The organism is Lentzea sp. NPDC003310, from assembly GCF_040610935.1.
Classification (GTDB): Bacteria; Actinomycetota; Actinomycetes; order Mycobacteriales; family Pseudonocardiaceae; genus Lentzea.
In genome coordinates this window covers 339,020-392,312 of sequence record NZ_JBEXNC010000004.1, presented here as the reverse complement: position 1 = coordinate 392,312, position 53,293 = coordinate 339,020, and the positions used below count along the sequence as shown (strand labels likewise).

The following is a 53,293-nucleotide window of genomic DNA, read 5'->3' as shown; positions in this document are numbered from 1 at the left end:
GCCCCTGACCCCGCCGGTCGAGCGCCTGCACGACGTGTACGTGCCGGAGACCTTCGGGTCGGGGTGGGACCGGTGGTGGACGGAGTCGCTCACCACCGGCGGCGGTGGCCGCCCACCCGTCGGCGTGCCCGAGCACCTGCGCGAGGCCTACCAGCGGTGGCGGCCCGACCACACCTCGCCCGAGCAGACCCGGCGCCGCGATGCCGCCCGCCGGCACTCCTACGAGCTGCTCACGGAGATCGTCGACCAGCTCACCACCGAGCTCGGCCACCCACCGAGATTCAGCTTCACACTCGTCGAAATCCCCGTGCAGGGGCAGTTCTGGCGTCGCGTCGGCACGCACACCGCGCTGGTGTCCGACGAGCTCAGGGCCTCGCGCAACCTCCTCGCGCCCCTGGAGTCAGTCCTGCGCGAGCTCGCCCAGTAGCGCCTCACCCGTGCGGAACAGCTGCTCCAGCAACGGCCGCAGCAACACCCCCGCCGGCGTCAGCGCGTACGACGTGCGCACCGGGAACCCGGGGGAGCGGGTGCACACCACCAACCCCTGCGCCACCAACGACTCCAGCCGCTCGGTCAGCACCTTCGCGCTCAACGTCGGCAACCCCGCCCGCAGCTGCGAGAACGACCGCGGCCCGGCCAGCAGGTCCCGCACCACCAGCGTCGCCCACCGGCCGCTGACCGCCGCCAGCGCCACCTCCACCGGGCAGTCCTCGGTCGGGCGGTCCCAGGTCACCGTTTGGTGACCCACTTCGGCGGGAGCGACGCTGTCGGCATGCACCCCTCCAGTGTCGCCCACGCCTTCGCCGCCGCGTTCAACTCCCGCGACCCCGAGGCCGTCGACGCCGTCTACGAACCCGGCGGCCTGTTCGTCCCCGAACCCGGCACCGTCGTCACCGGGCGGGACCGGCGTGACGCCAACCAGCGGTTCCTCGCACGAGGCCTGCCCATCGACGTCACGCCCCGGCACGTCTACGAACACGACGGCATCGCCCTGCTCGTCGTCGACTGGACCATCGGCGACGTGACCGGTACCGCCACCGACGTCGCCCGCAGGGGTGCGGACGGCCGGTGGCGGTACGTGATCGACAACCCCTTCGGCACCCGCTAACCCGGCGGCGGCTCCAGGGCACCGGTCATGATCGCCACCGCGTCCGACATCGACACCGACTTCGGGTCCACCACCGCCTTGCGGCGGCCCAGGCGCTGGATGTGGATGCGGTCGGCGACCTCGAACACGTGCGGCATGTTGTGGCTGATCAGGATCACCGGCAGGCCCCGCTCGCGGACCTGCAGCACCAGGTCCAGCACCGCGCGGGACTCCCGCACACCCAGCGCCGCGGTCGGTTCGTCCATGATCACCACCCGGCTGCCGAACGCCGCCGCCCGCGCCACCGCCACGGCCTGGCGCTGGCCGCCCGACAGGGTCTCGACGGCCTGGCCGGGGTTCTGGATCGTCATGATCCCCAGCGCGTCGAGCTGCCGGCGCGCCTCCTCCCGCATGCCCGAGCGGTCGAGCATCCGGAACACCGAGCCCAGCACGCCCTTGCGGCGCAGCTCCCGGCCCAGGAACAGGTTCGCCGCGATGTCGAGCGACGGCGACACCGCCAGCGACTGGTGCACCGTCTCGATCCCCGCCCGCCGCGCGTCGAGCGGTGTGGAGAACGACACGGGGGAGCCGTCGAGGAAGATCTCGCCCTCGTCCGGCACCACCGCCCCCGACAGGGCCTTGATCAGCGACGACTTGCCCGCGCCGTTGTCGCCGATCACCGCCAGGATCTCGCCCGGCAGCAGCTCCAGGTCCGAGCCCGCCAGCGCCGTGACCTTCCCGTACCGCTTGACCAGGCCGGTCGCCTGCAACACCGGGGTCATGACCTGACCTTCCTGATCCACTGGTCCAGCGACACCGCCACGATGATCAGCACACCCACGGCCATCGTCTGCCACAGCACGTCCACTCCGGCCAGCGCGAGGCCGTTGCGGAACACGCCGACGATCAGCGCGCCGATCAGCGACCCCACCACCGCGCCGCGGCCGCCGAACAGCGACGTCCCGCCGATCACGACCGCGGTGATCGAGTCGAGGTTGTCGGTCTGTCCCGCCTGCGGGCTCGCCGACGCGATCCGGCCGATCAGCGTCCACGCCGCCAGCGCGTAGATCAGCCCCGCCGTCGCGTACACGCTCAGCAGCACCTTCGCCGTGCGGATACCGGACAGGCGCGCGGCCTCCACGTCGTCACCGGTGGCGTAGACGTGCCGGCCCCACGCGGTGTTCTTCAGCACGAACGCCATCGCCGCCACCAGCAGCACGAGCATGATCGAGCCGTAGGTGATGCGCGTGCCGCCCACGGTGAACGTCTGCCCGGTCCACAGCAGCAACGACGGCATGTCCGTGCCCCGGATCGTCGCGCTGCCCGAGTACCAGAGGTTCAGCGCGAAGAACACGTTGAGCGTGCCGAGGGTGACGATGAACGGCGGCAGCTTCAGCCGCGTCACCAGCAGCCCGTTGAGCAGCCCGCACAGCGTGCCCACGACAAACCCGAGCAGCAGCGCGGGCAGGCCCGGCAGCCCGGTCTCGGATGCGACCTTCGCCATCACGATCGAGGTCAGCACCATGATCGCCCCGCACGACAGGTCGATGCCCGCCGTGAGGATCACGATCGTCTGCCCGACCGCGAGCGTGCCGACCACCGCCACCTGCTGCAGGATCAGCGAGATGTTGCCCGGTGTCAGGAACCGGTCCGACAGCAGCGCGAACACGACCACCGCGACCAGCAGCACCACCGCCGGGCCGATCGTCGCCTGCGCGTGCAGCAGGTGCTGCAGCCGCGTCAGCGGCGAGGTCTCGCGTGACTCCACCACGGCCATGTGATCAGCCCCAGCAGTTCTGCAGGCCCCACGCCGAGTCCTTCGACTCGACGCCGTCCGCCGGCTGGTCGGTCACCAGCGTGACGCCGGTGTCGGTGTTCTGCGGCTTCGACCCGTCCTTGGCGAACTTCGCCACCGCCTCCACGCCGAGCTGCGCCATCTTCAGCGGGTACTGCTGCGAGGTCGCCCCGATCACCCCGGCCTTGACGTTGTTCACGCCCGGGCAGCCGCCGTCGACCGACACGATCACCACGTCCTTCTCCTTGCCCGCCGCCTTGAGCGCCTCGTACGCGCCCGCCGCCGCCGGCTCGTTGATCGTGTAGACGAGGTTGATCGACGGGTCCTTCTGCAGCAGGTTCTCCATCGCCCGCCGCCCGCCCGAGGGGTCGCCGTCGGTCACGTCGTGGCCCACGATCCGCGGGTCGGACTCGTCACCGATGCGGGTCTTGTCCTTCACGTCGACGCCGAAACCCTCCAGGAACCCCTGGTCGCGCTGCACGTCCACCGACACCTGGTTCGGGTTGAGGTCCAGCAGCGCGATCTTCGCCTGCTTGCCCTCCTTGGCGAACTTCGACTTCGCCCACTGCCCGATCAGCAGCCCGGCCTGGTAGTTGTCGGTCGCGAACGTCGCGTCCGCGGCGTCAGCCGGTTCGAGCTGGGTGTCCAGGGCGATCACCAGCAGCCCCGCCGCCCGCGCCTTGTCCACCGACGGCACGATCGCCTTCGAGTCGCTCGGCGTGATCAGGATGCCCTTCGCGCCCGACGCGATCAGGTTCTCGATCGCGTCCACCTGCGACTGGTTGTCGCCGTCCTGCTTGCCCGCGAACGACTGCACCGTCGCACCCGAGGACCCCGCCGCCTGCTGCGCGCCCTCCTTCATCTTCACGAAGAACGGGTTCGTGTCCGTCTTCGTCACCAGCCCCACCAGCGTCGACCCGCCGCCGGACGATCCACCACCTCCGCACGCGGTGAGCACGAGCAACGCCGCTGCGCCGACAACCCCGACCGTTCTGCGCATGACACACTCCTACGTCAACGTTGACGTAACCACTCCTCCGCGGTCTCACCGCGAGTAACGGTGAAGCGGCTACATGTGATATCGATCGGGTATACCGTTCGCGTCATCGTTGACGCAAGGGTCGAAGGGCACCGGCATGGACAGACGCGAACCCACGATGCGCGACGTCGCCGCGCTCGCGAAGGTCAGCACCAAGACCGTCTCCCGCGTCATCAACGGCCTGCCCGGCGCCGGCGCCGAGGTCGCCGACCGCGTCCGCGCCGCCGCCCGCACCCTGGGCTACCGGCCCAACCTCACCGCGAGCGCGCTGCGCCGCTCCGACCGCCGCAGCGCCACCATCGGCGTGCTGTTCGAGGACCTGTCCAACCCGTTCGACGCCGCCCTGCTGCGCGCCGTCGAGGACCACGCCCGCCGCAGCGGCGTCCTCGTCCTGGCCGGCAGCAACGAGGACGACCGCGTCCTGCAACGCGAACTGCTCGTCTCGCTGTCCGCCCGCCGCGTCGACGGCGTCGTCGTCATGGCCGCCGGCGGCCACCAGGACGCCCTGCAGCACGAACGCGAACGCGGCACCCCGATGGTGCTCGTCGACCGGCCGCCCACCTTCGGCGACACCGACTGCGTCACCACCACCAACCGCGAGAGCAGCCGCGACGCCGTCGCGCGCCTGGCCGCCCTCGGGCACCGCGACATCGCGTTCCTCGGCGACCGCCGCACCCTGTGGACCAGCCAGGAGCGCTACACCGGCTACCTCGAAGGCCTCGCCCGCGCCGGCGTCGCCCTGCGCACCGAGCTCGTGCACACCGACCTGCACGGCGCCGACCTCGCCGAGACCGCCACCGCCGCGCTGCTCGACCTCGACCGGCCCCCCACCGCGCTGTTCACCGCGCAGAACCTCGTCACCGTCGGCGCCCTGCGCGTGCTGCGCGCCCGCGACCTGCACCGCCGCGTCGCCGTCATCGGCTTCGACGACTTCCCGCTCGCCGACCTGCTCGAGCCCGCCGTCACCGTCGTGCGCCAGGACGTCCCCGGCATCGGCCGCAAAGCAGCCGAGCTCATCCTCGCCCGCGTCGACGGCGACACCTCACCCCCGGTGCACGCCGTCGTCCCCGCCGCCCTCGTCCCGCGCGGCTCCGGCGAGATCGCGCCTAGCTGACAGACACCACCGCGTCCACGACCTGCGGCCCCGAGTTCAGCACCGGGTCGTTGTGGTCGGCGCCGTCGATCTCCACCAGCGTCGCCCGCGCCGCCGTCGCCACCTCACGCGACTGCGCGGGCGGCACGACCGAGTCCCGCGTGCCCAGCAGCACCACCGTCGGCACGTCCACAGCGGACACCCGCTCGACCACCGGGTACTTGTCCTGCAACAACATCTTCACCGGCAGCCACGGGAAGTGGTGCGACCCCGCCGCCGCCAGCGACGTGAACGGAGACCGCAGCACCAGGCCCTTGGGAGCCCGGTAGGTGGCGAGCTCGGCCGCCACCGCCGCGCCCAGCGACTCCCCGAAGTACACGACCGGCCCGTCGATCAGGTCCAGCGCCGCCCGCGCGTCGTAGGTCAGACCCTCCTCCGTCGGCTTGCCGGGGTTGCCGCCGTAGCCGCGGTAGTCGAACAGCAGCACCGACAACCCGCGCGCCGTCAGCCCCCGCGCGAGCGACAACCTGCCCTCGCGGTTGCCGGCGTTGCCCGGGAACACGATCACCGTCGCGGGCGCGTCCGGCAGCTCGAAGTGCCAGCCGTCGAGCAGCAGGCCGTCCGCGGTGACGAGCCGGACGTCACGGCCGCCCGCCATCGCCTCGTCCGCGGACGGGAGCGGGCCGGGGGAGGGGAAGTACACCATTTTGCGCTGGAGACCGAAGACCACGGCGACGATGGTGACAACCACCGCCAGCGCGATCAACACCGCCCTCCGCATCGGCTCATTCCAGCAGAGTCCGAGGCCGCTGTCCCCGCCCCGCCGCGGGTATCGTCGCGCGACGATGACGAGGCAGAAGTTCCTGACCGCCGGGCACTCCACCCACGACCTCGGCACCTTCGCCGGCCTGCTGCTCGGGCACGGCGTCACCGCGGTCGCCGACGTGCGGTCCACCCCGTTCAGCCGCTTCGCGCCGCGGTTCAACCGGCACGCCCTCGAGCGCGCCCTGTCGGCGCGCGGGATCAAGTACGTCTTTCTCGGCGCCGAGTTGGGCGCGCGGCCCACCGACCCCGGCTGCTACGCCGGTGGCAGGGTCTCGTTCGCGCGGCTGGCCGCGAGCAGGCCGTTCACCAGCGGCATCGACCGCCTGCGGCGCGGCGCCCGGACCGAGCGGATCGCCGTCGTGTGCGCCGAGGGCGAACCGCTGGACTGCCACCGCACCGTCCTGGTGTCGCGCGTCCTGGCCGACGGCGGCGCCGACGTTGAGCACCTGCACGGCGACGGCCGCGCCGAACCGCACGCCGAGGCGATGCTGCGCCTGATGGCCACCTTCGGGCTGGCCGACGAAGACCTGTTCCGCACCCACGACGAACGCCTCGCCGACGCCCTGCGGCGTCAGGAGGCGCGCATCGCCCACCCGGCCTGAGCGCCGGGCGTCAGCTCTCCGGCGCGAACGGCACCAGCACCACGGTGATGTTGTCGTGCCCGCCCGCCTCCAGCGCCACCTTCACGAACTCCTCCGGCCCGCACGGCAGCAGCGGCTGCAGGTCCTCCGGCTCCGGCCGGTAGTTGTGCAGCCCGTCCGAGCACAGCAGGAACACCCCCGGCGACGTCGGCTGCACCGTCACCACCTGCGGCACCACCTGGCCCGCGTCCGCGCCGATCCACCGCGACAGCACGTGCGCGCGGCGGTCCGTGCGCGCCTGCTCCTCGGTCAGCACACCCTCCGCGACCAGCTGCGCCGCCCACGTGTCGTCCGTGGTGAGCTGCTTCGAGCCCTCGTCCGACAGCCAGTAGGCGCGCGAGTCGCCGACCCAGCCGATCGTCACCGACGAGCCCGACACCAGTGCCGAGACGAACGTGCACGACGGCGCCACCCCGCGCGCACCCGCCTCCATCGGTTCGTCCTCCACGAGCTTCTCCACCGCGGAGCACGACGCCGCCACGGCGTCGATCATCGCCTGCTCGGCGTCCGCGGAGTCGATCAGCGCGTTGAGCAGGACGTCCACCGCGGCGTCGGCGGCGGCCTGGGAGGCCTGCTCCGCCCGTTCCGAGGAGGCCACGCCGTCGCACACGACGGCGGCGACGCCCTTGCCCGCGACGTGCCCGAACGCCATCGAGTCCTCGTTGCGCGCGCGGCGCTTGCCCCGGTCCGACACGCCGGACACCGCGCCGAGCGTGTACTCGACCCGGTCGCGCGCCGAGGGCTGGTGCCGGCCGCACTGGGTGCAGTAGTCCTCGTCATCGATGTCGGGCGACCCGCACAGGATGCACGAGGCCTGCGCGGGACCGGTCGGTCCGCCCAGCGGCGTGCGGCGGACCAGCAGGTTGCGTCCGCACGCCTCGCAGAACCGGTCCTCCGCCGCCACCGGCGCGGAGCACTCCGGGCACTTCAGGGTGTCCATCAAACCAACGTCCTAGGCCTTACCGCGTTCGCGCGGTCCACCAATGCGATCCGTTCCTCCGGCGTGGCCGCGAACCGGGCCAGCGTGCGGTAGCGCGCCTCGAGACCCAGCCGAAGTTCGTGTTCGGAGAGTGCACAGTCCAGCACCTTGCCCTCGGCGGCCTGATTGCGGGTCACGTAGTCGTAGGCCGCCTCCAGCACCTCCGCCGACAGCTGCGTGTGCGAATGAACGTCGATGTCCAAGGCGTGCAACCGTTCCCCGGCCGCGACGAGGTCCTCGGCCGCGCAGTCGCCGAGCTGCGCGCGCACCGCCGCGATCTGCGCCGGCAAGTGTTGCGAAGATGTGTCCGGAACGGCCAGCAGCACCTCGACCGCCCGCGCCCGGTCCCCGCACGCCAGCAGCACCCGCGCCAGCCCGAACGCCGCCGACACGTACGAGTGATCCGTGCGCCACACGAGCTCGTACCAGCCCGCCGCGCTCTTGAGGTCGTCCGTCGCCTCGCAGCACACGCCCAGCGCCAGCTTCGGCGCCGCCTCGCCCGGCACCGCCGAGCACACCGCGTCGAAGAACCCCAGCGCGTCACCCGGCCGCTGGTCGGCGAGCGCCGCGAGGCCCCGGTACCAGTCCGGGCGCCAGTCCTCGGCGGGGTCGAGCTCCGGCTCGTCGAACATCGACGGCGCCGTCAGCGCCTCCAGCTCCCGCAGCGCCGCCCCGGTGTCCCCGGACTCGATCAGCACCCGCACGATCCGCAGCCGCACCTCCACCGTCAGCTCCGGTGCCTTGCGCAGCCCCTCCGGGTCCGACGTCGTCGCCGTCGCGAGCCACGACGCGGCCGCGTCCGAGGTGCTCACGCTCGGCGCGGGCAACGCCAGCGCCACCTCCCGCAGGTCCAGCGCGCCCTCCACGCCGAAGCGGCGGCGTTCCGGCGTGAACTGCCGCGACAGGCCCGGCCGCGCCACCCCGTCCTCGAGCGCGAGCACCTCGCGCAGCACGCCGGTGAGCTGCTCGGCCATGTCCTGGGCGCTGCAGAAGCGCAGCTCCGGGTTCGGGTTCGTCGCCCGCAGCAGCAGCCGGTGGAACGAGGAGAACCGCTCCAGCAGCGGCTCCTCCTGCGGCGTCGGCAGCCGGTCCTTGCACTTGCCCCGGAAGTCGAACGGGAAGCTCATCACCGCGAGCGCCCGGCCGACCGTGTAGATGTCGGAGAACACCGACGGGCCGATCGTGCCGATCTCCGGAGCCTGGTAGCCGACCGTGCCGTAGATGGGGGAGTGGTGGTCGTCGATGCGCCGCACCGCGCCCAGGTCGATCAGCTTGAGCTGCTCCTCGGTGTGGATCATGTTGTCCGGCTTGAAGTCGCAGTACAGCAGGCCCACGCCGTGCAGATAGCCGACCGCAGGCAGGATCTCCAGCACGTACGCGATGGCCTGCGCCAGCGGCAGCGCCTCGTCGCCGCGGCCCTCCCGGCGGCGGTTCGTGATCATGTCCTTGATCGACTCGCCGCCGACGTACTCCATTACGATGTACTCGACGAGCTTGCCGCTGGCCTTGTTCTCGTGGCGGATGAAGTTGTGGATCTTCACGATGTTCGGGTGCTCGACCTCGGCGAGGAACCGGCGCTCCGCCAGCGCCGCCGCCATCGCGTCCGCGTCGCCTGAGTCGAGCAGGCCTTTCAGCACCACCCACCGGTCGCTCACCGCGTGGTCCAGGGCCAGGTACAGCCAGCCCAGGCCACCGTGCGCGAGACACCCCAGCACCTCGTACTGGTCGTGCAGCACCTCGCCCGGCGCGAGCTTCGGCGTGAACGAGTAGGCGTGCCCGCACTGCGGGCAGAACCCCTCCACCCGGCCCGGCTTGTGCTCGGACGTGCGGCCGACCTTCTTGCCGCACTTCGAGCAGAACCGCTTCGCCTCCGGCACCTCGGGGTTCTCGAGCACCGCGGTCTTCGGGTCCCGGTACGGCACGCGCGGCACCTCGACCAGGCCCGCGCCCAGCCGGCCGCGGCTCATCGACCGGGCACTGCCGCGGCGCGCGCGTCCCGAGCTCGACCGCGCCACCTCCTGCGACACCGACCACGGCGCGGTCCCCGGCGCCGTCGACGGCCCGGTCTCGGGCAGTTCGACCTCTTCACTCATCGGCGGGCCCTCCCTAGTCCCGATAACGCGCGACCGGCGGCGTTGGTGCCGGCCCCAGCGTCGTCAGCCACCGGCCGTACAGCGCGCGCCACGTGCCGTCCGCGCGCATCCGCTCCAGCACGCCGTTGACGAACCGGACCAGGTCCTCCTGCCCCTTCGGGATCCCCACCCCGTACGACTCGTCGGTGAACCGCGACCCCACCACCTCGGTGTACGGGTCCTGCGCGGCGAGCCCGGCGAGGATCGTGTCGTCGGTGGAGATCGCGTCGACCTGCCCCTGCTGCAGCATGACCAGGCAGTCCGTCCAGTTCGGCACGCTGACTGTGGTCTTGGCCCTGTTCACGACGTTGCCCAGCGACGTCGACCCCGACGCCACGCACACCCGCTTGTCGCCCAGGCCCTCCACGCCGTACACACCGGAGTTGCGGCGCACCAGCACCCGTTGCCCGGCCTGGTAGTAGACCTGCGAGAAGTCGACGTCCTTGAGGCGCTCGCAGGTGATCGTCATGGTGCGCACCACGACGTCGACCGCGCCGCTCTGCAGCATCGGGATCCGCTCGGCCGCCGTGACGACCTTGAACTGCACCTTCTTCTCGTCGCCGAACAACGCCTTGGCGATCTGCCGCGCCACGTCGACGTCGAAGCCCTCGATCTCGCCCGTGAACGAGTTGCGGAACCCCATCAGGTACGAGTTCTGGTCCACCCCGGCGATCAACCGGCCGCGCTGCGCGATGCGCTCCATCGTCGAGCCCGCGGGCATCTGCCCGGCCGGCGGCAGCGCACCGGGCCGCAGGCTCGCCGTCGCGTCGCACGACGGAGCCGGCGCCCCCGAACTCGACGGCGCCGCCGACACGGTGCTCGCGCCCGCCGGCTGCGGGGCCGCCGCGCTGCGCGGCACCACCTCGCTCGGCGCCGGTCCCGCCGAGCACGCCCCGAGCAGCAACACCGCCGCCAGTGCCAGTCGCCTCACCGGTACTCCTTGAGTCGCTGCCACAACCCCATCGTCGAACCCGCGGCGCTGATCACCGCGAGCACCAGCACCCCGACGACCGTGCCCGCGAGCGACGCCCGCGCCACCGCCACCTCGTCGCTGAAGTCCTGCCGCGCCTCGCCGATCGCCCGCACCAGCGCCTGGTCCAGCGAGTCGAAGTACGGGTTGTCGATCAGCTTCACCGCGTCGGCGAACCGCCCGGCGTCGTCGGCCTCGCGGATGCGCTGGTGCACCTCCTGCCACTGCCGGAACTCCTGCGTCGCCTCGGTCACCGCCGCGGTGTCGTCCAGGCTCTTCGCGCGCTCCAGCAGCCCCTCCAGGCGTTCGGAGACCTCCACGAAGTTCTTCTCGTAGCTCTGCCCCGCACCCCGTGCGACCAGCGTCAACGTCTCCTCGCCGCGCGCGGTCAGCGTCGCGATCCGCGCCTGCGCCAGCGTGTCGACCTTCTCCGAGGCCGTGCGCGAGTCCGCGACGTCGTTCATCACCAGCACCGACACCGTCGTCACCCACAGCAGCGACACCGCCGCCGCCCCCGTCGCGACCAGCAGCCCGACGTTGAGCAACCGGTTCGTCTTGCGCGTGAGGTAGCGCTGGATCAGCACCAGCCCGATCACGAACGCCAGCGCCACCAGCACCGGCACCACCGGGAAGTTCGCCTCGTCCTGCGCTCTCGCGACCCGGTCGGTCTCGGCCCGGTACAGCTCCTGCGCCGCCGGCAGCAGCTGCGTGCGCATCAACCCCGACGCCTCCCGCAGGTACGCCGCGCCCACCGGGAACCCCTGGCGGTTGTTCGACCGCGCCGTCTCGATCAGCCCCGTGTACACCGGCAGCTGCGCCGCCAGCGTCGCGGTGAGTTCGGGGGAGGAGGCCGTCGCCACCGACAGCGCCGCCTGCGCCTGCGCGATGTCGGCCTCGTAGCGCTCCCGCAACCGCGAGGGCTCGAGCCCACCGGACAGGAACGCGCTCGCCGCCGTCGCGTCCGCGTCCTGCAACGCCCGGTAGACCTCCTGCGCGGCGTGCGCCAGCGGCTCCGACCGCGTCGCCAGGTCGTCGAGCGCCCGCTCCTGCCGGTTCACGCTCCACGTCGTGAGCCACCCGCTCGCGAGGCTCGCCACCACCAGCACCACGACGATCAGGCTCAACCGGCCCGGTGTCGACCGCGCCAGGCCGGTGACCCGGCGCACCAGCGCCTGCCGCGGCTGCGAGTCGATCACCACGAGCGGGCCTCCCGAACGACGAAGTTGATCGGCGTCGCGTAACTGTAGGCACGTCGATGACACCGCGTGGGAATTAACGACGCATCCCGGAAGGTGTCACTCGCCCGTTACCGCGCGGCGCACGTCAGAAACCGAGGCGCTCGGCCTCCGCGTGCCACCACGCTGGCGGGGACGCGCCCGTGACGCGGGACGTGGGCTGTTCGGGGTGCAGGCCGAGACGGCGCAGCGCGTCCGGCTCGACGGAGATCGCGATCACTCCGGAACCGGGCCGGCACATCAGGTCGACACGCACGTCCTCGGAACCGAACGGCATCCAGTCGATCCCGCGCTCGCGCAGTCAAGCCCGCACGGCGGCCCGGGGATTCGGCTGGCCCTTCACGTTGTCGTAGCGCGCGATGCGCACCCACTCGTCGTCCACGCCGCCATCATGGCCGGGACGCGACGAGCTGCGCCACCCCGTTGAGGATCATCTCCAGCCCGAACTCGAACGAGTGCTCCGGGCTGAACGCGCTCTGGTGCGCCTCCCCGACCGCCCCGCCCACCCGCGCCGCCACCGGGTACCGCGCCGGGTCGAACACCGTCATCAGCACCGGCGCCGCCGCGTCCCACCACTGCTGGTCGGTCAGCCCCGTCTCCTTCTCGGTCACCGCCGCCGCCGTCAGCCCCCGCGCCGAGTTCTGCACGTGCCCGAGGACCAGCTCGAGCACCGAGTCCATCTCCACGTCCGACAGACCGATGCCCTCCAGGCCGCGCAGCTCGAAGTCGTACTTCGCCGCCACCTGCGGGCCCAGCACCGTCCGCGACGGCGCCACCTGCAGCAGCCACGGGTGCCGGCGGTACAGCTCCAGGTTCTCCCGCGCCACGTACGCCAGGTGCGCGCGCCAGCCCTCGGCCTCCTCGCGGCCCGTGGCGGCCTGGACGGTGTCGACCATGACGTCGATCAGCTCGCCCTTGCCCGGGACGTAGGTGTAGAGCGACATCGTGCCCACGCCGAGGGACTCGGCCACGCGCCGCATCGACAGCGCCTTGAGGCCGTCGGCGTCGGCCAGGGCGATGCCTGCCTGCACGATGCGGTCCACGCTCAGGTCGTTGCCCTTGCGCGACACGCGTTCCTGGGTGCGCCACAGCAACGCCAGCGTCCGCGCCGGGTCGCCGCTGCCCGTGTGTTCGATCACGAGCGCCACCCTACCGTACCGTATGGTGTACGGTACAGGGTATGTTCGCGCCTGCCGACCCGCCCAGATTCGGACAGCTCCACGGAAAACCCCTGCTTGAAGCCCTGCCAGCGGTTCTCGAAGGCGACGACTACTGGTCGGTGGCCGCCGCGACCGCGCTCGCTCTCGTCGCTCGCGGGCGGATCGTGCCCGGTGTGACCGCCCAAGGCCACGACACGTGGCGCGTCGGGCCGTTCGACCACGCCGACGAGCTGCACCTGCGCCAGCTCGCCGCGCACGGCGACTACGACGAGCTCCGCTTGTTCCTCGACGCCGTCGCCGACGCGCTGCCCCGCACCGGTGAAGGACCATTCGCGGGCGCCGAGGCGCACGACGTCTCCGAGCTCAAGACGTGGGTCGACGAGCAGATCATGCTCTCGCTGCGCATCGAGACCACCGAGGACATGGGGTTCCGCGGCGTCGTGCAGGTTCGCGCGGTCACCGACCCCTACCCGCGCGACGTGCGGGGCTCCGGCCGCGAGCTCGACGCCATCCGGGCCATGGGCCGCGTCGACTGGCCGCCGTTGCAGCGGCTGCTCGACCAGGCCGAGCTGAGCGACGAGGAGGTCGGCGAACTGCTGACCACCGACATCGAGGTCCACTGGCCGCGCGAGCTCGCCACCACGCTGTCCGCGAAGGCCGTCATCGGCGAACCGAGCGGCCGCTTCGGCGCCGGCGACCTGCTCACGTTCGACTGGCGGCTCGCGCTGGGCGGCGAGGACCTCACCGAGACCGAGATGGACCTCGTCGCCGAGGCGTCCCGGCCGATCGTGAAGCTGCGCGACCAGTGGGTGCTCGTCGACCCGTTGCTCGCCGCCAGGACCCGCCGTCGGCTCGCCCCGCTCACCGCCGCCCAGGCCGTCACCGCGGCCCTCACCGGTGTCGCGGTCATCGACGGCGAACCGGTCGAGGTCGCCCCGCACAGCCTCACCACCGCCATCACGACGATCCCCGAGATCGCCCAGCCCGCCGCGCTGCAGGCCCGGCTGCGCGACTACCAGCTGTACGGCCTGCGCTGGCTCGCCCACATGACCGACCTCGGCCTCGGCGCGTGCCTGGCCGACGACATGGGCCTGGGCAAGACCATCACCCTCATCGCCCTGCACCTGCACCGCGCCCACGAGCACCCCACGCTCGTCGTCTGTCCCGCCTCGCTGCTGGGCAACTGGGAACGCGAGATCCGCCGCTTCGCGCCCGGCACCCCCGTCAGCCGCTACCACGGTCCACACCGGACTCTCGCCACCGAAGGCGTCGTGCTCACCACCTACGGCACCATGCGCCTGGACGCCGAGGCACTGCGCGCCCACGAGTGGGGCATGGTCGTCGCCGACGAGGCCCAGCACGTCAAGAACCCGCACTCCGGCACCGCCAAGGCCCTGCGCTGCATCCCCTCCGCCGCCCGCGTCGCGTTGTCCGGCACGCCGGTCGAGAACTCGCTGTCGGAGCTGTGGGCCGTGCTGGACTGGACGACGCCGGGCCTGCTCGGCACCCACCGCGCGTTCCGCACCCGCTGGCCCGAACCCGACGACACCCTCGCCAAGGTCGTGCGGCCCTTCCTGCTGCGCCGCCGCAAGTCCGACCCCGGCGTCGCCCCCGAACTGCCCGCCAAGACCGAGACCGACCGGTACGTCTCGCTCAGCGTCGAGCAGGCCGCGCTCTACGAGGCGCTCACCCGCGAAATCCTCGACCAGATCGCGGTCAGCGACGGCATGGCGCGCCGCGGCCTCGTGCTCAAGCTGCTCACCGGCCTCAAGCAGATCTGCAACCACCCGTCGCACTACCTCGGCCACCCCGAGCTGCGCGGCACGTCCGGCAAGCTCGACCTGCTCGACGAACTGCTCGACACCATCGTCGCCGAGGACGGCTCCGCGCTGATCTTCACCCAGTACGTCGGCATGGCCCGGCTGCTCGAACAGCACATCAAGCAGCCCACGAGGTTCCTGCACGGCGGCACCCCCGTGCCGCAGCGCGAGCAGATGGTCGACGACTTCCAGAACGGCCGCGCGCCCGTCTTCCTGCTCTCGCTCAAGGCCGCCGGCACCGGCCTCAACCTCACCCGCGCCGACCACGTCATCCACTTCGACCGCTGGTGGAACCCCGCCGTCGAGGACCAGGCCACCGACCGCGCCTACCGCATCGGCCAGACCCGGCCCGTGCAGGTGCACAAGCTCGTCACCGAAGGCACCGTCGAGGAACGCATCGCCGCGCTCCTGCAGGACAAGCGCGACCTCGCCGACGCCGTCCTGCACGGGGGAGAGGCCGCCTTCACCGAGCTCACCGACGCCGAACTCGCCGAACTCGTCGCCCTGAGGAGCGCCTGATGACCGCCCGCGGATTCGCCGCGTTCCCCAAGGTCAAGCGCCGCGTCGCCACCACCTGGTGGGGCAAGGCCTGGGCGAAGGCCCTGACCGACACCGCCCTCGACACCGGGCTAATCCGCCTCGCCCGCCGCTACGCCCACGCCGGCGTCGTCGGCCCGATCACCGTCAGCCCCGGCCGCCTGCACGCCCAGGTCCACGACGACGACACCGTCCACAACACCACCGTCGCCGTCCCCGAGCTCACCGACGTCCAATGGGGACGGTTGCTCGACCGCGTCGCCGAACACCCCGGCCACATCGCCGCCTTGCTGGACAACGACATGCCGCGCGACCTGGTCCTCGCCGCGGAAGAGTCCGGAGTGGACCTGCTGCCCGGCATCGGCGACCTCGAGGCCGAGTGCGACTGCGACGGCTGGATGCCGTGCCGCCACGCCGCCGCCCTGGCACTGCAGGTCGGCTGGCTGCTCGACGCCGACCCGTTCGTCCTGCTGCTGCTCAAGGGAAAACCGGAACAGGACCTCCTCGACGCCCTGCGCGAGCGCGTCGCCGGACCCGTCGGCACCAGAACACCTGTGGTGGTTTCCGTCGAACCCGCAGGTCAGCTGCCCGCTCGTCCACCGGTTCCAGCCACCACACCTGTGGTGCTCGCGGTCGAACCGCCGCCCGGTTTCGAGGCGGCGGAACTCCTGGCGCTGATGGAGATCGCGGCCGGCCGCGCCCGCGCGCTGCTGCGTTCGGGCACTCTCGAAGGGTGATCACCGAGAAGCAGAAGATGATGACCGGACAGCTCTACAAGGACTCCGACCCCGAACTCGTCGCCGAACGCCTGCGCTGCCAGGCGTTGGTCGACGAGTTCAACGCCACCCGCTCCGGCGACGTCATCGCACGGCTCTTCGGCTCCATCGGCGAGGGCTCCTGGGTCATGCCGCGGTTGCAGTGCGACTACGGCTACCAGATCCACCTGGGCTCCAACAGCTTCCTCAACTACGACGCCATCCTCATGGACTGCGCCACCATCACCATCGGCGACGACGTCTCCATCGGCCCCCGCGCCCAGCTGCTCACCGCCCTGCACCCCATCGAGGACCACGAGGCCCGCCGCCAGCGCTTCGAGACCGCCGCCCCCATCACCATCGGCAACAACGTGTGGCTCGGCGGCGGCGTCATCGTCTGCGCCGGCGTCACGATCGGAGACAACGCGGTCATCGGAGCCGGTAGCGTCGTCACGCGCGACATCCCGCCGCGCGTGCTCGCCGTCGGCAACCCCTGCAAGGTGATCCGTGAGCTATGACAAGCGCCTGGTGGAACCGCTGGTCCTGCTGGGACTGACAGCCGTCGCCCTGGTCGCGTCCGGCATCGGGCCGCACTCCCGCTCGACCTGGTACCTCGAGGTCGCGCCCGTCGTGATCGGCGGCGTGCTGCTGGTCGCGACGTACCGGCGGTTCCCGCTCACACCGCTGCTGTACCGGCTGATCTTCCTGCACGCGCTGGTGCTCGTCCTGGGCGGCCACTACACCTACGCCAAGGTGCCCGCCGGGTTCTGGGTGCAGGACTGGTTCGACCTCGCCCGCAACCACTACGACCGGTTCGCGCACTTCGTGCAGGGCTTCGTGCCCGCCGTCCTGGCCCGCGAGATCCTGCTGCGCCGCCGCGTCGTGCGGCCGGGCGGGTGGGCGTTCTTCCTCGTTGTGTGCGTGTGCCTGGCGTTCAGCGCCGTGTACGAGCTGGGCGAGTGGCTGGCGGCGGTGATCGGCGGGGAGGCCGCGGGCGACTTCCTCGGGACGCAGGGCGACGTCTGGGACACCCAGTGGGACATGTTCATGGCACTGCTGGGCGCGATCGCCGCCCAGCTCGTGCTGGGACGGGTGCATGACAAGCAGCTCGAGCGCGTCTGAGCGGGCGGTGGCGCACGTCGCCGCCCGCTCCACCGGAAACCCGCTGCCGCGGCACCTCCGCGTCACGCTCAACTTCCACCCCGGACGCGGCGTGCTGGACCGGCTGGTGCGCGACGGCGTCTACCGCTCCCAGTTCGAGACGGGCACCAGCAACGGCGGCCTCACCGCTCATCCCGGCGGTGCGCGCTGGGAGTGGGAGAGCCGGCTGTTCGGCGGCGCCTACGACCACGCCGACCCCGCGCACCGGCCCAAGTACGGCGCGCTCAACGCGCAGGACCTCCCTCATGGGGCCGCGCCCCGGTTCGGTTCGGCCCACCTGCGGCTCGGGGAGCACGTCCTCGACCGCACGACGTTCTGCTACCCCGACAGCGTCTTCGACCCGGTCGACTTCGGCACCGCCCAGCGCTTCGCCCTGCTCGACCTCGTCGGCGACCGCGACTTCCTCGACGACTACGTCGAGGCCCACGTCCACGGACCCGTCACGCTTGAGGACGTCGAGGCCCTCGTGCTCGACCCGACCCACCCCGACGTCGAGCTCCCGTGCCCGGTCGAACGTCACCCCGGCTTCCGGCTGTCCACACAGGACCTCGTGCGGCACGCCGACTACCGCACCCCGGAGTCCGTCGCGCTGGGACTGGGGATCGCCCGCGACGGGGTGCTGACGCCGGACCTGCTCGACACGGCGGACGCGCCGCCGCAGGTCGTGAAGCACCTGTGGCACCACCTGGCGCGCTACGGCAGGTAGATCGATGCCAGCCGGCGCACCGAGTCCGCCACCCGCTCCCGCAGCTCCGCCGGCTCCAGCACCTCGACCTCACCGCCCATCCGCAGGACCATCCCGCACGCGTGCCCGATCGACTCGATCGGGACCGTCACCCGGAAGTGCCCGTCGTCGTCCACAACGGACTCCTCCGCCGCCCGGGCCACCACCGGCAGCACGTGCGACGAGAACGCCTCCCACCCGGCGGGCGACAGCCGCAGCACCGCGGAGCCCGTGTACTGCCGCGCCTGGAAGTCCTCCAGCGACGCGGCCCAGTGCTCAGCCAGGTCGAACCCCTCCGGCCGCGCGAACGACTCCGGCAGCACCGCGGCCGACTGGATCTGCGACACCCGGTACGTCGAGATCCGCGACGACCCCAGCGCCACCAGGTACCAGCGGCCCGCCTTCAGCACGAGGCCCAGCGGCCGCAGCACCCGCGTCACCTCCTCGGGCGCGCGCCAGCGGCGGTAGGTCACCTCCAGCAGCCGTTCGCGCCACACCGCGTCCGCCACGACCTCCAGGAACGGCGAGCGCTCCGGGTCGTAGTACCAGGCCGGCGCGTCGAGGTGGAAGCGCGTGGCCATCCGCGAGGCCCGGTCGCGCAGCGGTGACGGCAGGGCCGCCATCAGCTTGAGCTGCGCCGCCGACACCGCGTCGCCGAGGCCCAGGTCGGCGGCCGGGCCGGGCAGCCCCGCCAGGAACAGCGACTCCGCCTCCTGCTCGGTCAGGCCCGTCAGCCGGGTGCGGTAGCCGTCGAGCAGCTGGTAGCCGCCGGACGGACCCGCGTCGCCGTACAGCGGCACGCCGGCCGCGTGCAGGGACTCCACGTCGCGGTAGATGGTGCGGACCGACACCTCCAGCTCGCCGGCCAGGGCGTGCGCGGTCATCCGCCCCTTGGTCTGGAGGAGCAGCAGCAGGGACACCAACCGGCTCGCGCGCACGCGGACACACTGCCACAGACCACTGACACAGGTTGTCAGGGATAGCTCATATGTTCGACCCATGGCTTTCTACGAGAAGCAGCTGGCGGTCAGGGAACCGCTGGTCGTCGCGGGCAGGCACGTCAAGCGCTACGAGGTGGTCACCCCGGGGCTGGAGATCACCGACGACATCCGCGAGGCCGCCTACGCGTTCCTGCCGGAGATCTACCCGGACTTCGAGGACCCGACCCCGCCCGCCACGGTCACCGTCCTGCACCGCAGTGCCGCGGGCATGTACCTCAACGCCTACAACTGGGTCTGGGACAACGTCCTGCACTGCCGCACCGCCGTCTCCGGCGACCAGCCGTTCCTCGGCTCAACCGACCCCGACCTCACGCGCTTCAGCGTCATCCCCAAGGACCTCATCGGCTGCGTCTGGGAACTGCCGCCGCTCGCCCACGAACGTTCGGCGTGGGTGCGGCACGTGCTCGAACCGGACACCCCCGACTTCGAGGCCTACCTCGGCGACGTCATGGCCGAAGGCCTGGTGGGCCGATGAGCGCGGACTGGCAGGGCGCGCCCTCACGCTGAAAACGGGTGGACGGCGGCGTTAGGTTCGCAGACATGACCACACCGGAATCCGTCGTGCGCGCCCTGGCCGAACCCACGAGGCTGCGGGCGTTCGCCGCCGTCGTCCTCGGCGCGGGCAGCCTGGCCGACGTCGCCGCCGCCTCCGGGCTGAAGGTCAAGGACGCCGGCACCGCGCTGCGCAAGCTCCGCGAGGCCGGGCTGGTCGAAGGGGAACCGGCCCGGCCCGCCGACCTCAAGCCGCTCGCCGCCGCGCTCACCGAGCAGACGCCGTCCGACGGGCTCGCGCCGTTCATCCGGGGCGACAAGCTCGTCTCGTTGCCGGTCGCGCACGAACGCCGCCGCAAGATCCTCGAACACGTGCACGCGCACGCCTTCACCGCGCGGACCTACTACGAGGAGCCCGAGATCAACGAACGGCTCGCGGCCTGGTGCGACGGGGGAGAGGTCGACCACGTCACCATCCGCCGCTACCTCGTCGACTTCGGCCTGCTCGAACGCGGCGGCGGCATGTACCAGGCTCAACCTCTGCCGATGTAGGGCATGGTCGTGGCCATCACGGTCATGAACTGCACGTTGGCGTTGAGCGGCAACCGGGCCTGGTAGAGCACGGCGTCGGCCACGTGCTGCACGTCGAACGTCGGTTCCGCCGCGACCTCGAAGTTCGCCTGCAGCACCCCGGCGCCCATCCGCTCGGTCATCTCGGTGGCGGCGTTGCCGATGTCGATCTGCCCGCACGCGATGCCGAACGCCCTGCCCTCCAGCGACAGCGACTTGGTCAGCCCGGTCATCGCGTGCTTGGTCGCGTTGTAGGCCACGGCGTGCGGGCGCGGCACGGTCGCGGAGATCGAGCCGTTGTTGATGATCCGGCCACCGCCGTGGGTCTTCATCACCTTGAACGCCTCGCGGGCGCACAGGAACGCGCCCGTCAGGTTCACCCCGACGACCTTCTCCCACGCGCTCAAGGAGAACTCCTCGACCGGGGTCGCGCGCACGTTCATGCCGGCGTTGTTGAACAACACGTCGACCCGGCCGAACCGCTCCACCGCCGCCGCGAACAGTGCGACGACCGAGTCCTCTTGCGACACATCGGTGGGCACGGGAAACGAACCGGGAAACCCTTCCCCGGTCTCGATCAGCGCGTCCTCGCGCCGGCCCGCGAGCACGACCTCGAACCCCGCTGCCAGCAGGGTGCGCGCCGACGCCCGCCCCACCCCGGAACCCGCACCCGTCACGACCGCGACTGCCATCGGAGATCTCCCCTCGATCCAGCGATTGCCCGAAGTGTCCCGTGTGGAGTACCTACAGGTGTGGAGTGTGAAGAGGACACCTGCCTGCTGTGCGCGGGGTCCGGAACCATGTCGTGGCAACAACCCGTTCCCGGTCCCGAAGGCCTTGTGCTGCACGAGATGTCGCACCCGTGCCCGCGCGGGTGCTCCGGCTGGTGGAAGCTCCCGCACGAGGAGAGCAGACGCATCGTCGCAGGCAATGTCGCACGTGCCAACGAGATTCCAGGCCGTCCGTCCACCCAGGCCTGATCACCGAGGGTGAACGGTGGGGGTCACCCATTATTGCCAGATGGGTCCCTGCTTGGCGGCTGCCCCCACTCGGAGTAGAAGCGGACACTGTTCTTCTGTGAAGGAGTGCAGCCGTTGCCTTGGTTCTGGGCTCAACGAGGACCGGACCGCCTGCCGGGTCTGCGGAGGATTGGGGCAGGTTCCCGACAGGTAGCCGTCGCAGGGCCTATTTCTTCGTCATCAAGGTCGGGCCGAGGATCCGGCGGGCCAACCGCCGGGTCAGCGACTTCTGCTTGCGCGCGGGCGCCGGGTCGGCGGCCGCGGGAGCGGGCTTGACCTCCGCGGGCGTGGTCACCGCGGGAGGAGGAGTGACGGGAGGGGGCACCGGAGCGACGCCGGGAACGGTCGCCGCCTCTTGCTGAAGGGTCGGGATCTTCGCGAACACCTGGGTCTCCGCCTCGACATTGCCGGGCTGCTTCTGCTCGATCGGCACGGGGAAGATCTTGCCATCGGCGCCATTCACACCTCGAATGAGGGGCGGCACCTCCGCGCGCGAGTGACGCGGGTCACGCAGCACACTGGGTCGTAACGGCCCCAGGCGGAGTGTGATGACCGAAACGACCGAGTGCGCGGACGTCGGCCCGCCCGACGCACGCCTCTGGGACCAGATCGCGCAGGGCGACCACGCCGCCTTCACCGCGCTGTTCGAACGCCACGCCGAGGCGGTCTGGAACTACGCCTACCGCCTGACCGCGTCCTGGTCGCAGGCGGAGGACCTGCTCTCCGCGACGTTCCTGACCGCCTGGCGCAAGCGCGGCGACGCCCGGCTCGTGCGCGACTCCGCCCTGCCGTGGCTCTACACGGTCACCGCGAACCGCGCCCGCACCGAGTGGCGCGCCTCCCGCCGGGCCCTGCGGCTGGTCGCGAAGCTCGCTCCGCAGGACGAACGCGACCACGCCGACGACGTCGCCGCCCGCACCGACGCCCAGCGCCGGCTCGCCCAGGTGGTGGCGGTCATCGCGAAGCTGCCCGCCTCCGAACGCGAGATCGCCCAGCTCTGCCTGCTCGGCGACGTGTCCACCGCCGACGCCGCCTCGCTCCTCGGCATCACCGAGTCGAGCGTGCGCGCCCGCGTCTCCCGCACCCGCGCCCGGCTGCGCGACCTGACCCCAGAGGACACCCCGTGATCGACCAGTTGCCCGAACGCCGCGCGCTGCCCGACGACGTCCGCCTGCGCGCCCGCCGCCGCCTCTCCGAGGGCATGCGCCCGTCCGCCCGCGCCGGCCGGCCCGCCCTCATCGCCGCCGGCGTCGGCGTGCTCGCCGCCGGGGCCGTCTTCGCGGGTCAGGCCCTCCTCGGCAGTCCGGCCGACCCCGCCGCGCCGCCCGTGCAGCACAACGGCGAGTTCGTCGGCAAGGACCGCGCCGTGGTCAACAACGTCGACAAGGGACCACTGGGGCCGGACATGATGGCGCGCTGCGTGGCCGCCGCGACCTCGCACCCGCCCGCCGAGCAGTGGACGACGATCGCGGTCAGCCACAAGAACGGCACGGTCCTGAGCGCGTTCCGCGGCCCGACCGGCGTCTTCTTCTGCGCGAACACCGCCACGACCACCGCGATCTCCGCCCCCGACCCGGCCGGCGCCGGGACCGGCCGCCGCCAGGTGCGGATCCTGTTCACCACCCCGACCGGCGCGATGGCGGGCCTGGTCTCCCCGGACGTGAAGCACCTCAGCCTGTCCCGCACCGTCGACCCCGGCTGGAACAACGCCTCACCCGCCGTGGTCGACGGCATGTTCCTCGCCCCGAGCGGTTACGCGGGCGCCGAGACCGGCACGACGGCGCTCGTCGACGGCGAGGAGTCCGTGCTCGAGGGCGTGCCGGGACCGACCGCGCCGGTCACCGACCTCCCGGCGCCTCCCGCGGACCGCAGCACTCCCGAGGCCCAGCGGCTCGCCGAGTGCCTGCGCGACCGCGCGGTCCCGGACGCCGACCAGTTCTCCCACGGCGTCACGGCGAAGGTCAGCGGCACCAGCACCGTCGTCGTCGGCCGGTTCGGCGACCTGATGTTCTACTGCCTCGACGACGGCGCGAAGCGGCACGGCCTGGTCGACAACCTGCGCGACAAGGACGACGTGGAGCTCGTGTACGGCCAGACCATCGGCTCGGTGCGCGTGGCCTACGACTTCAAGCCGATCGAGGGCGGCGGCACGGCCAGCTCGGACTACGCCGCCGTGGGCCTGCTGTTCGACCCGGAGGTCGCCTCGATCACCTACACCTCACCGGGCTCCGCCGACGTGCCCGCCGTGATCGGCAACGGCACGTTCGTGCTCGCCGCACCGTTCGACGAGGCACGGCCGGGCGCCCAGGTCGTCGTGCGCAACGCCGCGGGCCTGGTCCTGGAGACCATCACGCCCGCTCGGTAAAGCGGTGGACGGACGCGCCACGATGCGTTCGTGAGAACCGAACGCCTGACGCTGCGCCCGGCCCAGAGCTCCGACGCCGAGCTGTTCCGCGCGCTGCACGCCGACCCCGAGGTCATGCGCTACCTCGACCCCGCGCCGGTCGAGGGCTACCTCGGCGAGAGCTTCCACGCCGCGTTCGAGACCGCGACCGGCCGGTTCGTCGGCTGGTTCGAGCTCGCGGGGACCGGTGAGGCCGAGCTCGGCTACCGGCTGCACCGCGCGTTCTGGGGCCTGGGCTACGCCACCGAGGGGGCGAAGGCCCTGATCGAGCACGGTTTCACCAGCGGCCGCGCCGACCGCGTCGTGGCCATCACGATGTTCGTCAACGCCGGCTCGCGGCGCGTGATGGAGAAGTGCGGGCTGCGGCACGTCCGCACGTTCCACGTCGACTTCCCCGATCCTCTGCCCGGCGCGGAATACGGAGAGGTGGAGTACGCGCTGACGAAAGAGGAGTGGCTACTAGCTCAGGGGGAAAGCCGTGTGGCAGACGGAATCGGTTGATTTGGGCGCGTACTTCGCGCGCACGGGGGCGTCGGCGTCGAGTTCGCTGACGGAGTTGCACGAGGCGCATGTGCGCGCCATTCCGTTCGAGAACATCGACGTGATGCTCGGCCATGTGCCGTCACTCGACCTCGGCGACATCCAGGACAAGATGCTCGGACGGCGCCGCGGCGGTTATTGCTACGAACACCAGTTGCTCTTCACCGCCGTGCTGGAACGCCTCGGGCACACCGTGAGCCGGCAGATGAGCCGCGTGATGACCGGTCCGCGCACGCACTTCATGTCCATCGTGGACGACCAGCTCGTCGACGTCGGGTTCGGCGCCGGGATGCTGCACCCCATGCCGCTGGTCGACGGCGCGGTCGTGGACCAGGCGGGCTGGCCGCACCGCCTGCGCCGCGAGGACGGCCGCTGGGTGCTGGAGAAGCAGACGGCGGACGGCTGGGCGTTGCAGCACCAGTTCGAGACCGGTCTCGACCAGCGGCCCGTGGACTACGCGGCCGCCAACTACTACGTCGCCACGCACGAGCGGTCGCCGTTCAGCCGCCGGCTCGTCGTGATGCGTCTGGAGCCCGGCCTGAGCCGCCGTTTGGTCGGAACGGAGTTCACCGTCGAGCGCGCCGGCGAGAAACCTGAGAATTCTCAGGTTGACGACCTCGCGAAAACGTTGGAATCGCTGGACATCACCCTTACCGAGAGGGAGCTGAGTCACATCGGCTCAACTCCGGGAACAGAAAAGGGCGCCCGTTCGTAGTACCAGGTGTAAAGGGGATCGCATTTCGGAGGTGTTGGAAATGACCACCGCGACTCCGTTCGCCACGGGAGCAGGTTCCACGGGCGTCAACGCACTGCCCACCCCGCCCACGGGCTGGCCCATCGGTTCCTACGGGACCTACGAAGAGGCGCAGCGGGCGGTGGACCACCTGGCGGACAACGACTTCCCGGTCGCGGACGTCACCATCGTCGGCGTCGAGCCGATGATCGTCGAACGGGTCACCGGCCGCCTGACCTGGGGCCGCGTCCTCGGCGCGGGTGCCGCGTCGGGTGCCTGGTTCGGTCTGTTCGTCGGCCTGCTGCTCGGCCTGTTCTCCACCGGCGGCGCCCTCGCCCCGATCATCACGGGCCTGGTCGTCGGTACGGTGTTCGGCCTGGCCAGCGCCGCCACCCGGTACGCGGCGACGCGCGGCAAGCGCGACTTCGCCTCGACCACCCAGCTCGTCGCGGGCCGCTACGACGTGCTCAGCCACCCGCGCAGCGCCGAGCGCGGCAAGGAGATGCTGACCGCGCTCGCCTGGCGCTCGTAAGAACCCAGCTCCCACCACAGGAAACGCCGTCCCGATCACCGGGGCGGCGTTTCCGCTTTACTGACCGCGTGAAGGACATGGGGGAGTTGCACTGGTGGCGCGCTGTGCCGCTGGTGGCGGGATTCGTCGTGAACACGCTGTCGGTCGACACCGGGCTGTTCGGGCTGGTGCCGATCGTCGTGTGGGTCGTGCTGGCCCGGTCGTGGCGGACCGGGATCTCGGTCGGGCTGGTCCTGGTGGGCCTGCTGGCGTGGTTCGTGCTGCCGCGCGCGTGGGAGCTGCCGGGCCGGTGGGTGCCGTCGGCGCTGGAGGTCTACTGGCTCTACCCGGCGATCGCGACGGTCGTGATCACCGTCGGCGTGCTCGTGGAACGTCGCGTGCTCGCCGGTCTGTTCGTGATGCCCGCGGTGACGCTGGCGGGAATGGCGTTCGCCGTGTTCCTGAGCGTTGGCGCGAGCATCCCGCGTGATGAGGGCGTGGTGTCGGCCGCGGCCGGGCTGCAGGTCGTCGAGGAAGACGCCGGCTGCGGCTCCGGGCACGGCGCGAACTGCTGGCGGGAGCTGACCGCGACCGGAGACCGCGCGCGGGAGGTGGTGCGCGCAGGGCTCGCGGCGGGCGGGTTCGGCCAACGGCCATCGTTGCCCACCGACGAACGCCTGTGCCGGCGGACCGGACTCGTGCTGGCCCACGAGGTGTGCGCGGAGCTGCGTGACAAGTCCCCGACCAGCGTGCGAGTGCTCTGGTACGTCAACTGACCCATTTCCGTAGGCCGTACGGTATTGTTTCCGTATGGCCTACGGAAATGGGGTGGACGGATGGCCGCCGAACGCAGCGGCGGGGGAGACCCGGCCAGGACGCTCGCACTGCTCTGGCGCACGCCGCAGCCGCCGAAACCGGTCGGCAGGAAACCCAAGGTGAGCGTCGACCAGATCGTCACCGCGGCGATCGAGGTCGCCGACCGCGAGGGACTCGGCGCGATGTCGATGGCCCGCGTCGCGCAGGAACTCGGCGTCGGCACGATGTCGCTCTACACGCACGTGCCCGGCAAGGCCGAGCTGATCGACCTGATGACCGACGTTGTGCTGCAGGAACGGGACCTCGCGTCCGACGGCACGTGGCGCGAGCGCATCAAGCACTACGCCGACCGCACACGCGCGGTCTACCAGGCACACCCGTGGATGCGGGACGTGTCGATGGTGCGCCCTCCCCTCGGACCAGGACTGATGGACGGCCAGGAGTTCGTGCTGGCCGCCCTCGCCGACTCCGGCCTGGAACCGCGGCTCGTCACCGTCGCGCACGTCGCCGTCGAGGGCTTCGTCCACGGCGCCGCGGCGTCCGAGGTCGACGACCAGCAGCTCGCGGCGGCCACCGGCGAGTCCGGCGACTCGTGGTGGGGCGCGCGGCAGATCTTCTGGGACGACTACTTCGACGTCGAGCGCTACCCGGCGATGACCGCGCTGTGGAACGCCGGCGCCTACGAGACCGAGGGCTCGCTCGCCGAGCACGTGCACAGCTCGTTCGACTTCGGGCTCGACAAGCTGCTCGACGGCATCGAAGGGGGCATGCGATGACGACGCTGGTCACCGGCGCGACGGGCAACGTCGGCCGGCTCGTGGTGCGAGGCCTCGCCGGCCCGGTCCGCGCGATCACCCGGGACCCGGCCAAGGCCGACTTTCCTGCACGGGTCGAGGTGGTGCGCGCCGATCTCGACGACCCGGACGGCCTCCCGTTCGACGGCGTGGAGAAGCTCTACCTGTTCGTGCACCCGCCGACCGCCCAGGACGTGGTCGACCGCGCGGTGCGGGCGGGCGTGCGCCGGATCGTCACGTTGTCCTCGGGCGCGGTGACCCACGGCTACGACACGAGCCACCACCTCCCCGTCGAACAGGCCGTCGAGGCCTCCGGCGTCGAGTGGACCCATCTGCGGCCGGGCGAGTTCGCGGTCAACAAGATCGACCTCTGGGGCCCGTCGATCCGCGAGGACGGCACGATCGTGCACCCCGAACCCGAGGCGCTCGGCCAGCCGATCCACGAGGCCGACATCGCCGACGTGGCGATCAAGGTGCTGCAGGAGGACGGCCACGCCGGCCGCGCCTACGACCTGACCGGACCCGCGCCGCTCACCCAGCGGGACATGGCCCGCGACATCGGGGCCGCGATCGGGCGCGCGCTCACGTTCCGCGACGTCACCGTGGACGAGGCGCTCGCCCACTACGTCAGCGTCGGGTGGCCGGAGGAGATCGCGCGGTACGTCCTCGGGCTCGGCGGGTACGAGGGCGGCGAGGCGGACGACTTCAGCGACTACGAGTTCCTGGTGTCGCCCGACTACGAACGGCTGACGGGGCGGCCGTACCGGACGTTCGCGCGGTGGGCGCTGGATCACCGCGCCGACTTCACGTCCGGCTGATCACCGCGTCGATTCCGGCACCTCCTCGTTCGACGTCCTGGTAGACGGCGAACGAGGAGGAACGGTGCGGTTCATGGTGTTCGTCAGGAGCCCGAGGCCGGTGGCCGCCCTGCACGGCGACGCGCTGCTGCGGGCGGGGGTCCTGCTCGACGCGGGAGACCTGGTGCCGCACGCGTGCGGGGTGTCCGGGTACTGGCTGATCGACGTGCGCGACCACGAGGAGGCCGTGGAGCGGGTGAAGCGCATCGGCCTCCCGGCGTGCGTCGTGGAAATACGTCAGGTGGCTGTGGTCTGATGCCCCCATGGGGGCTACCTCGGTGCACCGCACCGTCGACGCGGTCTGGCGGATGGAGTCGGCGAAGGTCATCGCCGCCCTGGCCCGGTACACCCGCGACGTCGGCCTCGCCGAGGAGATGGCGCAGGACGCGCTCGTCGCGGCGCTGGAGCAGTGGCCGGTCGAGGGCGTGCCGCGCAACCCCGGCGCGTGGCTCATGACGACGGCGAAGCGCCGGTCGATCGACCAGATCCGGCGCCGCGAGAACCTCAACCGCAAGGTGGAGGAGATCGGCCGCGAGGTGCAGGAGGCCACCCCCGACGCCAGCGAGGGCATTGAGGACGAGATCGGCGACGACCTGCTCAGCCTCATGTTCACCGCCTGCCACCCCGTCCTCGGCACCGAGGCGCGGGTCGCGCTCACGCTGAAGATGCTGGGCGGTCTCAAGACCGAGGAGATCGCCCGCGCGTTCCTGGTCAGCGACGCGACCGTGGCGCAACGCATCGTGCGCGCCAAGAAGGCCCTCGCCGACGCCGGCGTGCCGTTCGAGGTCCCCGAAGGCCCCGAACTCGCGGTGAGGCTCGCGTCCGTGCTCGAGGTGATCTACCTGATCTTCAACGAGGGCTACTCCGCCACCGCCGGCGACGACTGGCTGCGCCCCGAACTGTGCGCGGAGGCCCTGCGCCTGGGCCGCGTGCTCGCCGAACTCGCGCCGAAGGAGGCCGAGGTCCACGGCCTGGTCGCGCTGATGGAGATCCAGGCCTCCCGCACCAAGGCCCGCACCGGCCCCACCGGCGAACCGGTGCTGCTGCTCGACCAGGACCGCGGCCGCTGGGACTGGCTGCTCATCGGCCGTGGTCTCAAGGCCCTCGAACGCGCGGAAGCCCTGAACCAGCCGCCCGGCCCGTACTACGTGCAGGCCGCGCTCGCCGCGTGCCACGGCCGCGCCCGCAGGGCCGAGGACACGGACTGGCAGCGCATCGCCGCCCTCTACCAGGTGCTCGCGGAGATCTCGCCGTCGCCGATCGTCGAGCTCAACCGCGCGGTGGCGTTGTCGATGGCGTTCGGGCCGGCCGCCGGGCTGGCCCTGGTGGACGAGATCGCCGGGGAGAAGGCGTTGCAGGGCTACCACCTGCTGCCCAGCGTGCGGGGAGACCTGCTGGTCAAGCTCGGGCGCACCGCCGAGGCGAAGGCGGAGTTCGAGAAGGCGGCCGGGCTGACGCGCAACGAGAGGGAGCGGACGTTCCTGCTGGAACGGGCCGCCGCCTGCTAGCTCAGCGCGAGCTTCAGGCCGAGCGCCGCGAACGACGCCGCGAAGAACCGCCGCAGCCACACCATCACCCGAGGCCGCGCCAGCACCCGGTCCCGCATCGACGCCGCGAACACCCCGTACACGGCGAACACCACGAACGTCATCGCCATGAACACCGCGCTCAGCGCCACCATCTCCCCGAACCCGGTGGCGAACTGCGGCAGGAACGCCACGAAGAAGATCGTCAGCTTCGGGTTGAGCAGGTTGAGCAGCACCGCGGACACCACGATCCGGCGCGCGGACGCCGGCGCGGTGTCGGTGCGCACGACCAGCTCACCGCGGTCGCGCCACGTCGCCCACGCCAGGTACAGCAGGTACGCGACGCCCAGGTACTTCACGATCTCGAACGCCACCGCGCTCGCGTGCAGCAACGCCGCCAGGCCCGTCACCGTGGCCACCACCTGCGGCACGATCCCGAGCGTGCAGCCGAACGCGGCGATCACGCTCGCCCGGCGGCCGTGGGCGAGTCCGGCGGACAACGTGAACAGCACACCGGTTCCCGGAGTGACGACCGCGACCAACGTCGTGATCAGGAATGCGAGGCTCATGCCGACGAACTCTCCCGCGAAAGCGGTCCAGTCAGGAGAGCCAAAAACACACCGGCGAAATGGACCACTTCGATCGTCGAGAACGCGGCAGCGGTGACGTCCCAGGGGCATGAGCATCCAGAGCATGCACCACGTCGGCATGACCGTCACCGATCTCGCGGCCACGGTCGCCTTCTTCGAGGCCCTCGGCATGGAGCTCGAGGGCAAGGCCCACCTGGAGGGCGAGTTCGTCGACGGCGTCATCGGCCTCGACGGCTCCAGCAGCGACATCGCCATGATGAAGACGCCGGACGACCGCTACCGGATCGAGTTCAGCCAGTTCCAGGCCCCGCGGGCGATCGACGGCGGCTCGCACGGGCCGATCAACGCCCTCGGGTTGCGGCACATCGCGTTCAGCGTCGAGGACCTCGACGACACCCTCGCGCGGTTGAGGCCGCACGGCGCCGAGGTCGTGCGCAACGTCGAGACGTACGAGGGGGTTCTCAAGACGTGTTACGTCCGCGGACCCGAGGGGATTCTCGTCGAGCTGTGCGAGTACTTCAGGTGAGAGCGCGCGCGTACGCCGTGGGAGACACACCGACGGTCTGCGTGAAGTCGCGGACGAGGTGGGCCTGGTCGCTGTAGCCGAGGTCGGCGGCCAGCAGAGCCCACTCCACGTCCGACTCGGCCCGTTCCAGCGCCTCGTGGATGCGGTAGCGCAGGATGACCCACTTCGGGCTCACGCCCACGTAGTCCGCGAACAGCCGTTGCAGCGTCCGCACCGCGACGCCGCACTGCCGGGCGAGGTCCGAGACGCGCTGGACCGAGCGGTCGTCGCGGATGCGTTGGACCAGCTCCATCGCCAGGGTGGCCTGCGGGTCGGGTGCCGGGCCGAGATCCAGCAGGAACGCGTCGAGCGCGGCCACCCGGTCGTCCTCGTCCTCCACGTCGAGCACCAGGCCGGACGGGACGTCGAGCCGCACGTGCCGGCCGGTCCACTCCGACACGGGCTCGCTGCGGAACGGCCGGAAGCCGCCCGGCCGGAACTGCACACCCGCCACGCGGATCCGGCCGTCCAGCACGCGGCTGAACAACCCCAGGCCCACGCCCGCGATCTCCGGCTGCGCGTACCCGTGTTCGAAGACGATGTTCACGGACGGATGCGGCACGACGTGGGTGGTGTACGGCGCGTCCAGCGACCCGTCGATCAGCCAGTAGTGCTCCAGGTAGGGCCGCAGCTCGGCGCACGGCAGCCTGCGGCGGAACCGCACGCGGGCGAACAGCTCGCGCGCGTCCACGATCCCCCGCGTGTCCCGGCGTGGCCCCTGCACAGCCGGAATCCTAGGTTGGCGCGTTTCTTCAAGAGCGGGAACGCGCCACGAAATACCGTCGGACCCATGAAGCTCAGCGTTCTGCTCGACCGAGCCCGCGACCACGCACTGCCCGTCATCGCCAACATCACCGACGACGACCTGGCCAAGCCCACCCCGTGCGCCGACTACGACGTCCAGGCGCTGCTCGACCACCTGCTGCACGTCGTCGTCGAGTTCCAGAAGCTCGCCGCCAAGCAGGACGCCGACTTCAGCCACACCCCCACCTACCCGGACTGGCGCACCCGGTACCCGGCGGAGTCCGCGAAGCTCGTCGAGGCCTGGGGACAGCCCGGCGCGACCGAGGGCATCGCCGGGAACATGCAGATGCCCGCGCAGACCGTCGGCGGGCTCGCGCTGCTCGACCTCACCATCCACGTCTCCGACCTCGCCCAGGCCACCGGCCAGCGCTTCGACCCGGATCCCGAGGTGATCGCCGAGGTCAAGGGCCTGGTCGAGCAGATGGGGCCGATGGCGATCGAGATGAAGGTCTTCCAGGCACCCGCCGCCGCACCGGCCGACGCGTCGCCGTTCGAGCAACTGCTGGCCACCACCGGCCGCGACCCGCGCTGGAGTGCTTGACTGGTCGCATGCTGACGATCGGGATGCTGGGCGGGATGAGCTGGGAGAGCAGCGCGGAGTACTACCGGCTGGCCAACGTGCTGGTACGCGAAAAACTCGGCGGGCTGCACTCGGCGAAGGTCGTGCTGCACTCCGTCGACTTCGCCGAGATCGAACGCATGCAGGTCGAGGGCCGCTGGGAGGACGCGGGCAAGGAGCTCGCCGAGGCCGCCGCGCAGGTCGAGGCCGGTGGCGCCGACTTCCTGCTGATCTGCACCAACACCATGCACAAGGTGTTCGACCAGGTCCAGGCCGCGGTCGGCATCCCGGTGCTGCACCTCGGCGACACCACCGCCCAGGCGATCAAGAGGGCCGGCTTCACCACGGTCGGCCTGCTCGGCACCGGCTTCACGATGGACCAGGCGTTCTACCGCGAACGCCTGGAGTCGCAGGGCCTGACGGTGCTCGTGCCGTCCGAGGAGGACCGGGCGACCGTGCACCGGATCATCTACGACGAGCTGTGCCTCGGCATCGTCCGCGAGCAGTCCCGCCGCGCCTATCAAGACGTGATCTCGCGGTTCGAGGGCGCCCAGGGCGTCATCCTCGGCTGCACCGAGATCGAACTGCTCATCTCCCAGGCTGACGTGCCCGTTCCCGTTTTCCCGACCACCCGCCTGCACGTCGAGGCGGCGGTCGAACGGGCAATCCAGACGACTCTGTGAACAACTGATGTGATCCACGCGGCAACGCCGCGACAGAACGAAGTGTCCTAGTCACTGAGGGCTATTCCTTCTTCAGTGAACTAGGGGAGTTCGCTTTGAAACGATCACACATCGCCGCAGGACTGACGGCTGTCGTGGTTGCCGCCACGGCAGCCGTCCCCGTTTCCGCGGCACCGCGGGAACACCGGGTCGAAGCCGAAGGGCTGACCACCAGGGTCACCCTCCTCACCGGTGACGAGGTCGTCGTCACCAACGGCAAGGTCCACGCCAGGGGAGCCAAGGGCAGGGAGAACGTCGGCTTCCGCTCCTTCACCGACACGCGCGGCGACCTGCACGTGGTCCCGCTCGACGCCCAGGCCCGCCTCACCGCAGGCGAGCTGGACGAAAGACTGTTCGACGTCTCGCTGCTGGCCAGATCCGGCTACGACGACGCGTCCTCCAAGACGATTCCGCTGATCGTGCAGGGGCAGGGGATCAGCGCCGCGAACGCCGAGTCGTTGCCCAGCATCGGCTCGCACGCGATCACGGTCGGCAAGGACGGCTCGTTCTGGGCCGGTGCCCGGGCGGCGGGCACCGGACGGATCTGGCTCGACGGCAAGGTGACCGCGTCCCTGGACCGCAGCGCCGCGCAGGTCGGCGCGCCCCAGGCGTGGGAGAAGGGCTTCACCGGCAAGGACGTCACCGTGGCGATCCTCGACACCGGCGTCGACGAGACCCACCCCGACCTCGCGGGTGCCGTGCTCGAGTCGAAGAACTTCTCCGACAGCGCCACCACCGACGACATGGTCGGCCACGGCACGCACGTCGCGTCCACGGTCACCGGCGACGGCAAGTACAAGGGCATCGCGCCGGACGCGAAGCTCGTCAACGGCAAGGTGCTCGGCGACTACGGCGGCGGCTATGAGAGCGACATCATCGCCGGCATGGAGTGGGCCGCGACCAAGGCCAAGATCATCAACATGAGCCTCGGCAGCTCGTGGCCCGACGAGGGCACCGACCCGATGTCGCTCGCGCTCAACCGGATCACCGAGCAGACCGGCGCGCTGTTCGTCGTCGCCGCGGGCAACTCCGGCGGCACCATCGGCTCGCCCGCGTCCGCCGACGCCGCCCTCACCGTCGGCGCCGTGAACCGCGACGACACGCTCGCGGACTTCTCCTCGCGCGGCCCGCGCTGGGTCAACAACGCCGTGAAGCCCGACATCACCGCGCCGGGCGTCGACATCGTGGCCGCGAAGGCCAAGAACGGCCAGATCGGCACGCCCGCCGGCGACGGCCACGTCGCGCTGTCCGGCACGTCGATGGCCACCCCGCACGTGGCCGGAGCAGCGGCGATCCTCGCGGCGAAGAACCCGGCGTGGAAGGCGGAGGACATCAAGGCCGCGCTGATGAACAGCGCGAAGCCCAACCCCTCGCTGTCGATCTACGAGCAGGGCGCCGGACGCCTCGACGTCGGCCGTGCGGTCTCCACGAGCGTGTCCACCAACCACGGCAGCCTCTCTCTCGGCACCGCCCAGTGGCCGCACGACGACGACCAGCCCATCACGCAGAAGCTGACCTACCGCAACAGCGGCACCTCCGACGTGATGCTCGACCTCAGCGTCACCGAGGTGAAGCCCGCGGGCGCCGGCCTGTTCAGCGTCACGCCCGCGAAGCTCACCGTGCCCGCGGGCGGGTCGGCCGACGCCACGGTCACCGCCGACACCCGTGCCGCCGTCGCGGACGGCATCTACGGCGCGGTCGTGCTCTCGTCCGACGGCTCGCGCGTGCCCGTCGGTGTCGTGAAGGAGGTCGAGAGCTACGACGTGACGCTGAAGTTCCTCGACCACAACGGCGCCGCGACGCAGTACTACGACTACCGGTTCGTCAGCCTCGACCAGCCGCAGGCCTACTTCCGCTACGACCCGTCCGGCACGCTCGTGCAGCGCCTGCCCAAGGGCAAGTTCTTCCTCGACGGCACCATCAGCACGCGCAACCCGGACCCGACCAAGAGCGGCCTGACCACCACGCTCACCGAACCGGCGCTGGAGGTCACCGGCGACACCGAGCTCGTGTTCGACGCACGGGACGGCGTCCAGCCCGCCATCGCCGTCGAGCAGAAGGACGCCAGGTCGGCCACCGCGGGCCTGGGCTTCCTGATGCAGGCCAACTGGGGCGAGACCGGCGGCACCTGGTACCTCAACAACTTCGACTCGGTCCGCGTCCGCCCGTCGAGGACGACCTGGCCCGAGTTCGACTTCTACGCCGAGTCCGTGCTGGCGAAGCCGGACGCGAACGGCAAGTTCGACGGCAGCCCGTACCAGTACCACGTGCGGATCACCGAGAAGACCCGCGTGCCGGCCACCGTCCAGCGCTCGGTGAAGGACCGCGAACTGGCTCGGGTCAACTCCGTCACGCACGCCCGCGTGCCGGGCTCGGTCGGCCAGCGCGACAGCGGCGCCTCCGGTCCGCTGCCGTTGCGGCTCAAGGAGTTCTACACGCCCGGCGTCGAGTGGTCCGGGTCGCTGACGGAGTTCACCAAGCTCGGCGAGTGGCCCAGCCTCGGCTTCCAGTCCTCGGTCACGCCGCGCGTGTTCAAGCTCGGCCGCACCACGACCGAGCACTGGAACAGCGCCGTCTACGGCCCCGGCGTCCCGCACCAGGAGGGCACGGTGCGCTTCGCCGGCCGCGTGGGCAACGTGATGCGCGTGGACCTGCCCCTGCAGAGCGCGCAGGGCATGTACGGGTACACCCAGAGCGTCGGCCGCACGACCGTCACGGTGGACGGCAAGGTCATCTCGGACCAGCCGGACTCCGGGTACGCCAACATCTCGGACGCGCCGGCGGAGAAGAAGCGCTACACGATCCACACCGAGGCGACGCGCGACACGGTGTCGTCGAAGGTCACTGCGGACTGGTCGTTCACCTCGGAGCACGTGCCGGGAGACCAGTTCCGGTCGATCCCGCTGCTCGCGGTCCGCTTCACCCCGCAGCTCGACGAGCACAACCGCGCCGGACGCGTCGTCACCGTGCCGATCACGGTGGAGCGCAACGGAACGGGCACCGTCACGAACATCAAGGACCCTGCGGTGCAGGTGTCCTACGACGAGGGCAAGACGTGGAAGCCGGTGCCGCTGCGCAAGACGCGGGCGGGCTGGCAGGTCACGCTGATCCACCCGCACGGTGCCAAGAACGTGTCGTTCAAGGCTCGGGCGGCGGACGCGGGCGGTGACGTCCAGCAGACGATCATCCGCGCGTACGACCTGAAGTGACGGCTGTGAGGGGCCGGTAATTCGTTCCCGGCCCCTCACACACCTACGATCGCGTGCATGAGCTGGGCTTCCCATGTGCCGGTGATCGCGAGCAGCGTTTCTGCGGTAGCGGGATCGGCCGGTGCGATCGTGGCCGCCACGGCCTTGCGGAAGAACCGCGAGGACCAGGCTCGCCGCGACGCCGCAGGGCTGCACGCGACAGCGAGGATCGTGATCTGCAAGGTCGACCCGCCGGGTGACGACCTGATTCTCGAACCGGACCTACGCAACGGGTATCCGGACTCCCAGTTCGCGATCAAGGTGGCGAACACCTCCGCGCATCCGTACTACGCGGTGGTGAGCTCCGTATACGTTCCAGCGCGAAACAAGAGGTACGCCGCGTACGTCAACGCCGTGCCCGCCAATGAGGCGCGGTACGCGCGAATGTTCCGCTCCGACGGTTGCGATGTCGTGGCGCTGCCGAACGACACTCTGATCGACACCACGTTCGTCGACAGCCAGGGACGGGGCTGGCACCGCGACTCGCACGGAGTGCTTCGCAGACGGCGGATCAGCCGGCGTTGGCGAGATGCGCAGCTGTGGGCACGCCCTCACCGAGGACTGGCACTGCACCAGATGTCGGAGGTCGTGATCCAGGACGCCGACGGCGCCGAGCTCCACGTCGTTCGCGACTGGAACGACATCGAAGTCGAGGTGACTCCCTTCCGGCCGTCGCTCACCGACCGAGACCTGGAAGACGCGATCCGCGCGTACGACCTGAAGTGACGGCTGTGAGGGGCCGGTAATTCGTTCCCGGCCCCTCACGCTCGTGCGTGATCATGTGCCCATGGCGAGCACATCCGACAAGCGCTACCCACCGATCGAGCCCTACGAGTCGGGCGTGCTCGACGTCGGCGACGGCCACTCCCTGTACTGGGAGGTCTCGGGCAACCCCGCCGGCAAGCCCGCCGTCGTCCTGCACGGCGGCCCCGGCCAGGGCAGTTCCCCGCGCACCCGCGGCCTGTTCGACCCGCAGCGCTACCGCGTGGTCCAGTTCGACCAGCGCAACGCCGGGCAGAGCACCCCGTCCGCCACGGACCCGGAGGTCGACCTCTCGGCCAACACCACCCAGCACCTCATCGCCGACATCGAGGCGCTGCGCGTGCACCTCGGCGTCGAGCGCTGGCTGGTCGAGGGCGGGTCGTGGGGCGTCACGCTCGGCCTCGCCTACGCGCAGGCGCACCCCGAGCGCGTCACCGAGCTGGTGCTCGCCGCCGTGACCGACGGGGACCGCCGCGACACCGACTGGATCACCCGCGACATGGGCCGCGTCTTCCCGCGCGAGTGGGAACGGTTCCGCGACGCCGTGCCCGCCACCGACCGCGACGGCGACCTGGCCGCCGCCTACAGCCGGCTGCTGCACGACCCCGATCCCGAGGTCCGCGCCACGGCCGCGCACGAGTGGTGCGTCTGGGAGGACACGCACATGTCCCTCGCGCCCGACGCCGAGCCGTTCCTGTCGGTGGCGGAGCCGGAGTTCCAGCTGGCCTTCGCCCGCCTGGTGACGCACTACTGGTCGCACGGCTGCTTCCTCGAGGAACGGCAGCTGCTGCGGAACATGGACCGGCTGCACGGCATCCCGGGCGTGCTGATCCACGGCCGGTACGACGTCAGCGGACCGCTCGGCACCGCCTGGAACCTGCACCGCGCGTGGCCGGGCAGTGAGCTCGTCGTCCTCGACGACACCGGGCACGGCGGCGGCAGCATGAGCGACGCGATCATCACCGCCACCGACCGGTTCGCCCGGTCCTGACCGTGAGGGGGCCCGACCGGCCCCCTCACCGCGGCTACTTCTGGTACGGCGCCAGCGTCTCGGGGTCCACGTCGGGCGCGCTCATGATCGGGTGCACCTCGATCGGCTGGTTGAGCAGCTTCCCGCCCGGCCCGGGGCACGCCGAGGCCTTCTGCGCGATCTCCAGGACCCGGTCGTGGCTCTCGACGTCCACCACCCAGTACCCGGCGATCACTTCCTTGGACTCCGCGAACGGACCGTCGACCACGACCGGACCGGAGTCGCTGCCCCGCACCACGAACGCCCGCGCCGGACCGCTGAGCCCCTCGGACTGCAGCAGCTCACCGGACGCGCGCAGCTCGGCGTCCAGGTCGCGCATGTAGGCGATCATGCGGTGCATGTCCTCGTCCGACCAGGCGGCGAGGCCCTCCCAGTCCTCCTGGCTGCCGCCGTAGCTGACCAGCATGTACTTCACTTCCACTCCCCACCGGTAGCGCGGGCCTTGATCTCCTGCACGGCCCAGCTGTTGCCGTCCGGGTCGTCGAAGAACAGGAACGACCCTCCGTCCGCCTCGTTCATCCGCACGATCTCGCCGACCTCGACGCCGCGCTCGACCAGCTGCGCGCGGGCCTTCTCCAGGTCCGAGACCACGAGCTGCACGCCCTTGAGCGAGCCCGGCTCACCCTTGACGATGCCCTTGCCCATCACGATCGAGCAGCCGGAGCCGGGCGGCGTGAGCTGCAGGACGCGCGCGTCCTCGTTGAACGTCGTGTCGTGGTCGACCTTGAAACCGAGCTGCTCCTCGTAGAACCGCTTCGAGCGGTCGAGGTCCGACACCGGCACGACGATGACTTCCAGGGTCCAGTCCATGTCCGAGCTCCTTGTCCACTGCCTTTGCGGACCCGTCGAACCGCTCAGGAACTTTTCGACAAGGGGTCTCGACCCACATACCCGAGCAGCCTGTCCTGCAGCGACGCGTCCGCGGGCACCTCGATCTCGGCGCCGTAGACCTCGATGCCGGGGCCGAACGCGCCGGGTGTGCGGAAGCGTTCCATCAGCTCCGGCGGCACGGCGGCGGCGCTGGCCCAGAGCCGTTCGACGTCGGCGGCGGGGATGGTCTCGTCCTGGCCGGTGGCGCGGGCGAGGTCCCAGCCGTGCAGCACCAGGTCGTCGCTCACGACCTGGTCGACGTGCTGCTCCAGTGTCATCGGGCCGACCGGGGTGGAGACCTCGCTCGTGGCCCGGTCCGACTCCAGCGCCTCCTGCACCTGGCGGCGTGCCTCACGGAAGTCCGTGAGGGGGTCCTCGGTGCGTGGGATCGGTTGGCCGAGCATCACGCCGTGCATCTCGATGACGTGGTCGACGACCTCCAGTGCCGTCCACTTCGCGCACGGCGAGGGGTTGGTCCACTGATCTGAACGCACGGTCGCGACCTTGTGCTCGAACGCGTCCGCCCGTGCCCTGTACCTGTCCGCGATCATGGCCCTCACTCCTCGACAGCGCCGCCGATCCTGCGCAGGTGCTCGCGGAACGTGAGCCCGCTCTCGAGGTACTCGGCGAACCTCAGCTGGCTGCGCAGGGACTCACCCTGCCGCACCCGGTCCGCCTGCGCCCGTTCGACATCCCGGATGCCACGCGCCTTTTCGACCAGGGCCTCCGCCTCGGCGGCCGGCACGAACAGCACGCCGTCGTCGTCGCCGAACACGAGGTCGTCGGACGTGACGGTCCACTGGTCGACCTCGGCCGTCGAGAGCGCCTCGGGCGCGCGGTCACGCAGGCTCAGCGGCCCCGTCGGGTTCGCGCCGAGGCTGAACACCGGCAGGCCGATCGCGCGCAGGTCCTGGGTGTCGCGGTGCAGTCCCCAGACCACGACACCGGCGAGGCCCGCCTTCTGCGCCTCGAGCACGATCATGTCGCCCACGCAGGCCTCGTCGCGGCGGCCGTCGTTGTCGACGACCAGCACGTCGCCGGGCGCGCTGCGCTCGAGGGCCTCCAGGAAGACGTCGACGCTGCCCGCGTGGCGGGCGGGCAGCACGCGTCCGCCGGTCTTCGTGCCGGGGACGACCGGCGTGAGGACGGCCGTGCGGACCGGGATGTTCGCCCGGATGCACGCGTCGGCCAGGTGCGCGGTGGTCAGGTCGAGCGCCGCGAGGTCGGTCTGGGAGAGATCCATGCCGACAGTCTTACGCCGCCACCTTCTCCTGCGCCGCATCGGTCCTCAACACGTTCGCCGACACGGCCGCGATCACGCAGAACGCCACCGGCAGCAGGAACGCGAGGTTCAGCGGCATCAGGTGGGTGAGCCAGCCGATCACCGCGGGTCCGGCGAGGATGCCGAGGTAACCGAGCCCGGCCACGCGCGAGACGTTGGCCGCGGCCGCACCCGGTTCGAGGTGACCGGCCGCGCTGAAGAGCTGCGGCACCGTGCCCGACAGCCCTGCGCCGGCGATCGCCCAGCCGACCAGCGCCAGCCAGATCCACGGCGACAGCGCGGCGGTCGCGATCCCGGCCGCGCCGATCGCCGACCCCCACCGCAGCACCGGCACCGAACCGACCTTCGCGGTGATGCGGTCCGCGAGCAGCCGGCCGACCGTCATGGTCGTGGCGAACGCGCCGTAGGCCAGCGCCGCGAGCTCCGGCGATGCGCCGAGGACGTCCTGCAGGTGCAGCACGCTCCAGTCGTTGGCCGCGCCCTCGCTCAGCATCACCAGTGCGGCGAGCACCGCCATCACCCAGATCTTGCGCGGCACCTTGCGCTTGCCGGTCTGCGCCTCGGCGTGCTGCTCCTCCTTCTCGTTGAGCAGCAACCGGCCCGTGGCGAGGCTGACGACGATGCCGAGCACACAGGCCGCACCGAGCGTGGTGGCGGGGGAGAGCTCCCAGCTCAACGTCCGTGCGCCGGTCAACGCCGCCGCGACACCACCGAGCGACCACGTCGCGTGGAACGCCGACATCACCGGACGCTTGTAGTGCCGTTCGACGACCACGGCGTGTGCGTTCATCGTGACGTCCATCAGCCCGTTGCCGACGCCGAAGAGGAGGAGCGCCGCACCGAGCGTCCACTGGTTCACGGCCAGACCGGGCAGCACGGCCGTGATGCTGCACAGCACACCCGACACCGGCACGATGAACTTCACACCCAGCCGGTCGGTGATCTTGCCGCCGATCCGCATGCCGATGAACGCGCCCAGCCCGAGCAGCAGCAACAGCCGCCCGAGCTCCGCGTGCGAGATGCCGGTGCGGTCCTCGACCGTCGGGATGTGCACGAGCCACAAGCCGAGCAGGAACCCGTTGAGGCCGAAGTACGTGAAGGTGGCCACCCGCGCGGCCTTGAGAGCGTTCACTTGCCACACGCTAACGAACGATCCGCGTGTTCGAAAGGTTGAGTTTCGAACATCACTGATGTTCAATCGCGTTCGTGTCCCGACTGAAGCAGATCACCGAGGCGGTCCGCGACGCTGGCTCGCTCGGTGTGGCGGACCTGGCGGAGCTGACCGGAGCCTCCGAGATGACCATCCGCCGCGACCTGGAGGTCCTCGCGGCCCAGGGCGTCCTCGAACGCTACCGGGGCGGCGCCCGCAGCCTGCTCCTGCGCGGCTCCGAACCCCCGTTCGCTCTGCGCTCGGACGAGAACATGGACGCCAAGCGCCGCATCGCCGCCACCGTGGCGTCACTGATCACCGACGGCGAGTCCGTGGTCCTGGACAGCGGCACCACGTGCCTGGAGGTCGCTCGCCTGCTCCACGACAGACGGCTGACCATCATGCCGTTGTCCCTGCACGCCGTGAACGCACTCTCTTCTTCTTCGACCCTGACCCTGCTCGTCCCCGGCGGACGCCCCCGTCCAGGCGAACTGGCCCTCACCGGCCCCCTGACCCTCGCCTCACTACAGGCCCTGCGCTTCGACACCGCCGTCATCGGCTGCTGCGGCCTCTCCGCCGAACACGGCCTGACCGCCTACGACCTGGAAGACGCCTCGGTGAAACGAACAGCCATCACCTCGGCCCGCCGCGTCATCGCCGCGGTGGACGCCTCGAAACTGGACCGCACCGCCCTGGCTCACGTCGCGCCGGTGTCGTCTTTGGACGCCGTGGTCACCGACGCTGCTGATTTCGAGCCTTTGGCGAGCGCCGGCGTCACGGTGGTGACGGCATGATCGTGCTGTTCGACATGTTCGGCGTGATCGCGCGCGACCAGTCGCCCGAGGTCATGTCCGCGATGAGCACGTCGCCGGAGTTCTGGGACGCCTACTGGGCGCACCGGCCCGCCTACGACCGAGGCGACGTGTCCGCCGAGGAGTACTGGGCGCTGGTGGGCCATCCGCCGCTGGTGGAGCAGGACGTGGCGAGTTGGAGCCGCATCGACTACGAGATGGTCGCGCTGCTGCACGAGCTGGACAACGCGGGGCAGCGGATCGCTCTGCTGTCCAACATTCCCGAGGACCACGCTGTGAACTTCGAGCGCACCTACGCGTGGCTGGAGTTGTTCGAGCTTTGTGCGTTCTCTTGCCGGATCGGGGTGGCCAAGCCGGATCGGGCGGCGTTCGAGTTCTGCCGGGACGCGCTGGGGGAGGCCGAGGACATCCTGTTCGTGGACGACCGGGTGGAGAACGTGCGGGCGGCCGAGTTGGTGGGGATGCGCGGGCACCACTTCACGGGGATCGAGGGGCTGCGCGCGCTACTTGGTACTGCCAAACACGCCTAGGACGTTGGGGAACTGGGAGTTGCCGGGGTGGCGGCGGCCGAGGGCGTTCAGGCCGTAGGTGGCGAGCCACGCGACGCACAAGGTGAGCACCGGGACCTCTGCTGCCGATGGGATCAGCTTGAGGTGGCGCAGCAGCAGGTAGACGGCCAGGGGTGCGAGGCTGACCGCCAGCTCAACCGTGATCCGGCCCGCGGTCGCCAGCTTGCTCCTGGTGACGTAGGCAGCCCGCTCCGGGTGGTCGGGGAGCTCTCCGTACCTGCCAGACAGCACCGTGTCGGTGAGCTGGACCATCTGCGTCAGGTACTCGCGATGAGTGGTCTCGGTCGGGAGCACCAGGTGCACGCACAGGACCTCGATCGACTGCCCCGCGTGAATGCAGCGTCGGCGGAACTCGGCCGACGCCAGTGGGTTGCGCACCGGCATCGATCGCCACAGGCCGTGCTTGAGCACGACAGCGACCTCATGAGTGCGCGAGACGAGTTCACGGCGGACGTCCGGTGCCATGAACTTCTTCTCGTCGCGCGCCAGCTCCACGCAGCGCAGAAGCGTGTCGATCACGGTCGGCATCGCGCCCTTCCGCACGCGCCAGTGCCGGTCCAGACCCAGGTCGACCACGAGGACGATGAGAAGCCACACCACTGCGACAGCGCTGACCAGCAAGCTCTGCACCAAGTAGTAGGCGAGTTCGTGCTCCTCGGCTTTCCCGACGATCGCGTGCACCGGACCGCGCTCGACGACCTCCCCGTAAACCACCACCCCTGCGCACGCCACCAGCAGTACGAGCACGACGGAGAACACTCTGGCGGACGAGCTGAACAACCTCACCACGAACATGATCGGCAACGCGAAGAGGGACACCGCGAACACCCCCCCGGATCGCCCACACGAGGGCGTCGGGTGTCTGGAAGTGCCGCGCCACGACATATCCCGCCGCGAGGTAAAGCAGAAAGTTGATCCCCACTCCGACGGTCGCCAACCGCTGGGAGCGTGCCCTCTTCCGCACCTGTTCGCGCCGAAGGGCGGCGCACCTCGCGAAGTCGAGCCGGTTCGCCACCCCGCGCTCGGCCGCCACCTGGCGCACCAGTGCCTGGCGCCGGTGCTCCTCCACGACGTACGGCCGCAGCTTGCGCAGCCGGGTGGCGAGGTTCCTACCTCGCCACCGCCGGGCTGCTCTGCTCCACCACTTCACGGCCGGTAAGTCGTTTCGCCCAGCACGAACGCTACGGACCTAAACGAGCGACGACCAGTAGAACCAGAACGCCTGCAACACCCCACCCGCGATCACCAGGTACCACAGGATCAGCACCACGCTGTGGAACTGGAACGACGGCCGGATGTTCCGCAACGTCACGTACCAGAAGATCGGGATCGTCACCGCCCACACCACCATGCAGTACGGGCACAACGCCCGGATCTCGTACAGCGACTGCACGATCAGCCAGTGCACGAACAGCACGCCGAACGTCACCCCGACCTGCAGCCCGATCCACACCCACGACGGCAGCTCCACGCCGGCGACCAGCAGCACGCCCAGCGTCGTCACCACCGCGAACCCGACGATGCCGAGCAACGGGTTCGGGAACCCGAACAGCTCCGCCTGCTCGGTCGTCATGATCGAGCCGCAGCTCAGCACCGGGTTGATGCTGCACGTAGGCACGTAGAACGGGTCCTTGAGCAGCGCGATCTTCTCGATCGTCAGCACGAACGACGCGAGCAGGCCGACGAAGCCGCCGACCGCGAGGACCCAGGCGACGATCCGGTTCACGCGAGCTCCCGTTCGATCGCCTTCTTCAGGCCGTCGTAGGTGGGGGCACCGGTGAACTTGGTGCCGTTGACGAAGAACGTCGGCGTGCCCGTGACGCCTGCCTTGCTGCCCTCGGCGCGCTGGGCGAGCACCCGCTCGAGCAGCGACGGGTCGTCCAGCGCCTTCTCGAACGCGGGCTGGTCGAGGCCGAGTTGCTGGGCGAACGTGACGAAGGCGGCGCGCTGCGAGGTCTGCTGGCCGCCCCACTCCTGCTGCGCGTCGAACATCACCCGGAACATCTCGTCGCGCTTGCCCTGCGCGGCCGCTGCCTCGACCGCGACGGCGGCCAGTTCGGCGTTGCGGTGGCTGGGGATCGGGAAGTGCCGCACGTCGAACGTCACGCGCTCGCCGTACTCGGTCTTGAGCCTCTCGACGCCGGGGTAGGCGGCGCGGCAGGACGGGCATTCGAGGTCGAGGTACTCGACGACGGTGACGCGGCCGCCGGACGAGGAACCGGGTGCGGCGGTGGTGTCGTTGCGGCTGAACAGCAGGAAACCGGCGACCACCACCGCGACCACGGCGATGATGACCAGGGACAGGCGTGCGTTTTTCGACATGGCGGAACTCCACGTGTGGCGAAGGAAGTAAGGACCGAGGAACGGGCTCGGTCTAGGCGCGCAGCACGCAGAGCTGCGCCAGCCGCACTTCCTGCCGGCGTGAAGGGGGAGCGAGGACGGAGGGCAGGCGCATCTGCAGCAGGCCCAGCGAACCGGAGCGCCGCAGCACGGCGAACCCGATCAGCACGGCCAGTGCCACCACCAGGCAGCAGCCCGCGACGAGGATGCCCTCGATCAGACCGGACCCGTCGTCCACGGGATCGGCCACGAACGCGGTCGAGGACGTCGGGCACTGCGCGGTCCAGGCGAACTCCGTCTCGCACGGAGTGCCCTGCATCATCGCGACGCCGGCGACCAGCGCGAGCACCGCGAAGACCCGCGCGAGGTACGCGCGGGTCCGCGAGCTGGTGGTGCCGGGCACGACTACCAGGGTAGCGATGATCGAATCAGGCCCTGGTGAAGGGTGGTGCGCTACCGCCAGAACGCCAGCCGGTGCTCGGCGGCGTAGTCGACGCGACCGATCGCGCCCGGAGCCAGCGACTGCACGTACTGCCCCTCGGAGAACCGCGGCCACCCCGGCGAACCGTCGCGGGCGAAGTCCGTCCACGCCTTGATCATGTGGTCGGACAGCCCGCGGTCCTTGGTGAAGTCGTCGTCCGGGAACAGGTAGTCGATGTCGGACGAGTGGTTCGCGCCGTGCAGCTCCGGCGGGAACGAGGGGTCCGTGGCGGCGTTGCGGTCAGCGAACTCGAACGCGTAGACGGGCGCCTTGCGCGCGTAGAGCTCGTTCTGCCGGAACGTCGCACGTGCCCACACGCGGTCTGTGAGCAGCGCGGCCCACGCCTGCTTCGGCGACGCGAACGCGCTCACGGGGTACTCGCGTTCGATCTCGGCCGCGCGGTCCGGGAACGCCTCTCGCACGAGCCGCGAGTAGTCCTGCGCGGTCATCGGGTCTGGCCGGAAAAGGCCGACGAAGCTGTTGTGCTCGTCGCGGGTCGCGCCCGCGAGGATCGGCACGTCCGCGAACTCGCCCGCCTCCAGCGACTCACCGGGCGACCTCGGCAGCACCGAACCGCCGTAGCCCATCGCCTGGAAGATGTTCATGATCTGCGGGTAGTCCAGCAGCTTTTCCGCGGGAAGGCGGCGCAGGCACTCGACGTCCGCGCAGCCCAGTTCAGAGGCGATCGCCGCCCCGATCCCCTGGATCTCCGGCACGGGCCGCCACGCGAGCGACGGCAACGCCTCCAGGTCCGGGTACCAGGCACCCTTCGGCACGTCGACCAGCGTGAACGAGCTGTGCATGATCGCCTTGTGGAAAAGCGGCCGCCGGTCGATCAGGTGCGCGCCGACGGCCGTGGCGCCGAACGACACCCCGAACAACGTCACGTTGCCCGGATCTCCGCCGAAACCGGAGATGTTCCGTTGGACCCACTCCAACGCCGCGCGCTGGTCCAGCAGACCGAACTCACCAGAGTGCTCGAGCCCCGGCAGCCCGAACCCGCCGAACACCCCCATCCGGTAGTTGAACGTCACCACGACGACGTCCCCCTGCCGCGCGAGGCGTTCCGCGTCGAAGTAGTGCCCGGCGCCGATCGCGCCGTCGCCGTGCACCCACACCAGCACCGGCTTGCGACCGGTCGTGGACGGTGTCGTGACGTTGGCGAACAGGCAGTCCTCGTTCGTGCTCCTCGTCTCCGAGTAGCTCGACCCCACCTGCGGACACGGACTGCCGGGCGCGAGGGCGTCGCGAACCCCGCTCCACGCCGCCGCCCGCACCGGCGGCTTCCACCGCTCGGCGCTCGCGTACGGGACCCCCTGGAACCGCAGGTGCCCGTCGCGCTGTTCCCCCTTGACCCTGCCGGTGTCCGTCCCGACGACGTCCGACGTCATGGCTTCCCCCTTGCCGCATGCGCTGACCAGCAGCAATGCGGCGATCATCAGCGTGCCCCGACGCACGTGATCAACCCCTCGTGGCTAGGTCGACGGCCGCGACCAACTCCCTTTCGCAGACGTCGAGATCGAGTGACCCGGACCGCAGCACGACGCCGTTGCGCATCGCGAGCACGAACACCGCCATCACGTCCGGGTCGAACACGCGGAACTCGCCGGCCTCCTGCCCCTGCCGCAGCAGGGCGGCGAGCCCCACGTGATCGGAGTCGGCGATGCCCCCGTCCGTCACCGCCGCGTGGGCCCTGATCCGCAGGAACGCCACCATGTCCGCACGGTGCTCGCGCAGGAACGCGATGTTGGCGACGAGGAACGCCCGCAGTTCTTCCTGCGGCGAGCCCTGGCCCATCCGCGCGGCCACGAACCCTTGGAAGCGCTCCAAGACGTCCGCGAACACCACGTCGACGAGCTCCTGCTTGTTCCTGAAGTGGTACGAGATCAGCCCCGTGCTGCTCAGTCCGGCCCGCGCCGCGATCGCCTTGAACGACGTCTCCGCGTAGTCCAGCTCGGCGATCGTGGCGATCGCCGCCGCCACGATCTGCGCCCGCCGGGCCTGCTCGGTCACGGACTTTGCTCGCATGAGCAAACTTTAGCACGCCTGAGCAAAACCAGTGGCGGAGCTTCTTAGGCTGGGCCTGTGACCAGGAGATCGCCGCAGGAGAAGAAGGCGCTGAGCTACGCCAAGGACCGCCGCAACACCTACGGCAAGAACGACAAGAGCTCCCGCAAGAACATCCCGAAGAACAAGCGGAAGAGCATCCGCTCGAACCGCCGCCGCGCGCACCTCGTGCTCACCCAGGTCGAGCCGGACGGCATCGAGTCGGAGCTCAAGCGCGAACGCCCCCACGTCTGGCGCAAGTGCCCGGACTCGCCCCTGGGCGAGGTCGTGGCGGCGAAACTTGAGCGCCGCGCACGACTCGCGGACCTTGGAAAACGTCCAAAGGACATGCTTTCAGGTTGACCTGCGGCGAAGGGGTGGAGCCAAACGGAATCCCGCCTCTACCGTCCCCGCATGCCATTGCGGAGATCAACGGTGCGCGGCCGCGAGTTCGGCGACGCGATGCGGGAGCTGCTGCGGGCGGCGGGCCTCACCAACCGCGCCGCCGCCGAACTGCTGGGCTGGCAGGAGGCCAAGGTCTCGGAGCTGCTCAACGGCAAGGAGGGCGTCAGCGACGTCGACCTCGCCAAGCTGCTGGGGTTGCTGCGGACGCCGCCCGACGAGTGCGACCACCTCATGGCCCTCCACCACGACGCGCACATCCGCGACTGGCTGCAGCCCACGGGTTCCGCCGCGCCGGACCGGGTCCGGACCTTGCGGGAGCACGAGCGGATCGCGTCGGACATCAGCGGCTGGTCGATGAACGTGGTGCACGGCCTGTTGCAGGTGCCCGACTACACCTGGCACCTCGGGCTGGCCAAGCCGCTGGACGAGCTGGACGCACGCGTGCTGGTCGAGAACCGGGTCGTGCGCCAGACCGCCGTGCTCGACGGGCAGCGGACCATCTCGCTCTACCTGCACGAGCAGGCGTTGCGGCTGCCGGTGGGCAACGCCGATGTTATGGCGGAGCAACTGCACCACCTGCTGCGCCTGTCCGTGCGGCCCTACCTCACGATCAGGTTGATCCCCACGGCGTTCGGGCCGCACGCCGGGCTGGCGGGCGACTTCGACCTCCTCAAGTTCAAGAAGATCCCGCCGCTCGTCTACGTCGAGAGCGAGGGGGCCAACGTCTTCCTCGAAGACCAGGCCTCCGTGGGCCGCTACGAGACAGTTCTCAAGTCACTCGATCGGACGGCGTTGGACGAGGTGCAATCGAGGAAGCTGATCACCGACATCATTGGTGAGGAGGCTCGTGATGACCAGGTGGCGCAAGAGTAGTCACAGCGCCAGCGACGGGAACTGCGTCGAGGTCGGTCGTGGCGTCGGCATCCGGGACAGCAAGGCCCCCTCCGTCGAGCTACCTCTCACCGCCGCCCAGTGGGCGCCGCTGCTGCGCCTGGTCAGGACTCGTCCCACGGAGAGGTGACGGAGTCGTCCCACTCCTCCTCGAACACCACCCGCGCCCGCACGGGTTCCGGCAGCACGGGCGGGTCGAGCAGGCTCGCCGCCACCGGAAGCGTCTGCTGGGCCTCGGCGAACTCCTCCGGCGAGATCGACCGCAGCACCTGGTCGCTGCGGGCCGCCGCCGCGGCGAACACGTCGCGGTAGGCGAGGCTGCCCGCCGCCTCGCTCACGGTCATGCGGCCCGACAGAACCTCGCGGGCCATCTCGCTCACCTGCGGGTCCGGTGAGGACCGGACCAGGTGGCGCAGCAGGGCCTGCCGCAGGCGCGGCTCGTCGACATCGCTCACTGCGGCGACCCCGGGGACAGCAGCACGGTGGGCGGGCGGAGGTCGCGCAGCCGGCCGAACTCGACGGTCTTGATCGCTCCGAGGATGCCCGCGGCGCGGTCCTTGGCCTGGCCCCACAGCGACATGGCTTCCGCCACCAGTTCGATGATCTGCGACGCGTAGAAGGCGATGAGCGCGACGGCCGCTCTTCGGGTCAGCCAGTCGTTGTCGACTCCCAGGCTGATCGCGATCGTGGAGAGGAGCCAGGCGTTGGCCATGTCGGAGATGCCGGCGGCGATGCCCGCCAGTGCCTCGTTGAACTTCTGCGCCGCCTGGACGCCCGCCTCGTAGTGCTCGGCGAGTGTCACGCAGATCGGGGCGAAGTCGGTGACGGCTCTGGCGAGGATGGAGAGGTACTGCCCGGCCTGGTCGGCGGCGTTGCCGCGCCAGACGGCGTCCATGTCGGCGCCGGCGCGGCCGATGTTCGCGCCGATCTGCTCGCAGGCGGTCCCGACCTGCCGCCACACCGTGACGCAGCGGTGGTAGGCGACCCAGTCGCCGCTGAGCCAGCGCACCATCGCTTCGAACGGGTCGCGGCCAGCGACCTCGACGCACACCCCGCGCAGGACGGCGGTCGGGCTGAAGACGTCGGAGGAGGGATCGAACTTGAAGAGCGGCCCGTCGTCGCGGGGGCGCTGGGGTTGCGTGAAGTTGTCGGACGGTTCGGCGCCGTCGCTGAACGCGGCGCCGCGCCGGTTGACCTCGTAGGGGCTGAAGTCGGGTCGCGGGGCCGACCCGTCAAGTGCGTGGAAGGCCTTGTCGAGGGATGCCCTGACGCGTGCGTCCTCGCGCATGAAGGCGTCCACGGTCTGGTCGATGGCCTCTGCGCTGTACTGGCCTCGGATCGCGATGGCCTGCATCGCGCCGTGCACGAGTCCGTAGGCGTGTTCGTGGGAGGCGAACGTGTCGAGCAGCAGGCCTTCTTCGGGCAGAGTCAGATCGCCGTACTGCTTGACGTGCTTTTGCCCGTTCGCACCGTCCTCGCCCGCGCGGCGCAGCTGATCGGTGAGTTTTCCCAGTGACTCCGGTGATTCCAGAAAGAAATCGGCCACGTCTCCAGTGGACCAGCGGACCCGTAGAGGAGCGATCACGCATGCGGCGTAACCGGTTCAGCTGACGCCGACGTCGGTCCACGCGCTGCGCACGGTGCTCGCGACCTCGCCGCCGAACAGCGCCTGGGCGGAGGCGACGGTCGCCGCGGCGGCGTCGGTGAAGGTCGAGTTGACCCGCAGTTTCGTGGCCAGCGCGTCGTACCAGACCTTGCCGGCGCGGTCCCAGGCGTTGCCGCCCAGACGGGTGGCGGCGAGGTGGAAGGCCTTGTTGGGGATGCCGGAGTTGATGTGGACGCCGCCGTGGTCGTTGCGGGGGTTGCCGTCGTCGGGCAGGTCGACGTAGGAGCGCATGTGCGCGGGCTGGCGGTCGAGCTGGTGGGCGCGGCCGGGGTCCTTCAGGGACCGCAGCGCGACGCCCTGCAGCTGGGTGCCGAGGATGCCCGCGCCGACGAGCCAGTCGGCCTGGTCGGCGGACTGGCCGAGCGCGTGCTGCTTGACCAGCGAGCCGAAGACGTCGGCCATCGACTCGTTGAGCGCCCCGGACTGCTTGCGGTAGCGCAGGCCGGCCGTGTACTGGACGACGCCGTGGGTGATCTCGTGGGCGACGACGGTGAGGTCGCGGGCGAGGGCACCGGGCTGGAACACCTTGCCGCTGCCGTCGCCGTAGACCATCTGGGTGCCGTCCCAGAACGCGTTGTCGAAGTCGCGTCCGAAGTGGACGGACGAGACGAGCTGGAGGCCGTTGCCGTCGACGCTGTGGCGGCCGAGCACGTCGCGGTAGAAGTCGTGGGTGCGGTCGGCGTTGTCGAAGGCGTCGTTGACGGTGGGGTCGGCCGCGGCGCCGTCGCCCTCCTTGCGGCGCAGGACGCCGGGCAGCCCGCGTTCGTCCCCGCCTTGGACGTCGTGCACGGCCTTGGCCTCGGCGGCGGGTCCGCGCAGCTGGGCGGCGTTGAGGTCGAGGAACTGCACGGCCTCGGTGAGCGTCTCGCGCTGGGCGCGCAGCGTCGCGGACGCCAGCAGGGTCGCGATGGTGTCGCGGAGGTCGACGTCGCCCGCTTCGGCGAGTTCGATCAGCAGGTGCGCGGGCAGGATGTAGCAGGTCATGGGCTTGTCCCCCCTCGGGCGTGTAACCGGAAGGAGGGGTTTCGGCGTGGCGAAATACAAAATTGCCGCCCGTGAGCGGCGTCACAGGTGCATGCTGTCAGCACCGGATCGACCCGAGGACTGATGACCATGACGAGTGCGACCGCGGGCTCCCGCCACAACTGGGAGACCGACCTGGAGCGCTACCGATCGAGGGCGGTCCAGGTGCTCGACACGCACCTGCCCGCCACCACCGGCTGCACCGAGTGCGGCGACCCGTGGCCCTGCGCCCGCGCCTGCAGCGCCGAGCTGGTGCTCGAGCTCTGAGCCCTACGAGCTCACCCGGTCCAGGAACGCGCTGATCCCGGACACCATCCGCTCGACCTGCTCGTCGAGCGAGAGCGACTCGTGGAACCGCGAGCCGGGTCCCGCGCTCTTCTTGCCGCGCAGGTACAGCGAGCACGCCAGGTCGGCGCAGACGTAGACGCCGACCGTGTTGCCCAGTTGCCCGGACTTGCCGGCCTTGCGCGCGCTCATCAGCACCACGCCGTCGCCGGAGTGCGTGGTCAGGCACCACGAGCACATGGACTTGCGCGCCCGTCCGGCCGGAGCGGCCCTGCGCAGCGCGATGCCGGTGGGCCGTCCGTCCAGCTCGATCACGAGGTACGAGCGGTCGGGCGCGGCCGGGTCGGTCCAGCCGAGGAAGTCCAGGTCGTCCCACGGCCGTTCGCCCAGGTCCTTGGGCACGTGCATGCGCTTCGCCTCGCCCTTGGTGGAATTGACGAAGGACGTGCGGAGATCATGTTCGGTCAACGGCTTCATGTCCGGGACGCTAGGCTTTCCTAGAGGTCCTAGGCAAATGATTAAGGACCCTAGGAAGGGTGACGGATGGCACGTGCGGGGCTCTCGGCCGACCGCCTCACGCAGGCGGCGGCGGACCTGGCGGACGAGGTCGGCTTCGAGAACGTGACGGTGTCCGCGCTGGCCCGGCACTTCGGGGTGAAGGACGCCTCGCTGTACTCGCACATCCGCAACGCCCAGGACCTGCGGACGCGCATGGCCGTGCTGGCGCTGGCCGAGCTCTCGGACCGGTCGGCGGAGGCGATTGCGGGCCGGTCGGGCAAGGACGCCCTGGTCGCGTTCGCCTCCGCCCACCGCGGCTACGCCCACGAGCACCCCGGCCGGTACGCGGCGGTGCAGCTGGCGCTGGACCCGGACGTCGCTGCGGACAGCGCCGTGCGGCACACGGAGCTGACCCGCGCGGCGCTGCGGGGATACGGGATGTGGGACCCCGAGCTCACCGACGCCGTGCGGCTGCTGCACAGCACGCTGCACGGGTTCGTGTCGCTGGAGCGGTCCGGGGCGTTCCACAGCCATCCGCGCGGGGTCGAGGCGTCGTGGCTCAGAGCCCTGGACGCGCTGGACTCGGTGCTGCGGGCGTGGCCCGCCTGAAGAAGTTGACGAGGTTGCCGTCGGGGTCGCGGACCAGCAGGGACCGGTTGCCCCACGGCATGGTCGTGGGTTCTTGGACCACCTCCACGCAGCTGAGCTGGTCGTGGACGCCGTCCACGTCGTCGACCTCGAACTCGATGATGACGCTGCGGTTGGCCTCAGGCTCGGCCGAGCCCTCGGCGAACAGGGCCACGGTGTGGGTGCTGCCGATCGCGAGGGTGCCCTTGGGGGTCTTGACCTCGGCGAAGTCGTCGTTGGCCCAGGTCGCCGGCACGCCGGTGGCGCGTTCGTAGAAGCCGGCGAGACGGGCGACGTCGGCGGTGATGATGCGAATCGATGCGAACTCCATGTCCGGCACGCTAGGAGCGATACCGGACAGAATCCGCCCGGTATGTGCGCGAGAATGTCGGGCATGCCCCGTCCGATCGCCCGCGTGCTCTCACTCTTGGAGCTCCTCCAATCCGGAGGGGTGCGGACCGTGGCCGAACTGGCCGGGCGGCTGGACGTGGACGAGCGCACGGTGCGCCGCTACGTCGACCACCTGCTCGACCTCGACGTGCCGGTGGAGTCGGTGCGCGGGCGTTACGGCGGCTACCGCCTCGCCGCCGGGTACCGGATGCCGCCGCTGATGCTGACCGACGACGAGGCGCTCGCCGTGCTGATCGGCCTGGTCACGGGCCTGCTGTCGGGCACGGCGAGCGAGACCGCGGCCGCGAAGGTCCGCCGCGTGCTGCCCGTCCGGCTGCGCGACAGGCTCGACGCGGTGCTCGGCTCACTCGCTTTCACCGCACCGCCCGCCGGGGTGGCTGTGCCCGAGGCCGGCGTGCTGCTCGCGGTCGCCGACGCCGTGACCCACCACCGGCCCGTGGC

Annotated in this window: 67 protein-coding genes (2 of these 67 cut by a window edge); 35 read left to right on the top strand and 32 right to left on the bottom strand. The window is 70.7% G+C overall.

Annotation, left to right across the window (positions count from 1 at the left end; all coding sequences use genetic code 11):
• A protein-coding gene (locus tag ABZX02_RS09525) for a hypothetical protein (protein ID WP_355296516.1) crosses the window boundary here: on the top strand, positions 1-427 show its 3' portion. It extends 113 nt beyond the left edge of the window; 427 of the gene's 540 nt are visible here — the last part of the coding sequence; its start codon lies beyond the left edge, outside the window; the stop codon is at positions 425-427.
• Here ABZX02_RS09525 and ABZX02_RS09520 read toward each other — a convergent pair.
• On the bottom strand, positions 401-733 hold the full coding sequence (locus ABZX02_RS09520; protein ID WP_355296514.1) for a helix-turn-helix domain-containing protein: 333 nt from the start codon (positions 731-733) through the stop codon (positions 401-403). The two genes, ABZX02_RS09525 and ABZX02_RS09520, sit on opposite strands and share 27 nt — an antisense overlap.
• 39 nt (positions 734-772) lie before the next feature.
• Between ABZX02_RS09520 and ABZX02_RS09515 the strand changes: the two genes are divergently transcribed.
• Positions 773-1,108, top strand: coding sequence for a nuclear transport factor 2 family protein (locus ABZX02_RS09515; RefSeq protein WP_355296512.1), 336 nt, complete (start codon positions 773-775; stop codon positions 1,106-1,108).
• On the opposite strand, the gene ABZX02_RS09510 is transcribed toward ABZX02_RS09515, so the two are convergent.
• Genes ABZX02_RS09510 through ABZX02_RS09500 form a run of 3 tightly spaced genes read right to left on the bottom strand, consistent with a single transcriptional unit; the run spans position 1,105 to position 3,882 of the window.
• Complete coding sequence (locus ABZX02_RS09510; RefSeq protein ID WP_355296510.1) at positions 1,105-1,869, bottom strand: ATP-binding cassette domain-containing protein; 765 nt, start codon at positions 1,867-1,869, stop codon at positions 1,105-1,107. The genes ABZX02_RS09515 and ABZX02_RS09510 overlap by 4 nt on opposite strands.
• Positions 1,866-2,864: an ABC transporter permease gene (locus ABZX02_RS09505; protein WP_355296508.1), complete on the bottom strand. Its 999-nt coding sequence runs from the start codon at positions 2,862-2,864 to the stop codon at positions 1,866-1,868. The genes ABZX02_RS09510 and ABZX02_RS09505 overlap by 4 nt, the downstream gene beginning before the upstream one ends.
• Before the next feature lie 4 nt (positions 2,865-2,868).
• A complete protein-coding gene (locus tag ABZX02_RS09500) occupies positions 2,869-3,882 on the bottom strand; it encodes a sugar ABC transporter substrate-binding protein (protein ID WP_355296506.1) in 1,014 nt (337 codons plus the stop codon).
• Positions 3,883-4,018: 136 nt separating this feature from the next.
• Here ABZX02_RS09500 and ABZX02_RS09495 point away from each other — a divergent pair, with 136 nt between their 5' ends.
• On the top strand, positions 4,019-5,035 hold the full coding sequence (locus tag ABZX02_RS09495) for a LacI family DNA-binding transcriptional regulator (protein WP_355296504.1): 1,017 nt from the start codon (positions 4,019-4,021) through the stop codon (positions 5,033-5,035).
• On the opposite strand, the gene ABZX02_RS09490 is transcribed toward ABZX02_RS09495, so the two are convergent.
• Positions 5,028-5,795, bottom strand: a complete 768-nt coding sequence (locus ABZX02_RS09490; protein ID WP_355296502.1) for an alpha/beta fold hydrolase — start codon at positions 5,793-5,795, stop codon at positions 5,028-5,030. The two genes, ABZX02_RS09495 and ABZX02_RS09490, sit on opposite strands and share 8 nt — an antisense overlap.
• 64 nt (positions 5,796-5,859) lie before the next feature.
• Here ABZX02_RS09490 and ABZX02_RS09485 point away from each other — a divergent pair, with 64 nt between their 5' ends.
• Positions 5,860-6,441, top strand: coding sequence for a DUF488 domain-containing protein (locus tag ABZX02_RS09485; RefSeq protein ID WP_355296500.1), 582 nt, complete (start codon positions 5,860-5,862; stop codon positions 6,439-6,441).
• A 10-nt stretch (positions 6,442-6,451) separates the two neighbouring features.
• Here ABZX02_RS09485 and ABZX02_RS09480 read toward each other — a convergent pair whose 3' ends face one another.
• From ABZX02_RS09480 to ABZX02_RS09455, 6 genes are all read right to left on the bottom strand, one after another.
• Positions 6,452-7,420 (bottom strand): protein phosphatase 2C domain-containing protein, encoded by a 969-nt coding sequence (locus ABZX02_RS09480; RefSeq protein ID WP_355296498.1) that lies wholly within the window; start codon positions 7,418-7,420, stop codon positions 6,452-6,454.
• On the bottom strand, positions 7,420-9,552 hold the full coding sequence (locus tag ABZX02_RS09475) for a tetratricopeptide repeat protein (protein WP_355296496.1): 2,133 nt from the start codon (positions 9,550-9,552) through the stop codon (positions 7,420-7,422). The genes ABZX02_RS09480 and ABZX02_RS09475 overlap by 1 nt, the downstream gene beginning before the upstream one ends.
• Positions 9,553-9,565: 13 nt before the next feature.
• A complete protein-coding gene (locus tag ABZX02_RS09470) occupies positions 9,566-10,522 on the bottom strand; it encodes a transporter substrate-binding domain-containing protein (protein WP_355296494.1) in 957 nt (318 codons plus the stop codon).
• Positions 10,519-11,760 (bottom strand): hypothetical protein, encoded by a 1,242-nt coding sequence (locus tag ABZX02_RS09465; RefSeq protein WP_355296492.1) that lies wholly within the window; start codon positions 11,758-11,760, stop codon positions 10,519-10,521. Before ABZX02_RS09465 ends, ABZX02_RS09470 begins: the two co-directional genes overlap by 4 nt.
• A gap of 124 nt (positions 11,761-11,884) precedes the next feature.
• Positions 11,885-12,073, bottom strand: coding sequence for a hypothetical protein (locus ABZX02_RS09460; protein ID WP_355296490.1), 189 nt, complete (start codon positions 12,071-12,073; stop codon positions 11,885-11,887).
• Between the two features lie 112 nt (positions 12,074-12,185).
• The gene (locus ABZX02_RS09455; protein ID WP_355296488.1) at positions 12,186-12,935 is read right to left on the bottom strand and encodes a TetR/AcrR family transcriptional regulator C-terminal domain-containing protein; all 750 of its coding nucleotides are present in this window, start codon (positions 12,933-12,935) and stop codon (positions 12,186-12,188) included.
• Between the two features lie 41 nt (positions 12,936-12,976).
• Between ABZX02_RS09455 and ABZX02_RS09450 the strand changes: the two genes are divergently transcribed.
• The 5 genes from ABZX02_RS09450 to ABZX02_RS09430 are packed head-to-tail and all read left to right on the top strand — an operon-like array spanning position 12,977 to position 17,935.
• Positions 12,977-15,295: a DEAD/DEAH box helicase gene (locus ABZX02_RS09450; RefSeq protein ID WP_355296487.1), complete on the top strand. Its 2,319-nt coding sequence runs from the start codon at positions 12,977-12,979 to the stop codon at positions 15,293-15,295.
• Entirely contained in the window at positions 15,295-16,050 is a 756-nt protein-coding gene (locus ABZX02_RS09445) for a hypothetical protein (protein ID WP_355296485.1), read from the top strand. Before ABZX02_RS09450 ends, ABZX02_RS09445 begins: the two co-directional genes overlap by 1 nt.
• Complete coding sequence (locus ABZX02_RS09440) at positions 16,047-16,586, top strand: sugar O-acetyltransferase (protein WP_355296483.1); 540 nt, start codon at positions 16,047-16,049, stop codon at positions 16,584-16,586. Before ABZX02_RS09445 ends, ABZX02_RS09440 begins: the two co-directional genes overlap by 4 nt.
• Positions 16,576-17,190 carry a DUF2238 domain-containing protein gene (locus ABZX02_RS09435; protein WP_355296481.1) on the top strand — a complete coding sequence of 205 codons (615 nt, stop codon included), beginning with the start codon at positions 16,576-16,578 and terminating at the stop codon, positions 17,188-17,190. Before ABZX02_RS09440 ends, ABZX02_RS09435 begins: the two co-directional genes overlap by 11 nt.
• On the top strand, positions 17,165-17,935 hold the full coding sequence (locus ABZX02_RS09430; RefSeq protein WP_355296479.1) for a DUF3626 domain-containing protein: 771 nt from the start codon (positions 17,165-17,167) through the stop codon (positions 17,933-17,935). The genes ABZX02_RS09435 and ABZX02_RS09430 overlap by 26 nt, the downstream gene beginning before the upstream one ends.
• Here ABZX02_RS09430 and ABZX02_RS09425 read toward each other — a convergent pair.
• Positions 17,923-18,891, bottom strand: a complete 969-nt coding sequence (locus tag ABZX02_RS09425; protein WP_355296477.1) for a YafY family protein — start codon at positions 18,889-18,891, stop codon at positions 17,923-17,925. The two genes, ABZX02_RS09430 and ABZX02_RS09425, sit on opposite strands and share 13 nt — an antisense overlap.
• A gap of 61 nt (positions 18,892-18,952) precedes the next feature.
• Between ABZX02_RS09425 and ABZX02_RS09420 the strand changes: the two genes are divergently transcribed.
• Together ABZX02_RS09420 and ABZX02_RS09415 are read left to right on the top strand one after the other, a co-directional pair.
• Positions 18,953-19,429: a hypothetical protein gene (locus ABZX02_RS09420; RefSeq protein WP_355296475.1), complete on the top strand. Its 477-nt coding sequence runs from the start codon at positions 18,953-18,955 to the stop codon at positions 19,427-19,429.
• 65 nt (positions 19,430-19,494) lie between these two features.
• Positions 19,495-19,998: a DUF2087 domain-containing protein gene (locus ABZX02_RS09415; RefSeq protein WP_355296474.1), complete on the top strand. Its 504-nt coding sequence runs from the start codon at positions 19,495-19,497 to the stop codon at positions 19,996-19,998.
• Here ABZX02_RS09415 and ABZX02_RS09410 read toward each other — a convergent pair.
• Positions 19,980-20,708 carry an SDR family oxidoreductase gene (locus ABZX02_RS09410; RefSeq protein WP_355296472.1) on the bottom strand — a complete coding sequence of 243 codons (729 nt, stop codon included), beginning with the start codon at positions 20,706-20,708 and terminating at the stop codon, positions 19,980-19,982. The genes ABZX02_RS09415 and ABZX02_RS09410 overlap by 19 nt on opposite strands.
• Positions 20,709-21,201: 493 nt before the next feature.
• Complete coding sequence (locus ABZX02_RS09405; RefSeq protein WP_355296470.1) at positions 21,202-21,498, bottom strand: hypothetical protein; 297 nt, start codon at positions 21,496-21,498, stop codon at positions 21,202-21,204.
• A gap of 85 nt (positions 21,499-21,583) precedes the next feature.
• Between ABZX02_RS09405 and ABZX02_RS09400 the strand changes: the two genes are divergently transcribed.
• The 10 genes from ABZX02_RS09400 to ABZX02_RS09355 all read left to right on the top strand — a co-directional run bounded on the left by ABZX02_RS09400 (position 21,584) and on the right by ABZX02_RS09355 (position 29,198).
• Positions 21,584-22,162: a sigma-70 family RNA polymerase sigma factor gene (locus tag ABZX02_RS09400; RefSeq protein WP_355296468.1), complete on the top strand. Its 579-nt coding sequence runs from the start codon at positions 21,584-21,586 to the stop codon at positions 22,160-22,162.
• On the top strand, positions 22,159-23,400 hold the full coding sequence (locus ABZX02_RS09395) for a hypothetical protein (protein ID WP_355296466.1): 1,242 nt from the start codon (positions 22,159-22,161) through the stop codon (positions 23,398-23,400). Before ABZX02_RS09400 ends, ABZX02_RS09395 begins: the two co-directional genes overlap by 4 nt.
• A gap of 30 nt (positions 23,401-23,430) precedes the next feature.
• Positions 23,431-23,940 (top strand): GNAT family N-acetyltransferase, encoded by a 510-nt coding sequence (locus ABZX02_RS09390; protein WP_355296464.1) that lies wholly within the window; start codon positions 23,431-23,433, stop codon positions 23,938-23,940.
• Positions 23,918-24,694 (top strand): arylamine N-acetyltransferase, encoded by a 777-nt coding sequence (locus ABZX02_RS09385; RefSeq protein WP_355296462.1) that lies wholly within the window; start codon positions 23,918-23,920, stop codon positions 24,692-24,694. The genes ABZX02_RS09390 and ABZX02_RS09385 overlap by 23 nt, the downstream gene beginning before the upstream one ends.
• Before the next feature lie 40 nt (positions 24,695-24,734).
• The gene (locus ABZX02_RS09380; RefSeq protein WP_355296461.1) at positions 24,735-25,244 is read left to right on the top strand and encodes a general stress protein; all 510 of its coding nucleotides are present in this window, start codon (positions 24,735-24,737) and stop codon (positions 25,242-25,244) included.
• Between the two features lie 68 nt (positions 25,245-25,312).
• The gene (locus tag ABZX02_RS09375) at positions 25,313-25,999 is read left to right on the top strand and encodes a hypothetical protein (protein ID WP_355296459.1); all 687 of its coding nucleotides are present in this window, start codon (positions 25,313-25,315) and stop codon (positions 25,997-25,999) included.
• 60 nt (positions 26,000-26,059) lie between these two features.
• Positions 26,060-26,815 (top strand): TetR/AcrR family transcriptional regulator C-terminal domain-containing protein, encoded by a 756-nt coding sequence (locus tag ABZX02_RS09370; protein WP_355296458.1) that lies wholly within the window; start codon positions 26,060-26,062, stop codon positions 26,813-26,815.
• Positions 26,812-27,651 (top strand): NAD(P)H-binding protein, encoded by an 840-nt coding sequence (locus ABZX02_RS09365; RefSeq protein WP_355296456.1) that lies wholly within the window; start codon positions 26,812-26,814, stop codon positions 27,649-27,651. Before ABZX02_RS09370 ends, ABZX02_RS09365 begins: the two co-directional genes overlap by 4 nt.
• A 64-nt stretch (positions 27,652-27,715) precedes the next feature.
• Positions 27,716-27,946: a hypothetical protein gene (locus ABZX02_RS09360; RefSeq protein ID WP_355296455.1), complete on the top strand. Its 231-nt coding sequence runs from the start codon at positions 27,716-27,718 to the stop codon at positions 27,944-27,946.
• Positions 27,947-27,953: 7 nt separating this feature from the next.
• Positions 27,954-29,198: an RNA polymerase sigma factor gene (locus ABZX02_RS09355; RefSeq protein WP_355296453.1), complete on the top strand. Its 1,245-nt coding sequence runs from the start codon at positions 27,954-27,956 to the stop codon at positions 29,196-29,198.
• On the opposite strand, the gene ABZX02_RS09350 is transcribed toward ABZX02_RS09355, so the two are convergent.
• On the bottom strand, positions 29,195-29,785 hold the full coding sequence (locus tag ABZX02_RS09350) for a LysE family translocator (RefSeq protein WP_355296451.1): 591 nt from the start codon (positions 29,783-29,785) through the stop codon (positions 29,195-29,197). The two genes, ABZX02_RS09355 and ABZX02_RS09350, sit on opposite strands and share 4 nt — an antisense overlap.
• A gap of 109 nt (positions 29,786-29,894) precedes the next feature.
• Between ABZX02_RS09350 and ABZX02_RS09345 the strand changes: the two genes are divergently transcribed.
• Complete coding sequence (locus ABZX02_RS09345; RefSeq protein ID WP_355296449.1) at positions 29,895-30,332, top strand: VOC family protein; 438 nt, start codon at positions 29,895-29,897, stop codon at positions 30,330-30,332.
• Here ABZX02_RS09345 and ABZX02_RS09340 read toward each other — a convergent pair.
• Positions 30,325-31,095 (bottom strand): helix-turn-helix domain-containing protein, encoded by a 771-nt coding sequence (locus tag ABZX02_RS09340; RefSeq protein WP_355296447.1) that lies wholly within the window; start codon positions 31,093-31,095, stop codon positions 30,325-30,327. The two genes, ABZX02_RS09345 and ABZX02_RS09340, sit on opposite strands and share 8 nt — an antisense overlap.
• Positions 31,096-31,161: 66 nt before the next feature.
• Here ABZX02_RS09340 and ABZX02_RS09335 point away from each other — a divergent pair, with 66 nt between their 5' ends.
• The 5 genes from ABZX02_RS09335 to pip all read left to right on the top strand — a co-directional run bounded on the left by ABZX02_RS09335 (position 31,162) and on the right by pip (position 37,457).
• Positions 31,162-31,716 carry a TIGR03086 family metal-binding protein gene (locus tag ABZX02_RS09335; RefSeq protein WP_355296445.1) on the top strand — a complete coding sequence of 185 codons (555 nt, stop codon included), beginning with the start codon at positions 31,162-31,164 and terminating at the stop codon, positions 31,714-31,716.
• 8 nt (positions 31,717-31,724) lie between these two features.
• Positions 31,725-32,417, top strand: coding sequence for an aspartate/glutamate racemase family protein (locus ABZX02_RS09330; RefSeq protein ID WP_355296443.1), 693 nt, complete (start codon positions 31,725-31,727; stop codon positions 32,415-32,417).
• A gap of 95 nt (positions 32,418-32,512) precedes the next feature.
• The gene (locus tag ABZX02_RS09325) at positions 32,513-35,665 is read left to right on the top strand and encodes a S8 family serine peptidase (protein WP_355296441.1); all 3,153 of its coding nucleotides are present in this window, start codon (positions 32,513-32,515) and stop codon (positions 35,663-35,665) included.
• 75 nt (positions 35,666-35,740) lie between these two features.
• Positions 35,741-36,430 carry a hypothetical protein gene (locus ABZX02_RS09320; protein WP_355296439.1) on the top strand — a complete coding sequence of 230 codons (690 nt, stop codon included), beginning with the start codon at positions 35,741-35,743 and terminating at the stop codon, positions 36,428-36,430.
• A gap of 61 nt (positions 36,431-36,491) precedes the next feature.
• Positions 36,492-37,457, top strand: a complete 966-nt coding sequence (pip, locus tag ABZX02_RS09315) for a prolyl aminopeptidase (protein ID WP_355296437.1) — start codon at positions 36,492-36,494, stop codon at positions 37,455-37,457.
• A gap of 34 nt (positions 37,458-37,491) precedes the next feature.
• On the opposite strand, the gene ABZX02_RS09310 is transcribed toward pip, so the two are convergent.
• From ABZX02_RS09310 to ABZX02_RS09290, 5 genes are read right to left on the bottom strand one after another with little or no spacing between them, the layout of a single operon-like run.
• Complete coding sequence (locus ABZX02_RS09310) at positions 37,492-37,902, bottom strand: YciI family protein (RefSeq protein ID WP_355296736.1); 411 nt, start codon at positions 37,900-37,902, stop codon at positions 37,492-37,494.
• Positions 37,903-37,907: 5 nt separating this feature from the next.
• Positions 37,908-38,306: a VOC family protein gene (locus ABZX02_RS09305; RefSeq protein ID WP_355296435.1), complete on the bottom strand. Its 399-nt coding sequence runs from the start codon at positions 38,304-38,306 to the stop codon at positions 37,908-37,910.
• A gap of 44 nt (positions 38,307-38,350) precedes the next feature.
• On the bottom strand, positions 38,351-38,917 hold the full coding sequence (locus ABZX02_RS09300) for a TIGR03086 family metal-binding protein (protein WP_355296433.1): 567 nt from the start codon (positions 38,915-38,917) through the stop codon (positions 38,351-38,353).
• 5 nt (positions 38,918-38,922) lie between these two features.
• Positions 38,923-39,609 carry an RraA family protein gene (locus tag ABZX02_RS09295; protein WP_355296431.1) on the bottom strand — a complete coding sequence of 229 codons (687 nt, stop codon included), beginning with the start codon at positions 39,607-39,609 and terminating at the stop codon, positions 38,923-38,925.
• Between the two features lie 10 nt (positions 39,610-39,619).
• The gene (locus ABZX02_RS09290; RefSeq protein ID WP_355296429.1) at positions 39,620-40,780 is read right to left on the bottom strand and encodes an MFS transporter; all 1,161 of its coding nucleotides are present in this window, start codon (positions 40,778-40,780) and stop codon (positions 39,620-39,622) included.
• A 74-nt stretch (positions 40,781-40,854) separates the two neighbouring features.
• Here ABZX02_RS09290 and ABZX02_RS09285 point away from each other — a divergent pair, with 74 nt between their 5' ends.
• Positions 40,855-41,592 (top strand): DeoR/GlpR family DNA-binding transcription regulator, encoded by a 738-nt coding sequence (locus tag ABZX02_RS09285; protein WP_355296428.1) that lies wholly within the window; start codon positions 40,855-40,857, stop codon positions 41,590-41,592.
• Positions 41,589-42,140 (top strand): HAD family phosphatase, encoded by a 552-nt coding sequence (locus ABZX02_RS09280; RefSeq protein WP_355296426.1) that lies wholly within the window; start codon positions 41,589-41,591, stop codon positions 42,138-42,140. The genes ABZX02_RS09285 and ABZX02_RS09280 overlap by 4 nt, the downstream gene beginning before the upstream one ends.
• Here the strand turns inward: ABZX02_RS09280 and ABZX02_RS09275 are convergent.
• The 6 genes from ABZX02_RS09275 to ABZX02_RS09250 all read right to left on the bottom strand — a co-directional run bounded on the left by ABZX02_RS09275 (position 42,114) and on the right by ABZX02_RS09250 (position 47,028).
• The gene (locus ABZX02_RS09275; protein ID WP_355296424.1) at positions 42,114-42,998 is read right to left on the bottom strand and encodes a hypothetical protein; all 885 of its coding nucleotides are present in this window, start codon (positions 42,996-42,998) and stop codon (positions 42,114-42,116) included. The genes ABZX02_RS09280 and ABZX02_RS09275 overlap by 27 nt on opposite strands.
• Before the next feature lie 370 nt (positions 42,999-43,368).
• Complete coding sequence (locus ABZX02_RS09270) at positions 43,369-43,905, bottom strand: vitamin K epoxide reductase family protein (RefSeq protein ID WP_355296422.1); 537 nt, start codon at positions 43,903-43,905, stop codon at positions 43,369-43,371.
• Complete coding sequence (locus ABZX02_RS09265) at positions 43,902-44,501, bottom strand: thioredoxin domain-containing protein (RefSeq protein ID WP_355296420.1); 600 nt, start codon at positions 44,499-44,501, stop codon at positions 43,902-43,904. The genes ABZX02_RS09270 and ABZX02_RS09265 overlap by 4 nt, the downstream gene beginning before the upstream one ends.
• A 52-nt stretch (positions 44,502-44,553) precedes the next feature.
• Complete coding sequence (locus tag ABZX02_RS09260; RefSeq protein WP_355296419.1) at positions 44,554-44,922, bottom strand: hypothetical protein; 369 nt, start codon at positions 44,920-44,922, stop codon at positions 44,554-44,556.
• Positions 44,923-44,972: 50 nt separating this feature from the next.
• Positions 44,973-46,457 carry a carboxylesterase family protein gene (locus tag ABZX02_RS09255; RefSeq protein WP_355296417.1) on the bottom strand — a complete coding sequence of 495 codons (1,485 nt, stop codon included), beginning with the start codon at positions 46,455-46,457 and terminating at the stop codon, positions 44,973-44,975.
• A 4-nt stretch (positions 46,458-46,461) separates the two neighbouring features.
• Positions 46,462-47,028 (bottom strand): TetR/AcrR family transcriptional regulator, encoded by a 567-nt coding sequence (locus ABZX02_RS09250; RefSeq protein WP_355296415.1) that lies wholly within the window; start codon positions 47,026-47,028, stop codon positions 46,462-46,464.
• Between the two features lie 57 nt (positions 47,029-47,085).
• On the opposite strand from ABZX02_RS09250, the gene ABZX02_RS09245 reads away from it, so the two are divergent.
• Genes ABZX02_RS09245 through ABZX02_RS09235 form a run of 3 tightly spaced genes read left to right on the top strand, consistent with a single transcriptional unit; the run spans position 47,086 to position 48,472 of the window.
• Entirely contained in the window at positions 47,086-47,409 is a 324-nt protein-coding gene (locus ABZX02_RS09245; protein ID WP_355296413.1) for a hypothetical protein, read from the top strand.
• A 51-nt stretch (positions 47,410-47,460) separates the two neighbouring features.
• Positions 47,461-48,324 carry a helix-turn-helix transcriptional regulator gene (locus ABZX02_RS09240; protein WP_355296411.1) on the top strand — a complete coding sequence of 288 codons (864 nt, stop codon included), beginning with the start codon at positions 47,461-47,463 and terminating at the stop codon, positions 48,322-48,324.
• Positions 48,302-48,472: a DUF397 domain-containing protein gene (locus ABZX02_RS09235; protein ID WP_355296409.1), complete on the top strand. Its 171-nt coding sequence runs from the start codon at positions 48,302-48,304 to the stop codon at positions 48,470-48,472. The genes ABZX02_RS09240 and ABZX02_RS09235 overlap by 23 nt, the downstream gene beginning before the upstream one ends.
• Here ABZX02_RS09235 and ABZX02_RS09230 read toward each other — a convergent pair.
• From ABZX02_RS09230 to ABZX02_RS09220, 3 genes are read right to left on the bottom strand one after another with little or no spacing between them, the layout of a single operon-like run.
• Positions 48,447-48,797 carry a hypothetical protein gene (locus tag ABZX02_RS09230; protein WP_355296407.1) on the bottom strand — a complete coding sequence of 117 codons (351 nt, stop codon included), beginning with the start codon at positions 48,795-48,797 and terminating at the stop codon, positions 48,447-48,449. The genes ABZX02_RS09235 and ABZX02_RS09230 overlap by 26 nt on opposite strands.
• Positions 48,794-49,888, bottom strand: coding sequence for a hypothetical protein (locus ABZX02_RS09225; protein WP_355296405.1), 1,095 nt, complete (start codon positions 49,886-49,888; stop codon positions 48,794-48,796). The genes ABZX02_RS09230 and ABZX02_RS09225 overlap by 4 nt, the downstream gene beginning before the upstream one ends.
• A gap of 57 nt (positions 49,889-49,945) precedes the next feature.
• Entirely contained in the window at positions 49,946-50,992 is a 1,047-nt protein-coding gene (locus ABZX02_RS09220) for a M4 family metallopeptidase (RefSeq protein WP_355296403.1), read from the bottom strand.
• Between the two features lie 129 nt (positions 50,993-51,121).
• Here ABZX02_RS09220 and ABZX02_RS09215 point away from each other — a divergent pair, with 129 nt between their 5' ends.
• Positions 51,122-51,298 (top strand): hypothetical protein, encoded by a 177-nt coding sequence (locus ABZX02_RS09215; protein WP_355296401.1) that lies wholly within the window; start codon positions 51,122-51,124, stop codon positions 51,296-51,298.
• A gap of 3 nt (positions 51,299-51,301) precedes the next feature.
• Here ABZX02_RS09215 and ABZX02_RS09210 read toward each other — a convergent pair whose 3' ends face one another.
• Entirely contained in the window at positions 51,302-51,793 is a 492-nt protein-coding gene (locus ABZX02_RS09210; RefSeq protein ID WP_355296399.1) for an FBP domain-containing protein, read from the bottom strand.
• A gap of 66 nt (positions 51,794-51,859) precedes the next feature.
• Between ABZX02_RS09210 and ABZX02_RS09205 the strand changes: the two genes are divergently transcribed.
• Entirely contained in the window at positions 51,860-52,423 is a 564-nt protein-coding gene (locus ABZX02_RS09205) for a WHG domain-containing protein (RefSeq protein ID WP_355296397.1), read from the top strand.
• Here the strand turns inward: ABZX02_RS09205 and ABZX02_RS09200 are convergent.
• Positions 52,374-52,772, bottom strand: coding sequence for a VOC family protein (locus ABZX02_RS09200; protein ID WP_355296395.1), 399 nt, complete (start codon positions 52,770-52,772; stop codon positions 52,374-52,376). The two genes, ABZX02_RS09205 and ABZX02_RS09200, sit on opposite strands and share 50 nt — an antisense overlap.
• A 63-nt stretch (positions 52,773-52,835) precedes the next feature.
• Here ABZX02_RS09200 and ABZX02_RS09195 point away from each other — a divergent pair, with 63 nt between their 5' ends.
• A protein-coding gene (locus ABZX02_RS09195; protein WP_355296394.1) for a YafY family protein crosses the window boundary here: on the top strand, positions 52,836-53,293 show its start. The gene runs 532 nt beyond the window's last position; only the first 458 of its 990 coding nucleotides appear in the window; its start codon is at positions 52,836-52,838; its stop codon lies off the right edge, out of view.

Bases quoted from the DNA above. Each gene is read 5' to 3' on its own strand.
- ABZX02_RS09515 (WP_355296512.1), top strand. From the start codon at position 773: ATGCACCCCTCCAGTGTCGCCCACGCCTTCGCCGCCGCGTTCAACTCC.
- ABZX02_RS09510 (WP_355296510.1), bottom strand. From the start codon at position 1,869: ATGACCCCGGTGTTGCAGGCGACCGGCCTGGTCAAGCGGTACGGGAAG.
- ABZX02_RS09505 (WP_355296508.1), bottom strand. From the start codon at position 2,864: ATGGCCGTGGTGGAGTCACGCGAGACCTCGCCGCTGACGCGGCTGCAG.
- ABZX02_RS09500 (WP_355296506.1), bottom strand. From the start codon at position 3,882: ATGCGCAGAACGGTCGGGGTTGTCGGCGCAGCGGCGTTGCTCGTGCTC.
- ABZX02_RS09495 (WP_355296504.1), top strand. From the start codon at position 4,019: ATGGACAGACGCGAACCCACGATGCGCGACGTCGCCGCGCTCGCGAAG.
- ABZX02_RS09490 (WP_355296502.1), bottom strand. From the start codon at position 5,795: ATGCGGAGGGCGGTGTTGATCGCGCTGGCGGTGGTTGTCACCATCGTC.
- ABZX02_RS09485 (WP_355296500.1), top strand. From the start codon at position 5,860: ATGACGAGGCAGAAGTTCCTGACCGCCGGGCACTCCACCCACGACCTC.
- ABZX02_RS09480 (WP_355296498.1), bottom strand. From the start codon at position 7,420: ATGGACACCCTGAAGTGCCCGGAGTGCTCCGCGCCGGTGGCGGCGGAG.
- ABZX02_RS09475 (WP_355296496.1), bottom strand. From the start codon at position 9,552: ATGAGTGAAGAGGTCGAACTGCCCGAGACCGGGCCGTCGACGGCGCCG.
- ABZX02_RS09460 (WP_355296490.1), bottom strand. From the start codon at position 12,073: ATGCCGTTCGGTTCCGAGGACGTGCGTGTCGACCTGATGTGCCGGCCC.
- ABZX02_RS09450 (WP_355296487.1), top strand. From the start codon at position 12,977: ATGTTCGCGCCTGCCGACCCGCCCAGATTCGGACAGCTCCACGGAAAA.
- ABZX02_RS09445 (WP_355296485.1), top strand. From the start codon at position 15,295: ATGACCGCCCGCGGATTCGCCGCGTTCCCCAAGGTCAAGCGCCGCGTC.
- ABZX02_RS09430 (WP_355296479.1), top strand. From the start codon at position 17,165: ATGACAAGCAGCTCGAGCGCGTCTGAGCGGGCGGTGGCGCACGTCGCC.
- ABZX02_RS09420 (WP_355296475.1), top strand. From the start codon at position 18,953: ATGGCTTTCTACGAGAAGCAGCTGGCGGTCAGGGAACCGCTGGTCGTC.
- ABZX02_RS09415 (WP_355296474.1), top strand. From the start codon at position 19,495: ATGACCACACCGGAATCCGTCGTGCGCGCCCTGGCCGAACCCACGAGG.
- ABZX02_RS09410 (WP_355296472.1), bottom strand. From the start codon at position 20,708: ATGGCAGTCGCGGTCGTGACGGGTGCGGGTTCCGGGGTGGGGCGGGCG.
- ABZX02_RS09400 (WP_355296468.1), top strand. From the start codon at position 21,584: ATGACCGAAACGACCGAGTGCGCGGACGTCGGCCCGCCCGACGCACGC.
- ABZX02_RS09380 (WP_355296461.1), top strand. From the start codon at position 24,735: ATGACCACCGCGACTCCGTTCGCCACGGGAGCAGGTTCCACGGGCGTC.
- ABZX02_RS09370 (WP_355296458.1), top strand. From the start codon at position 26,060: ATGGCCGCCGAACGCAGCGGCGGGGGAGACCCGGCCAGGACGCTCGCA.
- ABZX02_RS09365 (WP_355296456.1), top strand. From the start codon at position 26,812: ATGACGACGCTGGTCACCGGCGCGACGGGCAACGTCGGCCGGCTCGTG.
- ABZX02_RS09355 (WP_355296453.1), top strand. From the start codon at position 27,954: ATGGGGGCTACCTCGGTGCACCGCACCGTCGACGCGGTCTGGCGGATG.
- ABZX02_RS09350 (WP_355296451.1), bottom strand. From the start codon at position 29,785: ATGAGCCTCGCATTCCTGATCACGACGTTGGTCGCGGTCGTCACTCCG.
- ABZX02_RS09345 (WP_355296449.1), top strand. From the start codon at position 29,895: ATGAGCATCCAGAGCATGCACCACGTCGGCATGACCGTCACCGATCTC.
- ABZX02_RS09335 (WP_355296445.1), top strand. From the start codon at position 31,162: ATGAAGCTCAGCGTTCTGCTCGACCGAGCCCGCGACCACGCACTGCCC.
- ABZX02_RS09330 (WP_355296443.1), top strand. From the start codon at position 31,725: ATGCTGACGATCGGGATGCTGGGCGGGATGAGCTGGGAGAGCAGCGCG.
- pip (WP_355296437.1), top strand. From the start codon at position 36,492: ATGGCGAGCACATCCGACAAGCGCTACCCACCGATCGAGCCCTACGAG.
- ABZX02_RS09310 (WP_355296736.1), bottom strand. From the start codon at position 37,902: ATGCTGGTCAGCTACGGCGGCAGCCAGGAGGACTGGGAGGGCCTCGCC.
- ABZX02_RS09305 (WP_355296435.1), bottom strand. From the start codon at position 38,306: ATGGACTGGACCCTGGAAGTCATCGTCGTGCCGGTGTCGGACCTCGAC.
- ABZX02_RS09300 (WP_355296433.1), bottom strand. From the start codon at position 38,917: ATGATCGCGGACAGGTACAGGGCACGGGCGGACGCGTTCGAGCACAAG.
- ABZX02_RS09295 (WP_355296431.1), bottom strand. From the start codon at position 39,609: ATGGATCTCTCCCAGACCGACCTCGCGGCGCTCGACCTGACCACCGCG.
- ABZX02_RS09280 (WP_355296426.1), top strand. From the start codon at position 41,589: ATGATCGTGCTGTTCGACATGTTCGGCGTGATCGCGCGCGACCAGTCG.
- ABZX02_RS09265 (WP_355296420.1), bottom strand. From the start codon at position 44,501: ATGTCGAAAAACGCACGCCTGTCCCTGGTCATCATCGCCGTGGTCGCG.
- ABZX02_RS09250 (WP_355296415.1), bottom strand. From the start codon at position 47,028: ATGCGAGCAAAGTCCGTGACCGAGCAGGCCCGGCGGGCGCAGATCGTG.
- ABZX02_RS09240 (WP_355296411.1), top strand. From the start codon at position 47,461: ATGCCATTGCGGAGATCAACGGTGCGCGGCCGCGAGTTCGGCGACGCG.
- ABZX02_RS09235 (WP_355296409.1), top strand. From the start codon at position 48,302: ATGACCAGGTGGCGCAAGAGTAGTCACAGCGCCAGCGACGGGAACTGC.
- ABZX02_RS09220 (WP_355296403.1), bottom strand. From the start codon at position 50,992: ATGACCTGCTACATCCTGCCCGCGCACCTGCTGATCGAACTCGCCGAA.
- ABZX02_RS09215 (WP_355296401.1), top strand. From the start codon at position 51,122: ATGACGAGTGCGACCGCGGGCTCCCGCCACAACTGGGAGACCGACCTG.
- ABZX02_RS09210 (WP_355296399.1), bottom strand. From the start codon at position 51,793: ATGAAGCCGTTGACCGAACATGATCTCCGCACGTCCTTCGTCAATTCC.
- ABZX02_RS09205 (WP_355296397.1), top strand. From the start codon at position 51,860: ATGGCACGTGCGGGGCTCTCGGCCGACCGCCTCACGCAGGCGGCGGCG.
- ABZX02_RS09200 (WP_355296395.1), bottom strand. From the start codon at position 52,772: ATGGAGTTCGCATCGATTCGCATCATCACCGCCGACGTCGCCCGTCTC.